General features: G+C 73.7%; 59 protein-coding genes and 1 pseudogene (3 of these 60 only partly in view). 26 read left to right on the top strand and 34 right to left on the bottom strand.

The genetic code is table 11. From position 1 onward, the window contains the following. Positions 1 to 622 carry the 5' portion of a DUF421 domain-containing protein gene (locus AVL62_RS08155; RefSeq protein ID WP_058891137.1) on the bottom strand. 98 nt of this gene lie to the left of the window's left edge, so 622 of the gene's 720 nt are visible here — the first part of the coding sequence; it begins with the start codon at positions 620 to 622; its stop codon lies off the left edge, out of view. A 71-nt stretch (positions 623 to 693) separates the two neighbouring features. Here AVL62_RS08155 and AVL62_RS08150 point away from each other — a divergent pair, with 71 nt between their 5' ends. The 3 genes from AVL62_RS08150 (at position 694) to AVL62_RS08140 (ending at position 3191) form a co-directional block, all read left to right on the top strand. Next, positions 694 to 1683: a GNAT family N-acetyltransferase gene (locus AVL62_RS08150; RefSeq protein WP_058891136.1), complete on the top strand. Its 990-nt coding sequence runs from the start codon at positions 694 to 696 to the stop codon at positions 1681 to 1683. Between the two features lie 9 nt (positions 1684 to 1692). Further along, positions 1693 to 2505, top strand: a complete 813-nt coding sequence (locus AVL62_RS08145) for an alpha/beta fold hydrolase (protein WP_058891135.1) — start codon at positions 1693 to 1695, stop codon at positions 2503 to 2505. A gap of 65 nt (positions 2506 to 2570) precedes the next feature. Continuing rightward, entirely contained in the window at positions 2571 to 3191 is a 621-nt protein-coding gene (locus AVL62_RS08140; protein WP_058891134.1) for an L-threonylcarbamoyladenylate synthase, read from the top strand. A gap of 6 nt (positions 3192 to 3197) precedes the next feature. Here the strand turns inward: AVL62_RS08140 and AVL62_RS08135 are convergent, their stop codons facing one another. After that, on the bottom strand, positions 3198 to 3455 hold the full coding sequence (locus tag AVL62_RS08135; RefSeq protein WP_058891133.1) for a metal-sensitive transcriptional regulator: 258 nt from the start codon (positions 3453 to 3455) through the stop codon (positions 3198 to 3200). 104 nt (positions 3456 to 3559) lie between these two features. Here AVL62_RS08135 and AVL62_RS08130 point away from each other — a divergent pair, with 104 nt between their 5' ends. Continuing rightward, positions 3560 to 4921, top strand: a complete 1362-nt coding sequence (locus tag AVL62_RS08130; RefSeq protein WP_058891132.1) for an MBL fold metallo-hydrolase — start codon at positions 3560 to 3562, stop codon at positions 4919 to 4921. Positions 4922 to 5037: 116 nt separating this feature from the next. Beyond that, positions 5038 to 5649: a rhodanese-like domain-containing protein gene (locus AVL62_RS08125; RefSeq protein WP_058891131.1), complete on the top strand. Its 612-nt coding sequence runs from the start codon at positions 5038 to 5040 to the stop codon at positions 5647 to 5649. Positions 5650 to 5980: 331 nt separating this feature from the next. Here the strand turns inward: AVL62_RS08125 and AVL62_RS08120 are convergent, their stop codons facing one another. From AVL62_RS08120 to AVL62_RS08105, 4 genes are all read right to left on the bottom strand, one after another. Further along, on the bottom strand, positions 5981 to 6307 hold the full coding sequence (locus AVL62_RS08120; RefSeq protein ID WP_058891130.1) for a hypothetical protein: 327 nt from the start codon (positions 6305 to 6307) through the stop codon (positions 5981 to 5983). 82 nt (positions 6308 to 6389) lie between these two features. Next, complete coding sequence (locus AVL62_RS08115; RefSeq protein ID WP_058891129.1) at positions 6390 to 7553, bottom strand: methyltransferase domain-containing protein; 1164 nt, start codon at positions 7551 to 7553, stop codon at positions 6390 to 6392. 42 nt (positions 7554 to 7595) lie between these two features. Next, positions 7596 to 8114 carry a DoxX family protein gene (locus AVL62_RS08110; protein WP_058891128.1) on the bottom strand — a complete coding sequence of 173 codons (519 nt, stop codon included), beginning with the start codon at positions 8112 to 8114 and terminating at the stop codon, positions 7596 to 7598. Continuing rightward, positions 8111 to 8509, bottom strand: coding sequence for an HIT family protein (locus AVL62_RS08105; protein WP_058891127.1), 399 nt, complete (start codon positions 8507 to 8509; stop codon positions 8111 to 8113). The genes AVL62_RS08110 and AVL62_RS08105 overlap by 4 nt, the downstream gene beginning before the upstream one ends. 58 nt (positions 8510 to 8567) lie before the next feature. Between AVL62_RS08105 and AVL62_RS08100 the strand changes: the two genes are divergently transcribed. Then, positions 8568 to 9278, top strand: coding sequence for an alpha/beta fold hydrolase (locus AVL62_RS08100; RefSeq protein WP_058891126.1), 711 nt, complete (start codon positions 8568 to 8570; stop codon positions 9276 to 9278). Then, on the top strand, positions 9275 to 10192 hold the full coding sequence (locus tag AVL62_RS08095) for a hypothetical protein (RefSeq protein WP_058891125.1): 918 nt from the start codon (positions 9275 to 9277) through the stop codon (positions 10190 to 10192). Before AVL62_RS08100 ends, AVL62_RS08095 begins: the two co-directional genes overlap by 4 nt. A gap of 96 nt (positions 10193 to 10288) precedes the next feature. Here AVL62_RS08095 and AVL62_RS08090 read toward each other — a convergent pair whose 3' ends face one another. Continuing rightward, positions 10289 to 10699 carry a cupin domain-containing protein gene (locus AVL62_RS08090; RefSeq protein ID WP_058891124.1) on the bottom strand — a complete coding sequence of 137 codons (411 nt, stop codon included), beginning with the start codon at positions 10697 to 10699 and terminating at the stop codon, positions 10289 to 10291. 145 nt (positions 10700 to 10844) lie between these two features. Between AVL62_RS08090 and AVL62_RS08085 the strand changes: the two genes are divergently transcribed. From AVL62_RS08085 to AVL62_RS08070, 5 genes and pseudogenes are all read left to right on the top strand, one after another. Further along, a complete protein-coding gene (locus AVL62_RS08085; protein WP_083518797.1) occupies positions 10845 to 11936 on the top strand; it encodes a YihY/virulence factor BrkB family protein in 1092 nt (363 codons plus the stop codon). 9 nt (positions 11937 to 11945) lie between these two features. Continuing rightward, positions 11946 to 12725 (top strand): annotated as a pseudogene (locus AVL62_RS17820) (phospholipase D-like domain-containing protein); the annotation flags it as partial. Between the two features lie 227 nt (positions 12726 to 12952). Continuing rightward, positions 12953 to 13423 carry a phospholipase D-like domain-containing protein gene (locus tag AVL62_RS17815; protein WP_235585596.1) on the top strand — a complete coding sequence of 157 codons (471 nt, stop codon included), beginning with the start codon at positions 12953 to 12955 and terminating at the stop codon, positions 13421 to 13423. A gap of 77 nt (positions 13424 to 13500) precedes the next feature. Then, complete coding sequence (locus AVL62_RS08075) at positions 13501 to 14325, top strand: aldo/keto reductase (RefSeq protein ID WP_058891123.1); 825 nt, start codon at positions 13501 to 13503, stop codon at positions 14323 to 14325. 108 nt (positions 14326 to 14433) lie between these two features. Continuing rightward, complete coding sequence (locus AVL62_RS08070; RefSeq protein WP_058891122.1) at positions 14434 to 14793, top strand: single-stranded DNA-binding protein; 360 nt, start codon at positions 14434 to 14436, stop codon at positions 14791 to 14793. A gap of 1 nt (position 14794) precedes the next feature. On the opposite strand, the gene AVL62_RS08065 is transcribed toward AVL62_RS08070, so the two are convergent. Next, positions 14795 to 15853 (bottom strand): acyltransferase, encoded by a 1059-nt coding sequence (locus tag AVL62_RS08065; RefSeq protein ID WP_058891121.1) that lies wholly within the window; start codon positions 15851 to 15853, stop codon positions 14795 to 14797. 80 nt (positions 15854 to 15933) lie between these two features. Here AVL62_RS08065 and AVL62_RS08060 point away from each other — a divergent pair, with 80 nt between their 5' ends. After that, complete coding sequence (locus AVL62_RS08060) at positions 15934 to 16809, top strand: D-hexose-6-phosphate mutarotase (RefSeq protein WP_058891120.1); 876 nt, start codon at positions 15934 to 15936, stop codon at positions 16807 to 16809. Further along, a complete protein-coding gene (locus tag AVL62_RS08055; protein ID WP_058891119.1) occupies positions 16806 to 18284 on the top strand; it encodes an AI-2E family transporter in 1479 nt (492 codons plus the stop codon). Before AVL62_RS08060 ends, AVL62_RS08055 begins: the two co-directional genes overlap by 4 nt. 65 nt (positions 18285 to 18349) lie before the next feature. Here the strand turns inward: AVL62_RS08055 and AVL62_RS08050 are convergent, their stop codons facing one another. Then, a complete protein-coding gene (locus tag AVL62_RS08050) occupies positions 18350 to 18532 on the bottom strand; it encodes a CsbD family protein (RefSeq protein WP_058891118.1) in 183 nt (60 codons plus the stop codon). Between the two features lie 117 nt (positions 18533 to 18649). Here AVL62_RS08050 and AVL62_RS08045 point away from each other — a divergent pair, with 117 nt between their 5' ends. After that, positions 18650 to 20038 (top strand): MFS transporter, encoded by a 1389-nt coding sequence (locus tag AVL62_RS08045; RefSeq protein ID WP_058891238.1) that lies wholly within the window; start codon positions 18650 to 18652, stop codon positions 20036 to 20038. 69 nt (positions 20039 to 20107) lie between these two features. Here AVL62_RS08045 and AVL62_RS08040 read toward each other — a convergent pair whose 3' ends face one another. The 4 genes from AVL62_RS08040 to lnt form a co-directional block, all read right to left on the bottom strand. After that, positions 20108 to 20467: an RNA polymerase-binding protein RbpA gene (locus tag AVL62_RS08040; RefSeq protein WP_058891117.1), complete on the bottom strand. Its 360-nt coding sequence runs from the start codon at positions 20465 to 20467 to the stop codon at positions 20108 to 20110. A 231-nt stretch (positions 20468 to 20698) separates the two neighbouring features. Continuing rightward, positions 20699 to 21247 carry an FxsA family protein gene (locus AVL62_RS08035; RefSeq protein WP_058891116.1) on the bottom strand — a complete coding sequence of 183 codons (549 nt, stop codon included), beginning with the start codon at positions 21245 to 21247 and terminating at the stop codon, positions 20699 to 20701. Beyond that, complete coding sequence (locus AVL62_RS08030) at positions 21244 to 22044, bottom strand: polyprenol monophosphomannose synthase (protein WP_058891115.1); 801 nt, start codon at positions 22042 to 22044, stop codon at positions 21244 to 21246. The genes AVL62_RS08035 and AVL62_RS08030 overlap by 4 nt, the downstream gene beginning before the upstream one ends. A gap of 9 nt (positions 22045 to 22053) precedes the next feature. After that, positions 22054 to 23574, bottom strand: coding sequence for an apolipoprotein N-acyltransferase (gene lnt, locus AVL62_RS08025; RefSeq protein ID WP_058891114.1), 1521 nt, complete (start codon positions 23572 to 23574; stop codon positions 22054 to 22056). Between the two features lie 442 nt (positions 23575 to 24016). On the opposite strand from lnt, the gene AVL62_RS08020 reads away from it, so the two are divergent. Together AVL62_RS08020 and ybaK are read left to right on the top strand one after the other, a co-directional pair. Next, a complete protein-coding gene (locus AVL62_RS08020) occupies positions 24017 to 25489 on the top strand; it encodes a KamA family radical SAM protein (protein WP_058891113.1) in 1473 nt (490 codons plus the stop codon). A 155-nt stretch (positions 25490 to 25644) separates the two neighbouring features. Continuing rightward, positions 25645 to 26142 (top strand): Cys-tRNA(Pro) deacylase, encoded by a 498-nt coding sequence (gene ybaK / locus AVL62_RS08015; protein WP_058891112.1) that lies wholly within the window; start codon positions 25645 to 25647, stop codon positions 26140 to 26142. Positions 26143 to 26187: 45 nt separating this feature from the next. On the opposite strand, the gene AVL62_RS08010 is transcribed toward ybaK, so the two are convergent. After that, positions 26188 to 26652, bottom strand: a complete 465-nt coding sequence (locus tag AVL62_RS08010) for an Lrp/AsnC family transcriptional regulator (protein ID WP_058891111.1) — start codon at positions 26650 to 26652, stop codon at positions 26188 to 26190. Between the two features lie 10 nt (positions 26653 to 26662). Beyond that, entirely contained in the window at positions 26663 to 26917 is a 255-nt protein-coding gene (locus AVL62_RS08005; protein ID WP_058891110.1) for a hypothetical protein, read from the bottom strand. A 35-nt stretch (positions 26918 to 26952) separates the two neighbouring features. Here AVL62_RS08005 and AVL62_RS08000 point away from each other — a divergent pair, with 35 nt between their 5' ends. Then, positions 26953 to 27921 (top strand): 5'-3' exonuclease, encoded by a 969-nt coding sequence (locus AVL62_RS08000; RefSeq protein ID WP_058891109.1) that lies wholly within the window; start codon positions 26953 to 26955, stop codon positions 27919 to 27921. A gap of 49 nt (positions 27922 to 27970) precedes the next feature. Then, the gene (locus AVL62_RS07995; protein WP_058891108.1) at positions 27971 to 28609 is read left to right on the top strand and encodes a phosphatase PAP2 family protein; all 639 of its coding nucleotides are present in this window, start codon (positions 27971 to 27973) and stop codon (positions 28607 to 28609) included. Between the two features lie 33 nt (positions 28610 to 28642). Here the strand turns inward: AVL62_RS07995 and AVL62_RS07990 are convergent, their stop codons facing one another. The 7 genes from AVL62_RS07990 to AVL62_RS07960 form a co-directional block, all read right to left on the bottom strand. After that, complete coding sequence (locus AVL62_RS07990; protein ID WP_058891107.1) at positions 28643 to 29848, bottom strand: acetyl-CoA C-acetyltransferase; 1206 nt, start codon at positions 29846 to 29848, stop codon at positions 28643 to 28645. 205 nt (positions 29849 to 30053) lie between these two features. Then, entirely contained in the window at positions 30054 to 32978 is a 2925-nt protein-coding gene (locus tag AVL62_RS07985; RefSeq protein WP_058891106.1) for a DEAD/DEAH box helicase, read from the bottom strand. 15 nt (positions 32979 to 32993) lie between these two features. Next, complete coding sequence (locus AVL62_RS07980) at positions 32994 to 33881, bottom strand: diacylglycerol/lipid kinase family protein (RefSeq protein WP_058891105.1); 888 nt, start codon at positions 33879 to 33881, stop codon at positions 32994 to 32996. Next, positions 33878 to 34654: a twin-arginine translocase subunit TatC gene (tatC, locus tag AVL62_RS07975; RefSeq protein ID WP_058891104.1), complete on the bottom strand. Its 777-nt coding sequence runs from the start codon at positions 34652 to 34654 to the stop codon at positions 33878 to 33880. The genes AVL62_RS07980 and tatC overlap by 4 nt, the downstream gene beginning before the upstream one ends. A 78-nt stretch (positions 34655 to 34732) precedes the next feature. Then, on the bottom strand, positions 34733 to 35023 hold the full coding sequence (gene tatA / locus AVL62_RS07970) for a Sec-independent protein translocase subunit TatA (RefSeq protein WP_058891103.1): 291 nt from the start codon (positions 35021 to 35023) through the stop codon (positions 34733 to 34735). Between the two features lie 61 nt (positions 35024 to 35084). After that, positions 35085 to 36068, bottom strand: coding sequence for a helix-turn-helix transcriptional regulator (locus AVL62_RS07965; RefSeq protein ID WP_058891102.1), 984 nt, complete (start codon positions 36066 to 36068; stop codon positions 35085 to 35087). Next, positions 36068 to 37084: a helix-turn-helix transcriptional regulator gene (locus tag AVL62_RS07960; protein WP_058891101.1), complete on the bottom strand. Its 1017-nt coding sequence runs from the start codon at positions 37082 to 37084 to the stop codon at positions 36068 to 36070. The genes AVL62_RS07965 and AVL62_RS07960 overlap by 1 nt, the downstream gene beginning before the upstream one ends. A 57-nt stretch (positions 37085 to 37141) precedes the next feature. Between AVL62_RS07960 and AVL62_RS07955 the strand changes: the two genes are divergently transcribed. The 5 genes from AVL62_RS07955 (at position 37142) to AVL62_RS17800 (ending at position 40186) form a co-directional block, all read left to right on the top strand. Further along, positions 37142 to 38479, top strand: a complete 1338-nt coding sequence (locus AVL62_RS07955) for a DUF3866 family protein (protein WP_062946260.1) — start codon at positions 37142 to 37144, stop codon at positions 38477 to 38479. Positions 38480 to 38666: 187 nt separating this feature from the next. After that, positions 38667 to 38825 carry a hypothetical protein gene (locus tag AVL62_RS17285; protein WP_161937859.1) on the top strand — a complete coding sequence of 53 codons (159 nt, stop codon included), beginning with the start codon at positions 38667 to 38669 and terminating at the stop codon, positions 38823 to 38825. Between the two features lie 9 nt (positions 38826 to 38834). After that, positions 38835 to 39434: a cation:proton antiporter gene (locus AVL62_RS17810; RefSeq protein WP_235585595.1), complete on the top strand. Its 600-nt coding sequence runs from the start codon at positions 38835 to 38837 to the stop codon at positions 39432 to 39434. Positions 39435 to 39449: 15 nt separating this feature from the next. Continuing rightward, on the top strand, positions 39450 to 39707 hold the full coding sequence (locus AVL62_RS17805) for a hypothetical protein (RefSeq protein ID WP_235585594.1): 258 nt from the start codon (positions 39450 to 39452) through the stop codon (positions 39705 to 39707). After that, the gene (locus AVL62_RS17800) at positions 39653 to 40186 is read left to right on the top strand and encodes a cation:proton antiporter (protein ID WP_235585593.1); all 534 of its coding nucleotides are present in this window, start codon (positions 39653 to 39655) and stop codon (positions 40184 to 40186) included. The genes AVL62_RS17805 and AVL62_RS17800 overlap by 55 nt, the downstream gene beginning before the upstream one ends. Positions 40187 to 40350: 164 nt before the next feature. On the opposite strand, the gene AVL62_RS07945 is transcribed toward AVL62_RS17800, so the two are convergent. The 10 genes from AVL62_RS07945 to AVL62_RS07900 all read right to left on the bottom strand — a co-directional run bounded on the left by AVL62_RS07945 (position 40351) and on the right by AVL62_RS07900 (position 51554). After that, positions 40351 to 40749 carry an FKBP-type peptidyl-prolyl cis-trans isomerase gene (locus AVL62_RS07945; protein ID WP_058891100.1) on the bottom strand — a complete coding sequence of 133 codons (399 nt, stop codon included), beginning with the start codon at positions 40747 to 40749 and terminating at the stop codon, positions 40351 to 40353. A gap of 236 nt (positions 40750 to 40985) precedes the next feature. Beyond that, a complete protein-coding gene (locus AVL62_RS07940) occupies positions 40986 to 42029 on the bottom strand; it encodes an FKBP-type peptidyl-prolyl cis-trans isomerase (protein ID WP_058891099.1) in 1044 nt (347 codons plus the stop codon). Between the two features lie 40 nt (positions 42030 to 42069). Continuing rightward, positions 42070 to 43461 carry a Pup--protein ligase gene (pafA, locus tag AVL62_RS07935; RefSeq protein ID WP_058891236.1) on the bottom strand — a complete coding sequence of 464 codons (1392 nt, stop codon included), beginning with the start codon at positions 43459 to 43461 and terminating at the stop codon, positions 42070 to 42072. A 25-nt stretch (positions 43462 to 43486) separates the two neighbouring features. Further along, positions 43487 to 43693 carry a ubiquitin-like protein Pup gene (locus AVL62_RS07930; RefSeq protein ID WP_058891098.1) on the bottom strand — a complete coding sequence of 69 codons (207 nt, stop codon included), beginning with the start codon at positions 43691 to 43693 and terminating at the stop codon, positions 43487 to 43489. Between the two features lie 145 nt (positions 43694 to 43838). After that, positions 43839 to 45374 carry a depupylase/deamidase Dop gene (gene dop, locus AVL62_RS07925; RefSeq protein WP_235585592.1) on the bottom strand — a complete coding sequence of 512 codons (1536 nt, stop codon included), beginning with the start codon at positions 45372 to 45374 and terminating at the stop codon, positions 43839 to 43841. A gap of 32 nt (positions 45375 to 45406) precedes the next feature. After that, positions 45407 to 47434 (bottom strand): MFS transporter, encoded by a 2028-nt coding sequence (locus tag AVL62_RS07920; RefSeq protein ID WP_058891096.1) that lies wholly within the window; start codon positions 47432 to 47434, stop codon positions 45407 to 45409. Positions 47435 to 47437: 3 nt separating this feature from the next. Beyond that, positions 47438 to 47779: a DUF3054 domain-containing protein gene (locus tag AVL62_RS07915; protein WP_058891095.1), complete on the bottom strand. Its 342-nt coding sequence runs from the start codon at positions 47777 to 47779 to the stop codon at positions 47438 to 47440. Between the two features lie 5 nt (positions 47780 to 47784). Further along, on the bottom strand, positions 47785 to 49425 hold the full coding sequence (gene arc / locus AVL62_RS07910) for a proteasome ATPase (RefSeq protein ID WP_058891094.1): 1641 nt from the start codon (positions 49423 to 49425) through the stop codon (positions 47785 to 47787). Beyond that, positions 49422 to 50444 carry a tRNA (adenine-N1)-methyltransferase gene (locus tag AVL62_RS07905; RefSeq protein ID WP_058891093.1) on the bottom strand — a complete coding sequence of 341 codons (1023 nt, stop codon included), beginning with the start codon at positions 50442 to 50444 and terminating at the stop codon, positions 49422 to 49424. Before AVL62_RS07905 ends, arc begins: the two co-directional genes overlap by 4 nt. 9 nt (positions 50445 to 50453) lie before the next feature. After that, positions 50454 to 51554, bottom strand: coding sequence for a site-2 protease family protein (locus AVL62_RS07900; RefSeq protein ID WP_058891092.1), 1101 nt, complete (start codon positions 51552 to 51554; stop codon positions 50454 to 50456). Between the two features lie 23 nt (positions 51555 to 51577). On the opposite strand from AVL62_RS07900, the gene AVL62_RS07895 reads away from it, so the two are divergent. Next, positions 51578 to 52402 carry a RecB family exonuclease gene (locus AVL62_RS07895; RefSeq protein ID WP_153011716.1) on the top strand — a complete coding sequence of 275 codons (825 nt, stop codon included), beginning with the start codon at positions 51578 to 51580 and terminating at the stop codon, positions 52400 to 52402. Here the strand turns inward: AVL62_RS07895 and AVL62_RS07890 are convergent. Then, positions 52388 to 53245 carry a PAC2 family protein gene (locus AVL62_RS07890; protein ID WP_058891090.1) on the bottom strand — a complete coding sequence of 286 codons (858 nt, stop codon included), beginning with the start codon at positions 53243 to 53245 and terminating at the stop codon, positions 52388 to 52390. The two genes, AVL62_RS07895 and AVL62_RS07890, sit on opposite strands and share 15 nt — an antisense overlap. Before the next feature lie 89 nt (positions 53246 to 53334). Here AVL62_RS07890 and AVL62_RS07885 point away from each other — a divergent pair, with 89 nt between their 5' ends. Next, positions 53335 to 54039 carry the 5' portion of an HAD family hydrolase gene (locus tag AVL62_RS07885; protein WP_058891235.1) on the top strand. 36 nt of this gene lie beyond the right edge of the window, so only the first 705 of its 741 coding nucleotides appear in the window; it begins with the start codon at positions 53335 to 53337; its stop codon lies off the right edge, out of view. Further along, positions 54025 to 54039, bottom strand: partial view of a cysteine--1-D-myo-inosityl 2-amino-2-deoxy-alpha-D-glucopyranoside ligase gene (mshC, locus tag AVL62_RS07880; protein WP_058891089.1) — the final stretch only. 1263 nt of this gene lie beyond the right edge of the window; the window shows 15 of its 1278 coding nt (coding positions 1264-1278); its start codon lies off the right edge, out of view; the stop codon is at positions 54025 to 54027. The two genes, AVL62_RS07885 and mshC, sit on opposite strands and share 51 nt — an antisense overlap.

The raw sequence follows: 54039 nt of genomic DNA, 5'->3' as shown, positions 1-54039 counted from the left end.
CGGTCGTCGGCTCCGAAGGGTGCGCGGCACGCGGCTGCTCGGCGTGGCCGGTGTGCAGGTGACCGGCGCCGCGCAGGTGCTCCTGCACCCGGTGCGCCCCCTTGACCCCCAGCAGGGCCCGCGGGTGGATCGGCTGACCCGCCCGGACCACGGAGATCTGGCCGTTCGGCTCCAGGACGACGAGGGCCACCTGGGCGAGGTGGCTGACGCCGGCCTGGCGCAGGGCGCTCCACAGCATGGGCGTCGTGAGCCCGTAGGTCCGCATCGTGTCGGTCTGCACCTTGCCCGCCACCACGAGCACGGCGGCACGGGCACGTGACTGCTCGTCCAGCTGCGGCAACGGCAGCCGGCGCAGGTTGCGGAAGAGCACCTCCAGGGTGGCCAGGGTGCCCAGCGCGATGAGCCCGCCGGTCAGGGTCGGCACGTGGCCCATCGTGGACCGGCCGACGATGGCGCCGAGCACGGTGACGATGGCGAGGTCGAGGCTGCGCGGGCTGGAGTAGAGGCGCTGGCCCCACAGCCGTAGGACCGCGCCGAAGACGAAGTAGATGGTGACCGTGCTGAGGACCACGGCGATCGCCCCGGCGGGGGTGATCCCGATGTAGTGCCACAGGTCACGCATGGCCCCATGGTGGCAGACGGCACCCGACAAACCGGTGGAGGTCCGTCGGTGCCGTCGGGCAGGCTAGGACCATGGACGAGGACACGGCGCCGGGCACGGCATACCGCTGGAGCAGGCTGGCAGACGAGCACGTGGCGGCGTGGGCCGAGCTGGTGAACCACCTGGCCGTCGTCGACGGCACGGAGGAGTTCCTCTCCGCCGAGGACCTGGCGGAGGAGCTGCACACCCCCGGGCACGACCCGGCCCAGGACTCCTGGGCCGTCTGGTCGGGCGACACCATGGTCGGCTACGGCCTCGCCCTCGCCCCGCCGTCGACGGACCACGAGGGCCTGGCCCGGGGCTACCTCGGCGGCGGCGTGCACGCCGACCACCGGGGGCGCGGCCTGGGATCGGAGCTGCTGGACCGGCTCGAGCCGCGGGCCACCGAGCTCGTGGCGCAGCGCCACCCCGGGGTCCCGGGCTACCTGTCCGCGGGCGGCGGCCGGCAGGGCTCGTCAGCGCAGCAGCTGCTGGCCGACCGCGGGTACGACGTGGTGCGCTGGTTCAACCTGCTGACGCGCGCGGTGACCGACGCCCCCGTGGTCGGGCCGGTCGAGGGTGTCGAGCTGCGCTCACCCCGGCCGGAGGACGAGGAGGCCGTGCGCCTGGCCCACAACGCGGCCTTCCGCGACCACTGGGGCTCCGGTCAGCAGTCGCCGGAGCACTGGCACGAGCACTGGGCCTCGCGCAGCTCCCGGCCCGCCGTGTCCACCCTGGCGTGGGCCCGGGACGGGGAGCTGGCCGGCCAGGTGCTGGCCTACGTCATGGTCGGCCAGTGGGTCGACCGGGAGGCCTACGTCACCATCCTCGGCACGGTCCCAGGAGCGCGGGGACGCGGGATCGCGGCCGCCGCCCTGGCCCGGACCATCGACGAGGCGCGGCGCAGCGGCGACTTCGACGTCATCGAGCTGGACGTGGACTCCGCCAGCCTCACCGGGGCGACCCGGCTCTACGAGCGCCTCGGCTTCACGCACAAGCACGCCACGTCCGCCATGCGCCGGCCGCTGCCCCGGTCGTCCTAGGCTGGTCGGGTGACCTCCGCACCCGACACCACGACCGGCCCGCTCGCCCAGACCGTCATCGGTGACGACGGTCCCACGGTGGTCTTCTGCCACGGCCTGCTGGGTCGGGGCCGCAACTTCACCGGCATCGCCAAGGCGCTGCAGCCGGACGCCCGGTGCGTCCTGCTCGACATGCCCGACCACGGCGGGTCGCCGTGGACCGAGCGCATCGACTACTCCACCGCGGCCGGGCTGCTCGTGGAGCAGCTGCAGGTGCTCGCCGCCGACGGGCCGGTGCACCTCGTCGGTCACTCGATGGGTGGCAAGACCGCCATGACCGCTGCCCTCGCGGCACCGGAGCTGGTCGACCGGCTCGTCGTGGTCGACGTCAGCCCCACGGGGGCGGGGCAGGTGGGGGAGTTCGAGCACCTCATCTCCTCGCTGCTCGCGATCGACCTCGACGCCATCACCTCCCACGGCCAGGCCGACGCCGAGCTGGCCGGTGCCGTCGACTCGCGCATGCTGCGTGGCTTCCTCCTGCAGAACCTGCGGCGCGACCCCGAGACGCACACCTTCGCCTGGCAGCCCCACCTCGAGGTGCTGCTGCGCGACCTCGGCACCATCACCGGTGACGTCCCCCACGAGGGGCGGACCTTCGAGGGGCCGGTCCTGTGGGTCGGCGGGAGCGAGTCCGACTACATCACCCCGGAGCAGGAGGGCCCGATGCGGGCGCTCTTCCCGCGCACCGTCCAGGTCACCATCAAGGGTGCCGGGCACTGGGTGCACTCCGAGCAGCCCGAGGCGTTCACGGCCACGCTGCGCCACTTCCTGCGGGTCGGCTGACCCGACCGGGCGACCCACCGTCCTGCCCCCTGTTCCGGTCGGGGCCGGGTGGCTAGAGTCGGACGATGGCACGCTTCCTCGACATCCACCCGGTCGACCCCCAGCCCCGGCTCGTCCGGCAGGTGGCGCAGGTCCTCGGCGAGGGCGGGCTGGTGGCCTTCCCCACCGACGCCTGCTACAGCCTGGGTGCGCGGCTGGACGACCCGGACGCCAAGGCGCGGATCCTCAGCATCCGCCAGCTCGACGAACGCCACCACTTCACCCTCATGTGCGCCGACTTCTCCCAGCTCGGGCAGTTCGTGCAGCTCGACACGGCGGTCTTCCGGACGGTGAAGGCGGCGACCCCCGGTTGCTACACCTTCATCCTCCCGGCGACCAAGGAGGTGCCGCGCCGCCTCCTGCACCCCAAGAAGAAGACGGTGGGGGTCCGCATACCCCAGGCGCCCATCTGCCGCCAGCTGCTCTCCGAGATGGGTGAGCCGCTGCTGACCAGCACCTTGCTCATGCCCGGCGAGGACGAGCCGCTCGGCTACGGCTGGGAGGTCAAGGAGCGGCTGGACCACCTGGTGGACGTCGTCGTCGACGGGGACCAGACGGGCTGCGAGCCCACGACGGTGGTGGACCTCTCCCAGGGCTACGCCGAGGTGCTGCGCGAGGGCTCGGGCGATCCCACGCCCTTCCGGTGAGGGAGCTCAGGCGAGGGAGAGGAAGAGCTTCTCCATCTTCTTGGTGTCGACCTCGCCGTCCTCCTCCACCAGGCACTGACGCAGACCGCTGGCGATGATGGTGTAGCCGGCGCGGTCCAGCGCCTTGCTCACCGCGGCGAGCTGGGTGACGACGTCCTCGCAGTCCCGACCCTCCTCGAGCATGCGGATGACGGCCGCCAGCTGCCCGTGGGCGCGGCGCAGTCGGGTGATCGAGGGCTTGACGGTCTCCGGCGCGAGTTCCACCCCACCAGGGTACCCCCGGGGGCATCCGGTCGTCACCTGGTATACCCTGGGGGGTATCCGGAGACGCCGGAGCAGCGAAAGTGACCCGTCAGCAAGGAGCACCGATGACCACCCCCACGGTTCTGCCGATCGAGACCGCCTCCCTCGGTGACCGCAGCTATCTCGTGCACGACGGCGAGGTGGCCTTCGTCGTCGACCCGCAGCGCGACATCGACCGGGTCCTGGACCTCGCCGAGCAGGAGGGGGTCCGGATCACCCACGTCTTCGAGACGCACATCCACAACGACTACGTCACCGGCGGCTACCAGCTCGCCCGGCGCACGGGTGCCGACTACCACGTGAACGCGCAGGACCCGGTGGGCTTCGAGCGTGCGGCCATCAGCGACGGCGACGTGGTCGAGGTCTCCCCGTCGCTGCGGGTCCGGGCCATCCACACGCCCGGTCATACCTTCACCCACCTGTCCTACGCCCTCGAGGGCGAGCACCCCTACGTGTTCACCGGAGGCTCCCTGCTGTTCGGCTCCACCGGGCGGCCGGACCTGCTGGGGGAGGACCACGCGGAGACCCTCGCACGGCACCAGCACGCGTCCGCGCACCGCCTGGCCCGGGAGCTGCCCGAGCAGGCCCAGGTCATGCCCACGCACGGCTTCGGGTCCTTCTGCTCGGCCACCCAGACCGAGGGCGACGCGTCCACGATCGGCCAGGAGCTCACCCAGAACCCCGTGCTGCGCCAGGACGTGGAGGACTACGTGCGCGAGGTCCTCGACGGCCTCGACCTCTTCCCCGCCTACTACGCCCACATGGGACCCGCCAACGCCAAGGGTCCGGAGGAGGTCAGCCTCGAGCTGCCGGAGCGGGCCGACAAGGAGGTCCTCCGGCAGCGTCTGGAGGCGGGGGAGTGGGTCGTGGACCTGCGCCACCGCCGGGCCTTCTCCGCCGGCCACGTCCCCGGGACGCTCAACATCGGCCTGGACGGGCAGTTCTCCACCTGGCTGGGATGGATGATCCCCTGGGGCACCCCGCTCACGCTGCTCGGGGAGGACCCGGAGCAGGTGAGCCAGGCGCAGCGCGAGCTGGTGCGGATCGGCATCGACGAGCTGGCCGGGCAGAGCACGGGCACACCCGGCGACTGGACCGACGCCCCGCTCGCCACCCTGCGCCAGGCCACCTTCGCCGACCTCGCCCAGGTGCGCCACCACCGTCCCGTGTCCGTGCTCGACGTCCGCAACCCCCGGGAGTATGCCGCCGGGCACGTCGAGGGAGCCCTCAACATCCCGCTCGGCCAGCTCGCCCGGAGGCTCGCGGAGGTGCCGGAGGGCGAGGTCTGGGTGCACTGCGCCGGTGGGTACCGTGCCTCCGTGGGCGCCTCCGTGGTCTCCGCCTCCGGGCGGACCGCGGTGGCGGTCGACGACAGCTTCGACCAGGCCCGGCCCTGCGGGCTGCCGGTCGTCGCGGACGACGCCTGAGCCCACCCCGGCACCACCGGCGCGGCCCGCCCACCGTGACCTCTTCTGGCCCCCCCCTGCCCGTCCGACCCTGTCCACCGCACCCGTCCCACCCCACCACGAGGAGTCCCCGCAGCATGAGCACGACCACGAGCACGAACCCCGCACGCACCACCCACCCCGTCGAGGTCAGCGCGACCGAGCTGCGTACCTGGCTGGCCGGTGACGCCGCCCCCCGCGTCCTCGACGTCCGCACCCCGGGGGAGTACGCCGCCGGGCACGTGCCCGGCTCCTACAACATCCCCCTCTCCACGCTGACCGAGCACGCCCGCTCGGTCGCCGACCACCTCGATCAGGACGTCGTGCTCGTCTGCCGGTCCGGCGCGCGCGCGAGCGCCGCCGCCCAGGCCCTGGCACAGACCGGCGGAACCGGGATGCACGTGCTCACCGGAGGGATCCAGGGCTGGTCCGGCACCGGCGGCGAGGTCCGCGAGACCGCCGGGCCGTGGGAGCTGGAACGACAGGTCCGCCTGGTCGCCGGGGGCATCGTGCTCGGCTCGGTCCTGGCGAGCACCGTCGTGCCGGGCGCCAAGTGGGTGGCCGCCGGGATCGGCGGCGGTCTGACCTTCGCGGCGCTGAGCAACACCTGCGCCATGGGGCAGGCACTCATGCGGATGCCGTGGAACCGGGGTGGCCAGCGTCAGCTGAGGGATGCGCTGAGCGGGCTGGCCGGGCGGTGTCAGGGCTGAGCGGGCTGGCCGGGCGGCCCCAGGGCTGAGCGGGCTGGCCGGGCGGCCCCAGGGCTGAGCGGGTCGCGGCCGGCGGACGGGGAAGACCCCCGTGGCCCGGCAGGGTGCCGTGCCCAGGTCGACCGCGGGGACCTCACCGCCGCGCTCTCCCTGCAGGGGTACGCCGAGGACGTGTTCGACGGCCCCTCATACTTCTGGACATAGGTTTCTGGGGCCCGTTCCCCAGAAAGCTATGTCCAGAAGCTCAGGGCCGGGGCTGGTAGTGCCCCTTGAGGTCGAGGTGGTGCGGGCCGGCGCTGGCGTGGGCCCCGTCGCTGGCGCCGGGGGCGCCTCAGCCGCGCTCCCAGCTGAGGCTGTCGGCCCCGTCGCCGAGCTCGTTCTCGACCTCGCCCTCGATGTAGGTCCGCCGCTCCTCGGTGGGGGCGTCGACCTCGAACAGCAGCCCCGCCGCCTCGGTCCCCTCCTCGCGCACCGTGATGCGGACCTGCCCGCCGTCGCGGAACGGGACGGTGTAGCCGTCCTGCTCCCGCAGCGACCCTCGGTGCATCTGCGAGCGTTCCATGTAGTCCTCGAGCCGCTGCTCGGGCTGCTCGACCGCCAGGAAGGCCGTGCTGCGCTCGTGGCCGGCGGAGGGGACGGCCTCAAAGGTGTTCGGCATCGGTCTGGCACTTCCTCGTCGTCGGGGATGTCGCGGGGCCACCATCATGGCAGAGCGCGGCGGGGCCGCGACCGCGGCACCCTCAGGCGCGCCGGTCCAGCAGCAGCGCGACCTCGTGGTGCCCCGTCTGCGGGAACATGTCGAACAGCCGGGTGTGCCGGACCGCGTAGGCCGGCATCCGGGCCAGGTCGCGCGCGAGGCTGGTCGCGGAGCAGCTGGAGTACACCACGTGCGGCACGCCGGAGCTCTGCATCCAGTCGGCCAGCTCCTGGCCGAGCCCCCGACGAGGCGGGTTGACGACGAGCACGTCGGGTCGGTCGGCCGGGCGGGCGTCGCGGGCGTGGGCGGTGGCGTCGCCGGCCACGAAGGTGGTGTCGGCGGCGCGACCCCGCAGGGCGGGGTCCTCCCGGCTGAGCCGCGCGCTGCGGACCGCCTCCGCGGACAGCTCGACCCCGACGACCTCGCGGCCGGGCGCCGAGGTGTGCAGCGCGAACCCGCCGACCCCGCAGTAGAGGTCCCACAGCCGCCCGGGACCGAGCTCGTCCACCCAGGCGGCCACCTGCCGGTAGAGCGCGGCGGCCACGCCGGTGTTGGTCTGGAAGAAGCTGCGGGTGCCCAGGTGCAGGGTGAGACCGGCGACCTGCACCGGGAGCGTCCGGTCGGGGGTCAGCACCTCCTCGGCCTCGCCCTCGAGCACGGCCTTGTGCTCGGGCTGCAGGTTGAGGCTCGCCACCCGGAGCCGGGGACCGCCCGGGCCGCCGATCCCGGCGCGCAGGTCGTCGACGAGCTCGACGACGCGTCGGCGCTGGCCGGGGGAGCGCAGCACGAAGCGGGCCATGAGCTCGCCGGAGGGGGAGTGGGTGAGCAGGACGTGCTTGATCTCGCCCTGGCGGGTGGGCACGTCGTAGGGGGTCAGGCCGCTGGCGGGCAGCCGCTCGGCCAGGTCGAGGACGGCGGTGTGCAGCCCCGGCTCGTAGAGGCCGCACCCGCGCAGGTCCACCCCTCGGCCCGCCCGGTCCAGGATGCCGACGGTGGGGGCGCCCCGGCGACCCGCGACGACGAGCTTGGCCTTGTTGCGGAACGCGGACTCGCTGCTCGGTGCGGGTGCCGACCACGCGCCGGGGGAGACCCACGACGCCAGGATGGTGGCCACCGAGGACTGCTTCCCGGCCAGCTGGGCGGGGTAGGGCTCGCCCATGAGCGTGCAGGAACGGCAGGCCCCCGCGTCGAAGTAGTCGCACTGCACGACCGCCAGCCTACGGGCGGCCGTGGTCGCGACGGGCTGCGTTCAGGGACGCCCGGCGGTGCGCAGGCTGTCCACCGACAGCCGGCCCGCCCCGGTGAAGGCCAGCGGCAGGGTGATCCCCAGCAGCAGCAGGGCGCTCTGGGCGGTGAGGCCGCCGGCGCCCACGAGCAGCGTGCCGTCCTCGGGGAGGAACACGGCCACCGACCAGACGGACGCCATGAGGGCGGCCAGGAGGAAGCCGGCGGGCCGGGTGAACAGGCCGACCGCGACGAGGACCGGGAGCGCGACGAGGCCGACCATGACCCCCCAGGCGACCACGTCGGGCGCCGCCGAGCCGAGCGTCGTCCCCGACACCTGGGCGGTGAAGGCCGCCATGTCGGTGGCCGCGCGGGCCCCCTGGGCGACGAGCGGCAGGACCGCCAGCCGCAGGAGCAGCAGCCCGAAGTCGAGGCCGCGCCCGTGCGCCTCCACCGGGCCGGTGAAGGCATACCCCTCGTCCCAGGGGTCGTCCACCTCGCGGTGGAAGTCCCCGTCGTCCTCGGGGTCGGCGCGACCGGTCATCCCTGCGCCAGGGCACCGCGCAGGGCAGCGGCATCGGCGGCCAGGTCGTCCTGGTCCCGCGGCCCCTTGCGGCCCAGGTCGAAGTCCGCGGGGTCGGAGGTCGGGAAGACGTGGACGTGGGCGTGCGGGACCTCGAAGCCCTGCACGATGACCCCCACCCGGTCGGAGCCGAAGACCCTCAGCTGGGCCCGGCCGACGCGGGCCGCGACCTGCATGAGGTGGGCGGTGGTCTCCTCCGGCAGGTCGACCCAGTGGTCCACCTCCGCCCGGGGCACGACGAGCGCGTGCCCGGGCGTGAGCGGCTCGATGTCGAGGAAGACGGCGCAGACCTCGTCGGTCCAGACGACGTGCCCGGGGATCTCGCCCTCCATGATCCTGGTGAAGATCGTGCTCATGACCCCACCCTAGGGTCGCGGACGGCGTCTGTCCGGAGGGCGCGGCATACTCGGTGCCATGAGGACGCAGATCGTGCTGGTGCCGGGGTTCTGGCTGGGGGAGTGGGCGTGGGAGGAGGTGGCCCGCGCGCTCGCGCAGCGGGGGTATGCCGTGGACGCGCTCACCCTCCCGGGTCAGGGCCACGACGACCCGAACCGCGCCGTGGTGACGCCGCAGGACCAGGCCGACGCCATCGTCGCGGCGCTCGACCCGTCGGCGGACCGGCGGGTGCTCGCCGTGCACAGCGGCGCGGCCATCCCGGGGACCCTGGTCCTGGACCAGCGGCCCGACCTCGTCGACCACATGGTCTGGGTGGACACCGCGCCCTCGGCGGACGGCACGGCGATGGACCCCGACTTCGCCGCCGACGTGCTCGTCCTGGACGACCGGTGGGAGGACGAGCTCGCCGGTGGGTCGATGCGCGACCTCACCGAGGAGCAGCTGGCGACCTTCCGCGAGCGTGCGGTGCCCGAGCCGGGCCTCGTGGTCAGCACGCCGGTGCGGCTGACCGACGACGCCCGCCACGACGTGCCGTCCACGGTCGTCTGCACCTCGTTCCCGGCCAGCGACTTCCGGTCCTACGCCGAGCAGGGCGTCGACTTCCTCAAGGCGCTGCCCGACTACCGGGCGCTGACCTACGTCGACCTGCCCACCGGCCACTGGCCCATGTGGTCCCGGCCGGCCGAGCTCGCGGACCTGCTGGACGAGGCCGCTCGCGCCGACCGGTGACCCGGCGCGGGGGACCGGGTCGGGTCAGCGGCGCGGGTCGCCTGCCGGCCGTTCTCCTCCGGGCCCTCGCCGCGTGGTTCGTGCTCGTCCTGCTCCTCGGGGCCGCCGGGCTGGCGGTCGGGGCGGCACTGCCGTGCGAGGGCGGCCTGGAGTGCCTGGGCCCCCCGCTGGGCGGGGCCCTGCTGGGGGCGCTCGCCGGGGCCGTGGCGGCGGCCGTGCTCTGTCGGCGCACCATGCGCTGGTGGTGGCTGCCGACCACGCTGACCCTCACCGGGGTCGCCGCGCTGCTCGGCTCCCTGGCGTCGTGGCTCGGCCTCGCGCTGCTCGTCCTGGCCCCGGTCCTGGCCGGCCTGACGGCCGTGCGTCCGGAGCCTGCGTCGTCCGTGGCCCCGACGACAGGGCACCGGCCCCGGGGGCGGGGGGTGCTGGTCCTGGGGATCGCCCTGGCTCTGCTGGCCGGCTCCTGGTGGGTGGTGGAGCGACAGGACCGCGCCCAGGAGATCGCCGAGCTGGAGGCGGTGGACGTGGCGCTGGTCGCCCCGCCCGCCGCCGACGGCCTGCGCCTGACCACGCTCACGGTGCTCGACGGCACGGTCCGCTACACGCTGGCCCGCGGTGAGGTGCCCGAGGCGGGCTACCTGGACGTCTCCCTGCGACCCCGGGGCGGCGCCTGCTCGGCCCTCGACCTGCGGCCGTGCGCCGAGCTGGGCGACGGTGTCGGCGTCTACCGGCAGGCCGGTGGTGACCACTGGGTCGTCGTCCGGGACCTCGGCGAGAGCCACGTGCGGGTCAGCGACCAGACCCGGCCGGACGACGAGCCCTGGACCGAGGACGACGCGCTCACCGTCGTGCGTGCCCTGGTGCCGGTCGACGCCGCCACGCTGGTCGACCGGCACCGGCAGGACGGGGACTGACCCACGGCGACAGACCGGCGACGGACCCACGGGGGAGCGTCCCGGCACCGCACCCGCACCGCGTACTTGACATAATGTGCCTTATCGGCGTTGTCATCAGGGCTCGGCAGGGGCCGGCCCGTCGACGTTGACGGTGGGCGCACCGCTGCCGCAGCGCACGATCACCGCCCGGGAGCTCTCGTCCCCGGGGTTGGACTCCCGGTGCACGGCGCCGGCCGGCACCCGCACGAAATCTCCGGGTCCGGCCTCCACGACGTCGCCTCCACCAGGACCCGACTCCAGCCGGAACCTGCCCGAGACGATGTAGAGCGTCGTCTCGTGCTCGCCGTGGTGGTGCCAGCCGGTGACCGCCCCCGGCTCGGTGTCGACAGTCCCGGTCCACATACCGTCGGTGTGCTCGGCCATCCGCCGGCTCATCCCGGGCGTGTGGTCGGCCGCCCGCAGCGCACCGTCCACGATCTGCCGGCACGGCTCGGCCGCGCGCGGGTCGGTCCCTGCTGCGTCCATGCCCCTATTCGACCCCCGGGGACCCGCGCTGTCCACCACGGCGCGCCCGCCGTGCCCGCCGCGGGCCGGACGAGCGCGTCTCAGGCCATGGCCGGTATACCGTGTGGTGCCGCAGGTGCGGACGGTCAGCGAGAGAGGAAGACGGGTGGCGAAGGTCCAGGAGGACGGGGTCGAGCGCAACCTCTTCTGGCGCGCCATCCACCGGGTGGACACCTCGCGACCAGTGCGGGCCTTCGTGCGCTACCTGCTGGTGCGCGGCAACCTCTCCGCCGGCGGCGTGACCATCTCGGCCCTGGTGTCCCTCATCGCGCTCATGACGATCGGGGTCAACGGGTTCCGCGCGGTCCTGGGTCGCCAGCCCGAGCTCTTCGACCGAGTGGTCCGGGCGATCAACACCGCCTTCCCGGGGCTGGTGGACGACGGCAGCAACGGCGGCATCGTCGACCCCGACCTGCTCGTCCTCGAGCGCTCGCTTACCCTGGCCACGCTCGTCTCGATCCCGGTCCTGCTGTGGACGGCCACGAACGTCATGACCGGTCTGCGCAACAGCATCCGGTCGATGTTCGGGCTCACCGGGGCGCCGATGCGTCCCTTCCGGGGCAAGGGCTGGGACGCCGTCGGCATCCTGCTGCTCAGCCTCGCGGTGCTGCTCTCCTCGGCGCTGCTCAGCGGGTCCAACGTGCTGGCCCGGGCGGTGCTCGGCGAGCTCGAGGTGAGCCGGGGCACCAGCGGCCTGCTCATCCGGCTGGCGGCCGTCGTCGCCGCCTTCATCGTGGACGCGGTCGTCTTCTACCTGCTCTTCCGGGTCACGGCCAAGGTGCGGATGCCCTCCCCCGACTGGTGGAAGGGCGCGCTGCTCGGGGCTGCCGGGTGGGGGCTGCTGCGGCTGGCCGGCACGCAGGTCATCGGTGCCTGGGACAACCCGGTCTTCGCCTCCTTCGCGGTCCTGGTCACGCTCATCGTGTGGATCAACCTGGGCCTGCGGTGGGTGATGTTCACCGCGGCCTGGACCGCCAACCCCCCGCACACCAACCTGCCGGTCGTCCCCACCGAGGTGCACGCGCGAGAGACGCCGAACTACGTGACCCAGACCGTGCCGTACACCCTGGACTGGCCGCACCACGAGGTCACCGGCACCCTCATCCCGCACAACGGGGTCTCCGGCGACGTGACCGGGGCAGACTCCCCCGCCGACCGGCCGGGCACGCAGCAGCGCGAGGACCCCGCGTCACCCTAGACTCCGGCCATGGACGGGGTCAGTGCCACCGCATACACGATCTCCGGGGTCGTGCTCGCCGTCGAGTACGGCCTGAAGATCTGGGCCATCGGGACGGTCCCGGAGAACCGGCGACCGGGGGCGTCCTCGGCCTGGCTGCTGCTCATCCTCTTCGTGCCGGTGCTGGGGTTCCCGCTCTACTTCCTCATCGGCAGCAAGTTCGTCGCCGGGCGCCGGCACGACATCCAGCGCCGGGCCAACCAGCTGCTCGCCGACCACGCCGACTCGCTGCCCGACCTGCCGCAGATCCAGCCCGACGACGACCTGGCCTCGGTCCTGCGCATGAACCGGCGGCTCACGGGGCTGTCCTGCGTGAGCGGTTCGTGCGAGGGGGTCTACCCGGAGACCACGGAGTTCTTCACGGCCATGGCGGCCGCGGTCGACGAGGCCCGTGACTTCGTCTTCGTGGAGTTCTACATCGTCGCGTGGGACGAGAGCACCGACGTCCTCTTCTCCGCCCTGCAGCGCGCAGCCGGGCGCGGGGTCGAGGTACGCCTGCTGCTCGACCAGCTCGGCTCCCGCTCGTACCCGGGCCGTCGCCAGCTGGGCGCGCGGATGGAGGCGGCCGGGATCCGGTGGCACTACATGATGCCGCTGAACCTCTGGCGCGGGCAGTGGCAGCGCCCCGACCTGCGCAACCACCGCAAGCTGCTCGTCGTCGACGGCCGGGTCGGCTTCGCCGGCTCGCACAACCTCATCGACCCGGCCTACGGCAGTGAGAAGAACGCCCGCATCGGCCGGGCGTGGAGCGACGTGTCGGTCCAGGTGAGCGGGGACGTCGTGGCGCAGCTCTCCGCCGTCTTCATCACGGACTGGTTCACCGAGACCGGGGAGAACCTCAGCCTGGACCAGGCGCGCTACCTGCCCGACCAGCCCGACCTGGTGCCCGGCGGCGCCGCGCACGCCATGCAGCTGGTGCCGTCCGGGCCAGGGTTCCCGACCGAGCCCAACTGCGGCAGTTCGTGGCCCTCGTGCACATGGCGCGGGAGCGGGTCGCCATCACCAGCCCCTACTTCGTCCCCGACGAGGCCCTGCTGGCGGCGATCACCAGCGCCGTCTACCGGGGCGTGCACGTCGAGCTGTTCGTCGGTGAGGAGGCCGACCAGTTCCTCGTCGGCCACGCGCAGCGCTCCTACTACCAGGTGCTGCTCGAGGCCGGTGTCGTCATCCACCTCTACCCGGCCCCGACGGTCCTGCACGGCAAGTACCTCACGATCGACGACCGGGTGGCGGTCATCGGGTCCAGCAACATGGACTTCCGCTCGTTCGCGCTGACCTACGAGATCATGCTGCTCGCCTTCGGTGGCGACCTCGTGGCGCGGCTGCAGGAGAACGACGAGGCCTACCGGCAGGCGTCCCGGGTGCTGACCCTGCAGGAGTGGACCGGGCGGCCGTGGCACCAGCGCTACGTCGACAACGTCTGCCGGCTCACGTCCGCGCTCATGTGACCCGGGCCGGTGGTGGGCCCACACCGCAGGACTCGCCACCGGCTGCGGTAGGGCCGCCGGCGGCCTAGCGTGAGGGCATGCACACCCTTCCTGACGGCACCACGCTCCCCCACGTCGGCTTCGGCACCTACCCGCTGCGCGGCGAGGAGGGCATCACGGCGATGGTCTCCGCCCTCGAGGCGGGCTACCGCTACCTCGACACGGCGGTCAACTACGAGAACGAGCGTGAGGTCGGCGAGGCATTGCGTCGCAGCGGGCTGTCCCGCGACGAGGTGCTGGTGGCCACCAAGATCCCCGGCCGGGCGCACGCGCGAGGCCCCGCCATCGAGACCCTGGAGCAGTCGCTGGAGCGGCTCGGGCTGGAGCGGGTCGACGTCGCGCTGGTGCACTGGCCCAACCCCTCGCAGGGCCGCTACGTCGAGGCGGTCCAGGCCCTGCTGGAGTGCCGGGATCGAGGGCTGGTCCGGTGGGTCGGCACGAGCAACTACACCCGGACCCACCTGCAGGAGGTCGTGGAGGCGACCGGTGAGACGCCGGTGCTCAACCAGGTGGAGTGCCACCCCCTCTTCCCGCAGGAGGACCTGCTGGAGGTGCACCGGGGGCTCGGGGTCCTCACCCAGGCCTGGAGCCCCCTGGGCAAGCGGCAGGCGCAGTACGACGCGGAGGCGGTGGCCGGCCCCGCCGAGCGCCTCGGCGTCACCCCCGCCCAGGTCATCCTGCGCTGGCACCTCCAGCGGGGGGTGATGCCGCTGCCCAAGTCCGAGACGCCGGAGCGCCAGCGCGCCAACCTGGACGTGCTCGACCTCGAGCTCACCGACCAGGAGGTGGCCGCCATCACCGCCCTGGGTCGACCGGACGGCCGGCTCTTCGGCGGGGACCCGGAGACGCACGAGGAGATGTGACTCCCGGGCTCCGCCCGGCCGTCCACACCCTCCCCGCCAGGTGGCCGTCCGTCCACAGATGCGGCTCGCCCCCTCCCCCACGTCCCGCCCACCGGTCAGGGTGGACCCATGACGAGCACACCGGCGGCACCGGCCAACGAGGTGCACCTGCGCGGGCGGGTCAGCGGCGCCCCGACGCAGCGGGAGCTGCCCAGCGGCGACGTCGTGGTCCAGCTGCGGGTCGTCGTGGCCCGGACGCAGCGCCGCGGCCGAGGGTCGGCGTCCGCGTCGGCACAGCGCGTGGACACCATCGACGTGTCCTGCTGGAGCGCCCGGGCGAGGGCCGCCGCGCTGCGGCTCGAGGACGGCAGCGGCGTGGAGGTGACCGGCGCCCTGCGTCGGCGCTTCTTCCGGACTAGTGCCGGGGCTGCCTCCCGCTACGACGTCGAGGCGACCTCGCTGCGCGCGGTGCCGCTGCCGGTGCCGTGACTCACAGCACGCGCCGCACCCCTGGGACCCGCCGTCCCAGGAGCGCCAGGACCGTCGTCACCGCCGCGACCACGACGAAGCGCGCCAGCAGGACCGGCCACGGCGCCACCGGGGCGCCCAGCACGCCGGTGTCCGTCCCGACCAGCAGGACGAGGAAGTGCAGGGCGAAGATGCCGAGGGTGGCCCGCCCCACCGGGTCCACCACCACCATCACCCGGTCCGACGTCAGCACCGACAGGGCGCCTCCCGGCGCGAGCAGCGCCTGGGCCAGCAGGTAGACCGCGACGGACAGCGCCGCGACCGTGGGCGAGTAGTAGTGGGCACCTGCCCAGTCCTGCAGCCAGGTGGGCGCGGCCGGGTTGGACCACTGCCAGGTCAGCAGGACCGACAGCGCGGCGACGACGAGCACCAGGACGAGGAGCAGGCGGTCGGGCACCCGCACCCCGCGCAGCGCCCAGCCGGTCAGGTACGCGCCGAGGTAGGGCAGCCACCACGTCCATGCGGCGTGCGTCACGCCGACCGGTTCCCCGCCCGGCCCCAGCGGCCAGAGGGACAGGACCGGGACGGAATACGCCCCCGCGGCGGCCACCAGCCAGGCGCGACGTCCGGTCCGGGCCAGCCATGGCACGAGCAGCGGGGTCAGCAGGGACAGCCCCAGGACGATCCAGAGGAAGTACAGGTGCGGGGCGACCTCACCGACCAGGACGCGCTGCCCGGCCTCGCCCGGTCCCGCCCACCACCCGGGACGGGTCAGCGAGAGGTAGACCACGTAGACGAGGTTCCAGACCACCACGGCGGGCACCAGCCGCCGGACGCGTCGACGCAGGAACTCCCCCGCCCCGGGGTAGCGCGCCGGGTCGAGGGCCAACGCGCCCGAGACCATGACGAAGACGGGCACGACCCACAGCAGCGGGAGGTCCAGCGCCCGGGCCACCCACCCGTCCACCAGGTCGGTCTCGCCCTGCGCCCCCGCGGTCGCGGTTGCCCCGACCGTGTGGATGAGGACCACGCCGTAGACCGCGAGGCAGCGCAGCCAGCTGATCCACGCGGTGCCTCGCATGGGGGTCAGCCTCTCACCGGTCCGGTGACCCCGACGGATCCTGGGGCAGGGCCCGGCCGACGCGCCGTAGCCTGTGCCGTATGCCTTCCGCCACGCCGCCGACCCCGCGCACCGCCGTGCGCGGCACCTCACGTCTCGTCGCCTACGACTTCGGGGCCCACCTGAGCACCTGGGAGCTGGACGGCCGGCCCGTGGTCTGGTGCAGCGAGGCGGCCGTCCTCGACGGCAGCAAGGCCATCCGGGGCGGGGTGCCCGTCTGCTTCCCCTGGTTCGCGGCCGGCCCCGACGGCGACCTCTCGCCCAGCCACGGCGTGGCCCGTACGGCGACCTGGCGCCGTGCCGGGACCCGCGACCCGGAGCTGTGGGCCTGGACGCTCACCGACGAGGACGTCGCCGGCTCGGCCGGCGTGGAGCACCTGCCCGGCCCGTTCCGGCTGCGGTACGCCGTCTCGGTGCCGACCCCGGTCGAGCACCCGTCCCTGCGACTGGACCTGGAGGTCACGAACCCGGGTGCCGCGGTGCTGCCGGTCGAGGCCGCGCTGCACACCTACCTGGCGGTGCACGACGTGCGGCGGACCGAGGTCCTCGGCCTGGAGGGGGCGGGCTACCTCGACAAGACCACCGGCCGACGCGGCCACCTGCCGGGGCCGATGCGCATCGAGGGCCCGACCGACGCCGTGGTCGACTCCCCCGGCCTCCCCCACGTCGAGGTGGTCGACCGGGACCGTCGGCTCGTCCTGGAGGCCCACGGCAGCACGCAGACGGTCGTGTGGAACCCGGGAGCCGAGCAGGCCGCGGAGATGAGCGACCTGGAGGACGACGACTGGCGCGGGTTCCTCTGCGTGGAGACCGCGGCCACCGGTGACCACGGCCTGCGGGTCCCGCCCGGCGCGACGCATACCGTGGGGTGCACGATCACCGTGCACGACCGCAGCGCGGACCGGAGGAGACGATGAGCGCCCAGGACCAGCCCGGGCCGGACCAGGACGAGGACGCGCCCTCCCTCGACACGGACCCCGACCCCGGCCTGCAGCCGCCGCACGCCCAGCCCGCGGACCCCTCCCCGGAGCAGCCTGAAACGGAGCCGGGCGGGGACGCGCCCGCTCCGCCGACCGTGGACCGCGGCGACCTCATCCTGCAGGGGCTGCGCAGCGCGGCCGCCTGGTCGTGGCGCTTCCTGCTCGTCGTCGCCGCGGTCGCGGTCGTGCTCTACCTGCTCGGGCGGGTCTGGGTCGGGGTGCTGCCGATCATCCTCGCGCTCATCGTCAGCTCCGTGCTGTGGCCCTTCGTGCGCTGGCTCCGTCGGCACCGCTGGCCGGCCGGGCTTGCCGCGGCCACGGTGCTGGTGACGGCGCTCGGCATCTTCAGCGGCATCGTCGCCGCCATCGCCCCGGGGGTGGGTACCCAGCTGCGTCAGGTCGCCGACAACGTCACCGAGGGGGCCGACATCGTGCTGGAGTGGCTCTCCGGTCCCCCGGTGAACCTGCAGAGCGAGCAGCTCGACGACTACGTCGACCGGGCCACCGAGTGGCTGGAGTCCCGGGCCAGCGTCCTGGCCGAGGGTGCCCTGTCGACGCTGACCACCGTCGGCTCCATCCTGGTGACCACCGTCCTGGTGCTCGTGCTCACCTTCTTCTTCCTCAAGGACGGGCACCGGTTCCTGCCGTGGCTGCGCAAGTCCGTGGGGCGCACCGCCGGTCTGTACCTCACCGAGGCGCTGGCGCGGGTGTGGGTGACGCTCGGTGGCTTCCTCCGGGCCCAGGCCGTCGTCGCCGCCGTCGACTCGGTCTTCATCGGCCTCGGACTGGTCCTCCTCCAGGTGCCCCTGGCCTTCGCCCTCGCCGTCATCACCTTCTTCCTGGCCTTCATCCCCATCGTCGGTGCCTTCGTCGCCGGTGGCCTCGCGGTGCTCGTCGCCCTGGTGTCGCAGGGCTGGGTCACAGCCCTGTGGGTGCTGGTCATCGTCGTGGTGGTCCAGCAGGCGGAGAGCACCTTCGTCGCGCCCCTCATGCACAGCCGCGTCATGTCGATGCACCCGGTCGTGGTGATCCTGGGCGTCGCGGCCGGCGGCACCCTGTGGGGGGTCCTGGGCGCGTTCCTCGCCGTGCCCGTGCTCGCCTCGGCGCTGACCCTCATCAGGTTCGGCAGCGAGCACCTGGACCTGCGCACCGGAGAGCTGCACACCGACGACCTGCGCAACATCACCGACGAGGGACGCCGGGCCGCGCAGCGGGCCGAGAGCGCCGCCCCCATCTTCCAGCTGCGGGCGCGCCGGGCCTACCTGCAGGCCAAGGGGGAGCAGGGGGCCGCGCGGGTCGCGCTGCTCGACCGGACCAGCGAGATCGCCGCCTCGCTGCGCGACCGGCTGCTCCCGCCGATCCTGCGCCGGGACCGGGAGGACGGGGACCAGGACGGTCGACCTCAGGCATGACGGACGCCCCCGGCCGTCGGGCCGGGGGCGTCGTCTGGTCGGCGCGGCGCGCCGGACGCGGAGGACTAGCGGGTGGCGTCCTTCCAGGCGTCCTTGGCGTTCTCGCCGGCCTGCTTGACGTTGGCGCCGGTCTGGTCGGCCCGCCCCTCCGCCTGCATCTGCTCGTTGTCGGTGGCGTCTCCGACGCCCTCCTTGGCCTTGCCCTTGAGCTCTTCGGCCTTGTTCGAGACCTTGTCTCCGAGACCCATGGTCTGCTCCTTTCCTCGGCAACCCCTTCACCCTCACCCCCGCACGAGGTCGGCGCAACCCGAACCGCCCCCTCGAGCCTCCTCGCTGCGCGACGCGATGTCCCTACGATGGGCGCCATGACTGCTCCCCCGGTGCCCCGGGCCGACCCCGCGTCCGAGCGCACCCGCGCCCACCAGCGCGCCTTCGGGTGGTACGACTGGGCCAACTCCGCCTACGTCACGACCACCGGGACGGTGCTCATCGCGCCCTACCTCACTGCGCTGGCCCGGGCCGACGCCTGCCCGGACCTGGCCGAGGGCCAGAGCTGCGAGCGGATGCTGTCCGTGCTCGGGGTCCCGGTGGCCGTCGGGTCGGTCGCGCCCTACACCATCACCGTGGCCACGCTGGTGTCGGCGGTGGTGCTGCTCTTCGTCGGGGCCGTCGCGGACCGTCATCCCCGTCCGACGTGGCTCCTCGGCGGCCTGGCCTGGGTCGGCGCCGCCGCGGCCGCCTCGATGTTCTTCCTCGACGGCAGCAACTGGGAGCTCGGGGTGCTGCTCATCGTGGTGGCGAACCTGTGCCTGGGGGCCTCGACCGTGGTCTACGACGCCCTGCTCGTGCGGGTGGCCTCCCCCGACGACCGCGACCGGGTGTCGTCGAGAGCCTGGGCACTGGGCTACCTGGGCGGCGGCATCCTGCTGGCGCTCAACCTCGGCCTCATGACCGTCCACGAGTCCCTCGGCATCTCCTACACGATGGCCGTGCGCCTCAACCTGCTGTCGGCCGGACTGTGGTGGGCGGTGTTCACGCTCATCCCCGTCATCGGGCTGCGTCGCATCCGGGGCACCACGGCCACCCCGGTCGAGCGCTCGGCCGGGGTGCTCGGCGGCACGGTCACCCAGCTGCGGGACACCTTCGGCGACCTGCGCGGCTACCCGCACACCCTGCTCTTCCTGCTCGCCTACCTGTTCTTCAACGACGGCATCCAGACCGTCATCTCCTCGGCGAGCCTCTACGGCAGCGAGGCCCTCGGCTTCGACACCAGCCAGCTCATCATCACGATCCTGCTCGTGCAGTTCGTCGCCTTCGGCGGGGCCCTGGTCTTCGGGGTGATCGCCGGCCGGGTCGGGGCCAAGCGCACGGTGCTGGGCGGCCTGGTCATGTGGACGCTGGTGGTGGCCTTCGCCTACTTCGTGCCCACCGGCGCGTTCACGATCTGGCTGGTCTGCGCGGTCTTCATCGGCACCGTCATGGGTGGGACCCAGGCGCTGTCCCGCTCCCTCTACTCCCAGCTCGTCCCCACCGGCAAGGAGTCGGAGTACTTCAGCTTCTACCAGGCGATGGAGCGCGGCACGAGCTGGTTCGGGACCCTCGCCTTCGGCCTCACCTACCAGCTCACCGGGTCCTACCGCCCGGCGATCCTGGTCACCATCGCCTTCTTCGTCGTCGGGGGTCTGATCCTCACCCGGGTCGACATGCGCAAGGGCATCGCGATGGCCGGCAACGAGCAGCCGCGCAAGGTGTGAGCCCCAGGACGCGGTGAGGGCGTGACCCGCGTCCGCGGACCACGCCCTCACCGGCGGGTATGTCGTGCCTCAGGCGCTGCGCTTGCGCCGGGGCTTCTCGCCGCGCATCTCGCGCAGCAGGGCCAGGCGCTCCTCCAGGAGCTCCTCGAGCTCGGGCACGGAGCGCCGCTCGAGCAGCATGTCCCAGTGGGTGCGCTGGGGCTTGGTGGCCTTCAGCTCGGGCTCGGGGCCGTTCTCCAGCTTGGCGTCGAGACCGCAACGGCACTCCCAGATCGGCGGGATCTCCGCCTCGACCGAGAACGGCAGCTCGCTGACGTGCCCGTCCGGGCACACGTAGCGGCTGATCTCCCGGTCGCTGAAGGTGACGCCCTCGTCGCTCTCGAAGGAGAGCCAGCTGAGGTTGGTGCCGCGCAGGGACCTCTCTGCCATGTGTTCCACTCCCATCGTGTCATCGGACACGCGTGATCGTTCGCTGTCGCGTTCGGTGGACGGCCGCCAGACCTGGACCTGTGACCGTCCTGCTGACTGGTGTCAACGTCGACCGACCGCCCCGTGTTCCCCGTCCGTCCGCCGTCCCGGACGCAGCGTGGTGCAGTGGTCGGTGTGCGGGGGGAACATCTCATGATAGCGCTCCCGTCGAGCTGCTGACCAGTCAGCGGCTCAGGGGCCGAGCGGCGGACGTGACTCGCCGTCCCGCGGGGGCGGGTGCTCGTCCACGATCTCGCCGTCGATGACCGTGCCGGCCCCGGGTGGCCGGCCGGCACGGCGACCTCCGGGTCCGACCGGTCCCCCGACCACCGTCAGCGCCCGGCTGGCCACGAGGGCCTGCAGCAGGCGTCGTGCCGCGGGCCGGGTGAAGGGCAGCACGAGGAGGAGCGCCAGGACGTCGCTGACGAACCCGGGCAGGAGCAGCAGCAGCCCGCCGACCGTGAGGAGGATCGCGTCGGTGACCTCGTCGGCCGGCATCCGGCCCGAGCTCAGGGCCTGCTGCAGCGCACGGTAGGTGCGACTGCTCTCGCGCCGGGCCAGCCAGGTACCGAGGACCGCCACCGCGACGACGAGGAAGAGGGTCCACCACAGGCCGATGCTGCGCCCGACCGCGACCAGGACGGCGATCTCGATGAGCGGGAGCAGGACGAGGGCGAGCAGGACCCATCTCAGCACCGGACGGCGCCGGGCGGTGCTGCCGGATGGTGCGGTCGTGCTCACGTGGCCTCCTCGAGGTGGTGCCAACGAGAACGGTCCCGCCCGGCGAGGTGTTCCCTGAGCTGACGCGTCCTGCGCTGCCACGCCCACACGCCCACGAGCACCACGGCCTCCTGGACGATGTCGCCGGTCATCTTGGACGACCCCTCGACCCGTTCGACGAAGGCGATCGGCACCTCCACGACCCGGAGACCGGCCTCCACGGCGCGGCGGGTGAGGTCGACCTGGAAGCAGTAGCCCTGGGAGGCCACGGGACCGGCGACGAGTGCGGTCAGCTGCGGCAGCCGGTAGACCCGGAAGCCCGCCGTCGCGTCGTGGACGTGCAGTCCCAGCGCGAGCCGGGTGTAGGTGTTGGCGCCGACGGACAGCAGCCGGCGGTGCCAGGGCCACCGGTGCACCGAGCCCCCCTGGACCCACCGCGAGCCGATGACCACGTCGGCACCCGGGCCGTGGTCTGCCGCGGCGAGCAGGGCGGGCAGCTCCTCCGGCTGGTGGGAGCCGTCGGCGTCCATCTCCACCACCGCGTCGAAGCCCCGCTGCGCGGCCCAGTCGAAGGCGGCCAGGTAGGCCGGCCCCAGGCCCTCCTTGCCGGGTCGGTGCAGGACGTGGACCCGTGGGTCGACGGCGGCGACCCGGTCGGCCAGCTCCCCGGTGCCGTCCGGGCTCGCGTCGTCGACGACCAGCACGTCCGCCTCGGGGACGGCCTGCCGGACCCGGCGCAGCACGTCGGGGAGGGAGTCGCGCTCCTGGTAGGTCGGGATGCAGACGCAGACGCGGTGCACCGGGCCTCGGGAGGTCATCCGGTCAGCCTAATCGGCGCGGGGACGGCGCCTGACCAGCAGCCCGACCACCACGAGGGCGGCGGCGGCGGGTACCACCCAGGGGCCGGTGGCGAAGGCCGGGGTGAGATCGGTGCGCAGCGGCAGCTCGTCACGGAGCACCGCCTGGGTGAAGAGCTCGGTGGGCTCGTGGACCACCCCGTCCGGGCTGATGAGCCCGGAGATCCCGACGTTGCTGATGTGGACCACGGACCGGCCGTACTCGACCGCGCGGACACGGGAGGTGGCGATGTGCTGCGCGGACTGGTCGCCCTCGCCGAACCACGCGTTGCTGGTGGGGACCACGAGCAGCTCGGCCCCACCGGCGACCACGTCGCGCACGGCCGGGTCGACGACCACCTCGAAGCAGATGCCCAGGCCCAACCGGACCTCGCGGCCGTCGGCGAGCCGCACGTCCATGAGTCCGGGCTCGGTGCCCGCCTCCCAGTCCGGGATGCGGTCGACCCACTCGGACAGGTGGCGCACCAGCGGTCGCAGCGGCATCCGCTCCCCGAACGGGGCGAGGTAGACCTTCTGGTAGGTGTCGTCCACCCCCTCGCCCGGCTGCAGTTCGAGGACCATGTTGCGCGGCGCCTCCCCCGTGCCGTAGGACACCGCCCCGAGCACGACGGGCGCACCGAGCGCGTCGACGCCGGTCATCATCTGCTCCACCGTGGAGGGACCCTCGGACGGGGAGAACGGGTCGAGGTCGCTCGCGCCCTCGGGCCAGATGACGAGGTCCGGTGGTGCGGCCTGCCCGGACGAGACCTCGTCCGCCAGGTCCTCGGTCATCGACGTGTAGCGCTCGAGCATCGTGCCGCGCTCGGCGCTCAGCGTCCGGGTGAAGTCCGGCGGCAGGTCGCCCTGCACGGCCGCCACGTCCAGCGGGTCACCCCCGGTCGGCCGCGGCAGCGCGGCCGGCGCCAGGGTCACCACGGTGGCCACGGCGACGAGCATGGCGGCCCTCGGCAGGCTCCTGGCCGCTCCGCGACCCACCGCCAGCTGGACCGCGCGGGCGAGGAGGCCCCCGACGAGGGCCACGAGGAAGCCCAGGCCGGCGACCGCGACGAGACTCACTGCTCCCAGCAGGGGGCTGTCCGCCTGGCTGAACCCGAGCCGCGCCCAGGGGAACCCGCCGAACGGCGTGACGGAACGGGCATACTCCATGAGCACCCAGGCGGCCGCCCCCACGACCGGCCGGACGGCGCCGGCGCGCTGCAGCAGCGCGAGCAGGCCCCCCAGCGCAGCCGGGTAGAGCGCGGAGGCCATGCTCATCGCCACCCAGGGCATGACGCCCGCGTAGGTGCTGGCCCAGACGAACATCGGGGTGTACCACGTCAGGCCGAGCAGGAACCCCGCGGCCAGCCCGGTCCGGATCCGCGCCCCGGCCGTGGCGGACGCCAGCGCCCCGACGCCCACCACGGCCAGCGGCCAGAGGTCGTGGGCGGGGAAGGCGAGCCACAGGGCGACGCCGCCCAGGAGCGCGAGGAGGAGTCGGAGCGGCCAGGGCACGCCTCCAGCGTACGGACCCCTCCGGACATAGCCGGACCCCGGCACCTTTGGGGCCGGTCCGTACGCGGCTGGCGGCCGGCACGGTCCCGTTGTCTACTCGGTGCTCGGGGCCCTGGCTCCCCCGACGGGCGCGTCGACGCCCGAGGGACAGCACAAGAACGTAGGTGGCCGTGCGACGACTGTCAACATCGCTGTGACCTGCGACGATGCGCGAATTCGCAGGTCAGTCGGGCCGCGGTCCGCGACCTCCTTGGTGAGATCTTTACCGCTTTCCGGCGTGTCGCTCCCGACACGCCGCCGTCGTGTCTGGAAGGTCGGCGTGGCAGGAGCACGTCCCCTGCGCGGGTCGACCTGACTCACTTCATCCGGCCTATGCCGTGTTTGACGAGAAATCCTCCTGCGGGTACTCGCATACGCCGTAAATCATCCGTAGCATGGCGCCATGAGCGCACAGATCGAGCAGCCCTACATCTACCGTCGCCGCGAGCTGGTGGAGCCGGACTGGACCCGCTTCCCCGGCTGGGCCGACGTCACGCCGCAGCAGTGGGCCGACGTGCAGTGGCAGCGGGTCAACTGCGTCAAGAACATCGGTCAGCTGCGGACGGTCATGGGGCCGCTGCTCGCCGAGGAGTTCTACGCCGACCTGCAGCGCGACCAGGAGCAGCGCGCGACCATGTCGATGCTGCTCCCGCCGCAGATGCTCAACACCATGGTCAGCGAGCCGACGTGGGCCGACGGGCGGATGCCGGCCGCGGGAGCCGACTTCACCGCCGCGTTCCTGGCCGACCCCGTGCGCCGCTACATGCTGCCGGTCTTCTCCGACCGGCGCACCGACTGGTCCAGCCACCCCTACGCCACCCGGGACAGCCTGCACGAGCACGACATGTGGGTCGCGGAGGGGCTGACCCACCGCTACCCCACCAAGGTGCTCGCGGAGATGCTCCCCACCTGCCCGCAGTACTGCGGTCACTGCACCCGGATGGACCTCGTGGGCAACTCGACCCCGACCGTCACCAAGCTCAAGCTGGCCGGCAAACCGGTGGACCGGCACACCGCCATCCTGGACTACCTGCGCGCCACCCCGGGGGTGCGCGACGTCGTCGTCTCCGGTGGGGACGTCGCCAACATGCCGTGGAAGAACCTCGAGTCCTGGCTCGACCGGCTGCTCGACATCGACTCCATCCGCGACGTCCGGCTGGCGACCAAGGCGCTCATGGGGATGCCGCAGCACTGGCTGGCCCCGGACACCGTCGAGGGCGTCGGTCGGGTGGCCCGCAAGGCCCGCGAGCGTGGGGTGGGTCTGGCGATCCACACCCACGTCAACGCGGCCCAGTCGGTGACCCCGCTGGTGGCCGAGGCGAGCAAGGCCATGCTCGAGGCGGGGATCCGCGACGTCCGCAACCAGGGCGTGCTCATGCGCGGGGTCAACGACACCTCCGCGCAGCTGCTCGACCTGTGCTTCGCCATGTCCGACGAGGCCATGATCACGCCCTACTACTTCTACATGTGCGACATGATCCCCTTCAGCGAGCACTGGCGGGTCTCCCTGGCGCACGCGCAGCACCTGCAGCACTCCATGCTGGGCTACCTCCCGGGCTTCGCCACGCCGCGCATCGTCTGCGACGTGCCGTTCGTCGGCAAGCGCTGGGTCCACCAGGTCGACACCTACGACACCGAGCGCGGCATCTCCTACTGGCGCAAGAACTACCGCACCTCCATCGAGGGCGAGGACGTCGACGTCACCAGCGCCGAGTACGTCTACTACGACCCCATCGACACCCTGCCGGCCAGCGGCCAGGAGTGGTGGCGCCGGGAGGCTGCCGAGGTGCACGGCACCGACGAGGCCGGCCAGCAGGAGAAGGCGCAGGAGGCCGCCGCGGCCTCCCGCCGGGCCTCGGTGGACCAGCTCGCCTGACCCGACCGGGCGCCGCCCGTGGTTGTCTCCCGGGTAGCCGCGCGCCGTGAATGGTTGTCTCCCGTGTCACCGGGCGCCGTGAAGGGTTGTCTCGCGGGTGACCGGGCGTCGCGAGTGGTTGTCCTCCCGGCGGCGCGACCGCATACCCTCGGTGCGTGGCCAGGAAGAGACCGGGTGGCGGCACCCCGGCGACCCTCGCGCTCGACCGGTCCGGGGTGGCCTACGCGGTGCGGGCGTACGAGCACGACCCCGCGGCGGGGTCGTACGGGCTGGAGGCGGCCCAGGCGCTGGGCGTGGAGCCGGAGCGCGTCCTCAAGACGCTGCTGGTCGAGGGCGAGGCCGGGCTCGGCGTCGGCATCGTCCCGGTGGTGGCCCAGCTCGACCTCAAGGCGATGGCCACCGAGCTCGGGATGAAGAGGGTGTCGATGGCCGACCCCCGGGTCGCCGAGCGCACGACCGGCTACGTCGTCGGTGGGATCAGCCCGCTGGGTCAGAGGAAGCGGCTCCCGACGGTCCTCGACGCGTCGGCGCTGCGGTATGCCGCGGTGCTGGTGAGCGGCGGCAAGCGCGGCCTCGACCTGGAGCTCTCGCCGGCGGACCTCGTCGCGGCGACCGACGCGCGGGTCGCGGACATCGCGCGGGCGCACCGCTGAGGCGGGAGTGCCGCTGAAGGGGAGCCGGGCCCGGCCCGACCCGTGTCAGGGGGTCGTGGGCAGCTCGTGCGGCAGGGCGCCGAGGCGGTCCTCCCACGGCGTGGACAGCACGATCGTCGTGTTCGTGGAGCAGGAGCCCTCCTGCCGGATCCGGCCGAGCAGCTCCTCGAGGTCCTGGGGGCGGGGCACCCGGATGAGCAGGACGTAGTTCTCGTCGCCGGCGACCGACCAGCACGCCACGATCTCCTCGATGTGGGCCAGCCGCTCGGGGATGTCGTCGTCGTCGGAGGGGTCGAAAGGGGTGACCGACATGAGAGCCGTGAGGGGCAGCCCGACCGAGGCGTAGTCGACGACGGCGCGGTAGCCGGTGATGATGCCGCGCTCCTCGAGCCGCTTGACCCGCTGGTGCACCGCCGACGTGGACAGACCCACCTGGCGACCGAGGTCGGCGAAGCTGATGCGACCGTCCTGGGCCAGGACGGTGACGATGTGACGATCCAGCGGCTCCATGGGGGCAACCCTAGTGCTGCCCGCCCCGCCCCTGTCGGTCGCCGACCTCGCCACGCTCGCCGCGCGAGGTCACGAGCAGCGCCACGACCGTCGCGGCGAGCACCAGGGTGGGCAGGCTGAGCCGCAGCACCACCGCGTAGTCGGGTCCCGGCGGCCGGGTCAACGGGTTGTCGCCGGCCGCCGTCTCCCACCACGGCCCGAGGAGGAGGACCGCCGAGACGAGCAGCACCCCGGAGAGGAGCAGCAGAGGGCGTCGCCGAGGCATACCTCACGCTAACCCACCCGACTAGGGTGAGGCCCATGACGACCTCCTCCGAGGCGACCGCGGACGTCGACGTCGCCGCCCCGCAGCTGCTGCTGCTCGACACCGCCTCGCTGTACTTCCGGGCGTTCTACGGGATGAAGGACCTGCGCGAGGCGCCCGACGGGACACCGACCAACGCGGTGCGTGGACTGCTCGACATGATCGCCACGCTGGTGGGCCGCTTCTCCCCCACCCACCTCGCCTGCTGCTGGGACGACGACTGGCGCCCGGACTTCCGCGTGCAGGCCATCCCGTCCTACAAGTCTCATCGTCTGGTCGAGGGTTCCGGTGACAAGGAGGAGGCTCCACCTGAGCTCGAGGTCCAGGTGCCCATCCTGCGGCAGGTGCTGGAGGCGGTCGGCATCCCGGTGCTGGGCGCGCCGGGCTACGAGGCGGACGACGTCATCGGCACCCTCACCGCGCGGCACCACGGACGCCTGCCGGTGGGCGTCGTGACCGGGGACCGCGACCTCTTCCAGCTCGTGGACGACGGTGCGGGCGTCACGGTGGTCTACACCGCCAAGCAGGGCGTGCGCGACGCCGAGGAGATCCACCAGGCCGATCTGCAGCGGCGGTATGCCGTGCCCACCGGTCGCGCGTACGCCGAGATGTCGATGCTGCGCGGGGACACCTCCGACGGGCTCCCCGGGGTCAAGGGGATCGGAGAGAAGACCGCTGCCGCGCTCATCGAGCAGTACGGCAGCCTCGCCGCGCTGCGCGAGGCGGTCGACTCCGGCGACCCGGGCCTGAAGGGAGCGCGACGGACCAACCTCGAGGCGGGAGCGACCTATCTCGATGCGGCGCCGCGAGTGGTCCTCGTCGCCGACGACGCCCCCGTGGCCGACGTACCGCTCACCCTTCCCCGGGAGCTGGCCGACCCCGGGACCCTGCATCAGCTCGTCGAGACCTACGACCTGGGCAACCCGGTCGCACGCCTGCTGGCCGCCCTGGGCATCGCCCCCTGACACCGCCGCGACCCAGGGGCCGCCCAGGTGCCCGTCCTACCGTGGTCGGGTGACGACCCGCACGAGGCCCGACCCGGCGCCCCTGCCGCTCCTCGCCGACGACCCGCGCCCGGTCGGGTGGCCGGTGGGGCTCATGCTGCTCGGCGCCCTCGGCTTCGTGTCCGTCTACGTCGTCGCCGTGCTCAGCACCCGGGGTCAGAGCATCGACACCAGGGCCATGGAGGCCGTGACGGCGACCGGATCCCGGCACGACCTGCTCAGCAGTCTGCTGCCCAACCCCTACCTGCTGCTGGGGGCCGCCCTGGCGCTCGGCGGGCTGGCGCTGCTGCGCCACGTGCGGACCGGGCTCGCGGTGCTCGTCGCGGTGCCGCTGCTGGTGGCCTCCACCCAGGTGCTCAAGGACGTGCTGCCGCGGCCACAGCTCGCCGACCCGTGGGCCATGGCCAACTCCCTGCCCAGCGGCCACACCGGCGCGGCCCTCGCGCTGGCGCTGGCGCTGCTGCTCGTCAGCCCGCGACGCCTGCTGCCTGCGGCGGCGCTGGTCGGTGCCGCCGTCAGCCTCTGGATGGGCGCGCTGGTGGTGCTGCTGGGCTACCACCGGCCCAGCGACGTGCTGGCCTCGGCGCTGCTCGCCGTGGGGGCCGGTGGCCTCGGCCTGCTGGTCCGGGGCGGGCGCCCGGCGCGCTGACCCGCAGCGACCCAGGCTCGACGACGCTCCTGCTCAGCCGACCCGCTCGAAGACCGCAGCCAAGCCCTGGCCGCCGCCGATGCACATCGTCTCCAGGGCGTACCGACCCTCACGCCGCCCCAGCTCGTGCGCCAGGGTCGCGAGGATGCGGGCCCCGGTCGCGCCGACCGGGTGGCCGAGCGAGATGCCGGACCCGTTGACGTTGAGCCGGTCCCAGGTGGACGGGTCGCTCATGCCCCATGCCTCGAGCACGGCGAGGGCCTGCGCGGCGAACGCCTCGTTCAGCTCGACGAGGTCGAGGTCGTCGAGGGTGAGGCCGGCCCGCTCCAGCGCCGCGGCGCTGGCCGGTACCGGGCCGATGCCCATCGTCTCCGGGGCGACGCCGGCGACGGCCCAGGAGCGCAGCGCGAGCATCGGGGTGAGGCCGAGCTCGTCGGCCCGGTCGCGGGTGGTGACGACGCACAGGGCGGCGGCGTCGTTCTGGCCGCTGGCGTTGCCGGCGGTCACCGTGGCGTCCGGGTCCTGACGGCCCATGATCGGACGCAGCCCGGCGAGGGTGTCGAGGGTCGTGTCGGGGCGGATGTGCTCGTCGGTGTCGACCGTCGTGCTGCCCCTGCGGCCGGGGACCTTCACCGGCACGATCTCGTCGGCGAAGCGCCCCTCCCGCTGCGCCGCCGCTGCCACCTGGTGGGAGCGCTGCGCCAGCTCGTCCTGCGCCTCCCGGGAGATGCGGTGCTCGCGCCGGAGGTTCTCAGCCGTCTCGATCATCCCGCCCGGGATCGGGTGGTGCTCGCCGCCGGCCGTGGCCCGGGCGCGGGCGAGCCGGTCGGCGAGCTGGACGTCCGCGCGCACGCCCTGCCGCAGCAGCGCGTAGTGCTCCGCCTGGCTCATCGACTCCGCTCCCCCGGCCACGACGAGTCGGCTGCCGCCGGTGGCCACCTGCGCCGCCGCCGTCAGGACCGCCTGCAGGCCGGAGCCGCACCGCCGGTCGAGCTGCATACCCGGGGCGGAGTCGAGGCCGGTGTTGAGTGCGAGGATGCGCCCCAGCGCCGGGATCTCCCCGGAGGGGTTGGCGTTGCCGACGATCACGTCGTCGACCTGGCCGTCCTGCAGGCCGGTGCGCTCGAGCAGCGCCGTGAGGAGCTGGGTGCCGAGGTCGGCGGCGGACAGCGGTGACAGGCTCCCGAGGAACCCCCCGACCGGGGTGCGCAGGGGCGAGCAGATGACGATCTCGGGCATGGCCGCACTCTAGCCGCGCGTCCGGTGTGCTCGGAGCGCGCGTCCGGTGCGCTCCGACGGCGCGTCCGGTGTGCTCGGAGGGCGCGTCCGGTGTGGTCGGAGGGCGCGTCCGGTGTGGTCGGAGGGCGCGTCCGGTGTGGTCGGAGGGCGCGTCCGGTGCGTCCGGGTGTCGGGGGGCCCGGGGGTGGTGGTGTCGGCTCGCGGGTCAGTCGAGGCGGTCGGCGGCCACGACGCCGCGCAGCATCGCCGCCGAGGCGCGGCGGGCGGTGGCCGCGACGTCCTCGTCCGCGGCGTGGGTGATCTGACCGAGCAGGTCGACGACCTGCTTGGCGCGACGCACGAAGTCCCCGGCCGAGAGGTCGCCCGAGCGCAGCACCTCCTCGAGGCCGCGACCGGAGGCCCAGCGATGGACCATCCAGGTGATGCCGGGGTCCAGCTCGCGGTCGCCGGTGAGGTTGTGGGCGAGCTTGCCGGCCTGCACCTCGGTCCAGATCGAGCCCATCTCCCCCAGCGCCTCGGCCACCTCCACGCTCGGCGTCGGCGGGTCGCCCGGCTCGTCGCCGCGCGACTCGTGGACGAGCGCGGAGACCACCGACGCGAGGTCGGCCGGGCTGAGCCGGCGCCACGTCCCGCGACGCAACGCCTCGGCGGCGACGAGGTCGAGCTCGGTGTAGATCCGGCGCAGCCGCTGGCCCTCCGCGGTCACCTCCTGCCCGTCCTCGCTGAGGTAGCCCATGGCGGACAGCAGGTCGCAGATCCGCTCGAAGGTCGCCGCCAGGGTGTTGGTGCGGTGCGTCACCCGCCGCTGCAGGTCGTCGGTCTCCTTGCGCAGGGTCCACCACCGCGCCGCCCACCGGGCGTGGTCCTCGCGCTCGGGGCAGCTGTGGCAGGGGTGTGCCGCCAGCGCGGCCCGCAGCTCGTCGACCTGGGCCGCCGTCCCCTCGGGTATGCCGTCCCGCCCGCGCCCTGACGACGCCCGCCCGGGCACCGGCTCGTGGACGGTGGAGCGCAGGGCCGCGGCGAGGTCCTTGCGCGCCTTCGGGCTGCGCTCGTTGAACTGCTTGGGGACCGTGAGGGTGCCGATGACCTCGGGCACGTCCCGGAAGCCGGGGATGCTGAGCCGCTGGACCCGGCCGCTGGAGGTGATGACCGTCGGCTCCGGCCCGGTCGGACGCCCCCGCGCCCCCCGGATGACGACCGCCATGGTGCCGTGCCGTCCGCCGTCGAGCTGGATGACCTGGCCGCGCTCGAGGGTCTCCAGCGCCTGCCCGATGTCGCTGCGCCGCTGGGCCTGACGGGTCCGGGCGGCCTTCTTCTCCACCTCGGAGAGCTGGTGGCGCAGCCGGCCGTACTCCCGGAAGTCCCCGCGGTCGCAGACCATGGACTCGGCATACCCCTGCAGGGCCTCGGTGTTGTGCCGGATCTGGGTGGTGAGCCCGACGACGGAGCGGTCGGCCTGGAACTGCGCGAAGCTGGCCTGCAGCAGCTCGTGCGCCCGGTCGCGGCCGTACTGCGCCACGAGGTTGACCGCCATGTTGGAGCTGGGCCGGAAGGAGCTGCGCAGCGGGTAGGTGCGGGTCGAGGCCAGCCCGGCGACGTCCATCGGGTCGGTGCCGCGTCGCCACAGCACCACGGCGTGGCCCTCGACGTCGATGCCGCGTCGCCCGGCCCGGCCGGTGAGCTGGGTGTACTCCGCCGGGGTCACCGGCGCGTGCTCCTCGCCGTTGAACTTGACCAGCTTCTCCAGCACCACCGTGCGGGCCGGCATGTTGATGCCCAGCGCGAGGGTCTCGGTGGCGAAGACCGAGCGCACCTGCCCGGCGGTGAAGAGCTCCTCGACGATCTCCCGGAAGAGCGGCAGCATCCCGGCGTGGTGCGCGGCGTAGCCGCGCGAGAGCCCCTCCACGAAGTCGTGGTAGCCCAGCACGCCCAGGTCGGCGGGGTCGACCTCGGCGACCCGCTCGGCGACCAGCGCCCGGATCGTCTGTCCCTGCTCCTCGGGGATGAGCCGGGTGCCGCGGCCCAGCAGCTGCTGGACGGCGCCGTCGCACCCGGCCCGGCTGAAGATGAAGGTGATGGCGGGCAGCAGCCCGTCGCGGTCGAGCCGGTCGATGACCTGCGCCCGGCTCGCCACACCTCCGGGCAGCGACCCGCGGGAGAACCCGGCCTCTCCCCCGCCGCCGGTGCCGCGGGCGTCGTCGTAGCGACGGGACCGGCCGGTATGCCGCCCGCCCCGCTGGTCCCGCCGGTCGCCCCGGGGGCCCCCCGAGCGTCCCCGCCCGCGCGGCTCCCCCCGCCGGCCGCGGGGACCTCCGGCGTCGTCGCGCCGCCAGCCGCCGTCGGCCCGGGCGGATCGCTCGGCCGCGGAGATGCCCTGCAGCAGCTCGGGGTTGACCCGGGTGGTCCCGTCCACCCCGGGCGCGGCCCGCAGTCCGTCGGTGACGAAGAGGTCGTAGAGCCGCTGCCCGACCATCATGTGCTGCCACAGCGGCACCGGTCGGTGCTCGGACACGATGACCCGCAGCGAGTCGGCGTCACCCCTCCCCCGCACCTGGCGCAGCCAGTCGCCGAACTCCTCGGCGTTGCTCACCGTCGCCGACAGCGAGATGACCTGCACCGACTCGGGCAGGTGGATGATGACCTCCTCCCAGACCGCGCCGCGCCACCGGTCGGCGAGGTAGTGCACCTCGTCCATGATGACGAAGCCGAGCCCGGTCAGGGTGGGGGACGCGGCATACATCATGTTGCGCAGGACCTCGGTGGTCATGACGACCACCGGTGCCTCGCCGTTGATCGAGGCGTCCCCGGTGAGCAGCCCGACGTTGGCGGACCCGTGCCGGGCGACGAGGTCGTGGTACTTCTGGTTCGACAGGGCCTTGATCGGCGTGGTGTAGAACGCCTTGCGGCCGGTCTCCAGGGCGAGCGCGACCGCGAACTCGCCGACCACGGTCTTGCCGGCGCCGGTCGGCGCCGCGACGAGCACCCCGGCGCCGTCCTGGACGGCGTCGATGGCCTCACGCTGGAAGTCGTCGAGCTCCAGCCCGAGGGTCTCGGTGAACCGCCCCGCAGGGGTGGCGGCACGCGCGGCCCGGGCGCGCGAGGCGGCGTAGCGTTCGGCGGGGCTGGGCATGCCACCCAGGCTACGTCAGCCGGGGACGAGGACCCGCAGGCTGGCGGCGTCGACCCGGACGGTCAGGGGCAGCGGCCCCAGCGGTTCGCCGTCGCCGTGGGCGACCACGTCGGCCGGCCCCTCGATCCTCACCTCGTGGGCGCGGGTCACCTCCACCGCCGGGTGCCCGGTATGCCGTCCCGCCCGGAGCGCGCGCAGCACGCCCAGGGCCTGGGCCGGGGTGACGGGGCGGACGAGCACGAGGTCGAGCTCGCCGTCGGCCGGGTCCGCCGCGGGCGCGACGGGCAGGCCGCCGCCGAAGAACGGCATCGACGCGGCGACCACGACGAGGGCGTCCAGCTCGCGGGTGCGGCCGTCGACCGTGAGCCGGTAGTGCAGCGGCGGCTGGCGGCGCAGCAGCGCGATCTCGACCAGCGCCGAGAGCGTGTAGGACGCGGCGCCCAGCCGCCGGGGCATCCCGTTGGCGCGGGCGTTGATCCGGGCCTCCAGCGCCCCGCAGACCGACCCCAGCACCCGCCGCCCCCTCTCGGGCAGGAGCAGCGTGTCGACGGTGCGGGTCCGCCCGGTGAGGAGCACCTCGACGCACCGGCTCGGGTCCCGCGGCAGCCCCAGGCTGCGGGCGTTGTCGTTGCCGGTGCCCGCCGGCAGGATCCCGAGCGCCGTCGCCGTCCCCGCGCACACGTCCGCCCCCAGGCCGACGAGCCCGTCGCCGCCCGCGACGACCAGCACGTCGACCCCGTCGGCCACGAGGGCGGCGCACGCGGCCCGGGCCTGCTCGAGGGTGCCGGCGGTCACCTGGACGACGTCGTGACCGGCCGCGCGCAGGGCACCGGTCGCGGCCTCCCCCACCGTGGCCGCCCCGCCACGGCCGGACCGGCGGCCGTGCACGAGGGCGTACCTCATGTCAGCGGGGTCGCCTCGTCGGGCGAGAGACCGGCATACCGGCCGGGGTTCTTCTTCTCCCGCCGCCGCTCCATGAGGAAGGCGACGCCGACCGCGCACCAGTAGAGCGCGAAGACCGGGCTGGCCATGGCGAGCATCGTCCAGGCACTGGGGTCCGGCGTCATGAAGGCGGAGAAGACGAGGATGCCGAAGAGGACGACCCGCCAGCTGCGCAGCATGAGCCGCGCCGAAAGGATGCCGATCTGGTTGAGCGCGACGAGCACCACCGGCAGCAGGAAAGCCAGGCCGAAGGCGAGCATGAAGTAGAGCCAGAGGGTGAGGAACTCACTCGCCCCGGGGAGGTTGGCGATGCCGTCCGGGGTGAAGCCGAGCAGGATCGCGACGAGGCGCGGGAAGGTGAACGCCGCCAGCGCGGCCCCGGCGAAGAACAGCGGGATCGAGATGAAGAAGTAGGACAGCGCGATCTTCTTCTCGGACCGGGTGAGCCCGGGGAGCAGGAAGCCCCAGATGTTCCAGAGCCAGATCGGGCTGGCGAGCAGGATGCCGCTGAAGATCGCCACCCGCAGCTGCATGGCGAACGGCTCGGTGATGTTCTGGAAGCGCAGCGAGACGGCCTCGTCCCCCCGCTCGGCGGCGACCGCGTCGATGGGGGCGGTGACGACCGAGATGATCTCGTCGTACCAGTACCACCCGACGACCGAGAGCACGCCGATCGCCAGCACGCTGACGGTCAGCCGGTTGCGCAGCTCACGGAAGTGGTCCCCGAGGGACATCCTCCCCTCGGGGTCCTTCGCGCGCCGGGCGCGGGCCGCTCGGGTCACCGTCGGGTATGCCGTGTCGCGGGCGGTCGCTCAGGCGCCGGTGCTGCCGGTGGTGCCGGCGCCGCCCTCGCGGCGCTTCATCGCGTCGTACTCCTCGCGGGCGGTGTCGGCGTCGTGGTCCTTGCGGTCGTCCAGGGCGGGGCGCTCGGCGTCCTTCTCGGTCTTGCGCGCCTCGCCCTCATCCTTCATCTGGTCGACCTCGGACTTGAAGACGCGCATGGACTCGCCCATGGAGCGGGCCATGTTGGGCAGGTTCTTCCACCCGAAGAGCAGGAGGAAGGCGACGACGAGCACGACGATGTGCCAGGCCTGGAGACGCATGGTGGGCTCACTCGCTCTCGGTTGAGGTGGCGCCGCCGTCGCGGCGCACCGGGGTGCGTGGTCAGTCTAACGCCGGGCCCGGCGACAGGTTCCCGGACAGGGCCGTGCGCGCGGCCTCCTGGACGGCGTCCACGAGCGCGGCCGGCTCGACGACCCGCACTCCCCCGCCCTCGCGCAGCACGAGCCGCAGGAGCCAGCGGGGGTCGGCGACCCGCAGCACCATCCGCACCGAGCCGTCGTCGCGCGTCTCGACCTCCTCGGCTGGGACCTGCTCGGCGACCCACGCCGAGCCGGGGTCGAGGTCGAGGGTGACGGCGCGGTCCTCGGGGTCAGGCCGGTAGACCCCGGTGCCGACGGCGCGCTCGGGCAGGTCCTCCGGCGGGGTGGCCGGCACGTCCAGCACCCCGGCGGCCTCGATCCGGTCGAGCCGGAAGAGGCGCACGCCGCGGGCGCGGTGGCACCAGCCCTCGAGGTACCACCGGCCGTCCACGGACAGCCCCCGCAGCGGGTCGACGTCGCGCTCGGTGGTCTCGTCCCGGCTGCCGGAGGTGTAGCGCAGGTGGAGGCGGCGCCGCTGCGTCAGCCCGGAGCGGACGGCCGCCGCGATCCCGTCGTCGGCGGGCTGCTCGAGGTCGACGCGCACCGCGGCCGCCGCCCGCGCGGTCTCCCCGGCCGCGGCCTCCAGCTTGGCCAGGGCCCGGTCGATGGCGTCCCGCTCGGCCAGCCCTGGGGTGTCGGCGAGCGCCCGCAGGGCCACGATGAGCGCCAGCGCCTCGTCCCGGCCGAGGCGCAGCGGCCGGGCGATGGTGTCGGCGTTGCCGACGAAGACGCGGCCGCCCTCCCAGGAGGCCTCGATGAGGTCGTCGGGGTAGTGGCCGGGCAGCCCGCACAGGAAGAGGATCTGCAGGTCCTCGACGACCTGGCTCTCGCTGACCCCGAGCTCGGCCGCCGCCGTCGCGAGGTCGATGCCCTGCCGGTGCAGCAGCCACGGCACCATCGTCAGCATCCGGGCCACCCGCGAGGTGGCGCTCTCGTAGGTCGCCATCAGGCCGCTCCTCCCCCGTGCGCCGCCAGCACCGCGCGCAGCCGCCCGGTGACCTGCTCGGCAAGATCGGCCGGTGCCTCCACGCGCACGTCCGGACCGGCGGCGGTGACCTCCCGGGCCAGCGGTGTCAGCGACCCCACGTCCAGCTCCAGCCGTGACCAGCCCTCGGGGACGTCAGCGGCGTCGGTGCCCTCCCGCGCCCTCCTGCGCAGCGACGCGGCCGCCCCGTCGCGCACCAGCAGGCGGACGGTCGTCGACCGCTCGCCGTCCTCGCCCGCGCTGCGCCGGATCATGGCGAGCGCGTCGAGGTCCTCAGGCACGGCATACCCCCCGGGCCGGCCGGAGCGCTCGGGGACCCCGACGACGCGGTCCAGCCGGAACACCCGGGGCGCGTCGCGGTCGAGGTCGTGGGCGGTGAGGTACCACCGGCCGTGCCAGCTCGTCAGCCCCCACGGCTGCACCCGGCGGCGCACGAGGTCGCCCGAGCCGCCGCGGTAGTCGAAGCTGATCGCGCACCGCTCCAGGACCGCGTCGCGGACCGGCTCGAAGGCGGGGTCGGGGGTGTGCAGCAGCGGCTCGAGCCCGGCGACCGAGGACTCGTCGCGCACCACCCCGGCGGCGTCCAGCTTGCGCAGCGCCTGCGCGGCCGGGCCGGCGAGGCTGGCCTGTCCCCAGGCCCGCGCCGCGAGACCGAGCACCGCGAGCTCGTCAGGGGCGAAGTCGATCTCGGGCAGGGCGTACTCGCGCTGGTCGATGCGGTAGCCCGGCTCGTCGTCGAAGAAGGCGTCGATGGGCTCGGTGCGCAGCGGGATGCCCAGGGCGCGCAGCTCGTCCTTGTCCCGCTCGAACATCCGCTCGAACGCCTCGGGGCTGCTCCGCGCGTAGTCCGGGACCGCCTGGCGCAGCTTGGCCCGGGACAGCGGCTGCCGGGTGTGCAGCAGCGCGATGACGAGGTTGAGCAGCCGCTCGGTCTTCGCCGCGGCCGGGCTGGGGCCGGTGCTCGTGCTCTTCGCCATGTCTCGCAGGCTACCGTCCGACCTCCCGCGACCCGGTCATCGCTAGGCTCGGCTGTCGTGATCACGTGGCGCGAGGGTGAGGTGCGCGAGCTGCTGCCGGGGTGGGCCGGCGTGCAGGTGCTCGGCGTCGAGGTCCAGGGCGAGCGGGTGCGGGCCCTGGGCTACCCCGACCTCGTCGGCAGCGCCGTGGTGGGCGACCGGGTCCTGCTCAACGTCACCGCGCTGGAACGCGGGCTGGGCACGGGAGGGTATGCCCTCGTCGTCGCCCTCCCCGACCGCCCGGACGCCTGGCCCCGGCGCGCCGAGGGCGAGCCGGGCCACCTGGTGAAGGGCCGCTACGCCCCGCTGCAGCCCATGGTGCTGGGGGTCGACGACCCCGAGGGAGAGCACCACGCCACCCTCGCGCAGGCGGACGACCTGGGGGGTATGCCGGTGCTCGCCACCGACCTGCACTCGGCCCTCCCCGCCGTGCTCGCCGGGGTCCGGGCGGAGCGTCCCCGGGCCCGGGTCGCCTACGTCATGACCGACGGAGCCGCGCTGCCCCTGGCGTGGTCGCGGACGGTGGCCGGCCTGCGGGAGGCGGGCTGGCTGGCGAGCACGGTCACCGCCGGGCAGGCCTTCGGCGGCGACCTCGAGGCGGTGACGGTCCACACCGCGCTGCTCGCGGCCCGGCACGTGGTCGGGGCCGACCTGGCCGTCGTGATCCAGGGGCCCGGCAACCTCGGCACCGAGACGCGGTGGGGCTTCTCCGGGGTGGCCGCGGGCGAGGCGCTCAACGCGGCCGCGGTGCTCGGCGGGCGCCCGGTGGCCGGGCTGCGGGTGTCGCAGGCCGACGCGCGCGAGCGGCACCGCGGCCTGTCGCACCACAGCACGACCGCCTTCGGCCGGGTCCTCGCGCACCCCGCCGACCTGCCCGTGCCGGTCCTCCCCCCGGCACAGCGCACCGCGAGCGCAGCGGACGCGCCCTCCGGGCACACCGGACGCGCACCGGACGCGCGCTCCGGACACACCGAACCCGCACCGGACGCGCCCTCCGGACACACCGGACGCGCACCGGACGCGCGCTCCGGACACACCGAACCCGCACCGGACGCGCCCTCCGGACAGACCGGACACGCACCGGACGCGCCCTCCGGGCACACCGGACGCGTGGGAGACAGCGTCGCGCTGCGCGAGTGCCTGGCCCTCGTCCACCGGCAGGCGCGCGACCTCGTCCGGGCCGCGCCGCACCTCGAGCTGGTCGAGGTGGCCACCGAGGACCTCCCGGAGGCGTTGGCACAGGTACCGGTCCCCCTGTCGACGATGGGCCGTGGACTCGGGGACGACCCGGCCGCCTTCCTGACCGCTGCGGCCGCCGGCCGCTACGCCGCCCGGCTCGTCGTCGACCCGTCGTAGGCCCGTCATGGGCCCGTCGTGGGCCCGCCCGCCACATCTGCACCACGGCTCCCACACTGCGGAGAAGGACCCGGCACGCACAGGTATATCCCCGGCACGGGTGCACGTCCCCGCAGCCGGTGACTCGTGTGACCAGAGAGAGCGCCGCCCGACCGCCGCCTGCCCGCCGGTCACCTAGGCTGACCGCATGACCCTGCCCGCGCCCACGGCATACCTCGACGTCGTGGCGCATCCCACCCGCTGCCGCGACCGCGGCCGGCGCGAGACACCCCGGCGACCGAGCGCCACCCACCCCGCGCCTCACCTCCTGGGCCACACCCCCGGCACCGCGCCCCGGACCGGCTGAGACCCCGGCATGACCTCCGACCTGGTCTTCCTCCTGGGCGGCGGGGTGCTGCTGCTCGCGGTCGCGCTGCCGAGCCTGCTCACCCGTGCCTGGCTGTCCGCGCCGGTCATCCTCATCCTCGTAGGCATGCTGGTGGGGCTGCTCCCCTTCGGCTCCAGCTTCGCCTTCGACCCCACCGACCAGCGCGACACCATCGAGCACGTCACCGAGATCACCGTCCTGGTGGCCCTCATGGGTGTCGGGCTGGCGCTGGACCGCCCGCTGTCCTTCCGCAACCGCGGGTCCTGGCGCACCTGGTCGCCGACCTGGAGGCTGCTCGGCATCGCCATGCCGCTGACCATCGCCGGCGTCTTTCTGCTCGGCTGGTGGGGGCTCGGGCTCGGCGCTGCGCCCGCTCTGCTGCTCGGCGCCGTGCTGGCACCGACCGACCCGGTGCTCGCCGGGGACGTCCAGGTCGGCGGCCCGGTCATCACGAAGCGGGAGGCGGACGGCGAGGCGTCGATGGCCGACCAGCTGCACGACGACGAGATCAGCGACGACGACGAGGTCCGCTTCGCCCTGACCTCCGAGGCCGGGCTCAACGACGCCCTGGCCTTCCCCTTCGCCTAGGCGGCGATCTTCCTCATGACCATGGGGTCGGCAGCGGGGTGGGGGCTGCGCTGGCTGGCGTGGGAGCTCGTCGGCAAGATCACCATCGGCCTGCTCGTCGGGGTGGCCGTGGGCTGGGTGATGGCCTACCTCGCGTTCCGCACCCGGCAGCAGGCGCTGCGGCTGGCCGAGCAGGGCGAGTCGCTCCTGGCGCTCGCCGCGATGCTGCTGGCCTACGGGTGGCCGAGGTCGCCCAGGGCTACGGCTTCCTCGCGGTCTTCGTCTGCGCGATGACCATGCGGGCGCAGGCGCGGCGACACGAGTTCCACGAGCACATGCACGGCGTCGTCGAGCGCCTGGAACGGCTGCTGACGCTGCTCGTGCTGCTCTTCGTGGGCATCGCGCTCACCGACGGCGCGCTGGAGTCCCTCGACTGGCGCGGCGTCCTCGTGGGGGTGTCCCTGGTGCTCGTCATCCGGCCGGTGGCCGGGTGGGTCGCGCTGCGCCCCGGCCGCTGGCGCATGGCCGACGAGAAGCTGCGCCCCCTGGCACGACGAGAGCGGCTCATCACCGCCTTCTTCGGCATCCGCGGCGTGGGCACGCTCTTCTACATCGCCTACGCCCTCTCCGAGACCACCTGGACCGGGGAGCGCTGGCTGTGGGCCACCTGCGTCTTCACGATCGTCTTCTCCGTCGTCCTGCACGGGGTGCTCGTGACGCCGATCATGACGAGGCTGGAACGGGACCGGGAGCGCCTCCTGCGCTCCACCTGAGGGGTGCGGCGCCGGTTCCTGAGCCGACGAGACGCCCGTCATGATCGGCTCAGCCGCGCACGTGAACGCCTGGGCCGACGACACGCCGACAGACCTCGGCCCAGGCGTTCACCAGAACGCCTGGGCCGAGGTCGATGCGCCGGGGCGGCGCGTGCGGGCTCGTGTCAGCGCACGTCCATGAGGTCGACGACGAAGATCAGCGTCTCGCCACCCTTGATGGCTGCGCCGGCGCCACGGTCGCCATACCCCAGGTGCGGCGGGATGACGATCTTGCGGCGACCGCCGACCTTCATCCCGAGCAGGCCCTGGTCCCAGCCCTGGATGACCTGACCGACGCCGGCGGTGAAGGTGAGCGGCTCGCCGCGGTTCCACGAGGCGTCGAACTCCTCGCCGGTCGACCAGGACACGCCCACGTAGTGCGCGGAGATGGTCGAGCCGGCCGTGGCCTCGGCGCCCTTGCCGACCTCGAGGTCCTCGACCTGCAGGTCGGCGGGCGGCTCGTCGCCGGGGAAGTCGATCTCGGGCTTGGCCTTCTGGACGCGGCCGAAAGCGGACTCGGTCATGATGTGCTCCTATTCGTTCGAGGTCAGGTATGCCGTGGGCCGGCAACCATGTGCGGCGCCGGGTCGGTCCTCAGCCAACCACTCGCGGCGCTCGGTCGGTCCTCCGGCAACCACTGGCGGCGCTCGGTCGGTCGTCAGCCAACCACTCGCGGCGCCCGGTCGGTCGTCAGCCAACCATTCGCGACGCTCGGTGGGTGAGGGGCTGGGCGGTGCGGGGTGCGCGGGTAGCGGTGCGGTCAGGAGGCGCCGAGGATGTCGACGACGAAGACGAGGTCCTCACCGGCCAGCTCGTTGCCGGGGGCCGCGGTCTCGCCCTCGGTCTCCTCCGGAGCCTCGCCGTAGGCCTCCTCGGCCGGGATGACGAGCAGCACGCGGGAGCCGACGGTCTGGCCGACCAGCCCCTCGTCCCAGCCGACGATGACCTGACCCACGCCGATGGGGAACTCGGTGGGCTCGCCGCGCTCCCAGGAGCTGTCGAAGACCTCGCCGTCGGAGAGCTTCACCCCGGTGTAGTGGACCCGGATGGACTGCCCGGCCACGACCTCGGGGCCCTCGCCGCGGATGAGCGGCTGGGTGATGAGCTGGTCGGGTGCCTCGACGCCCTCGACGTCGATCTCCGGCCCGGTGTCACCCATCGTGACGGTGGGCAGGCCCTCCTCGGGCTCGACCTCCTCGCCCTGCGCCTCGGTGAGCGGCTCGCCGGTGTCCTCGACGACCATGTAGAAGAGCATGGTGTCCGTCGGGCCCACGCCGAGCTGCTCGTTGCCGGCCTCGCCGAAGGCGTCGGCCGCCGGGATCGCCAGGAGCAGCTCGTCGCCGACCATGGTGCCGGGCAGCTGGTCGCGGAAGGCCGGGAAGAGCGTCTCGTCGGTGAGGTCGAGGGTCACCGCCTCGTCGTTCTCGAAGGTCGACACCAGCTGCTCGCCGGTGGTGCCGTTGACGGTGAGGTAGCGCACCCGCACCTCGTGGGTGTCGGCGACCTCCTCGCCGTCGCCCTCGGTGAGGGTGCGGGCCTCGGTGGACCCGGCCACGAACGGCAGGTCACCCTCGGCGAAGGGCTCGCCGTCCCAGGTCAGCGCGGGGGCCTCGCCCTCGGTGTCGACGCCGACGTCGGCCAGGTCGCCGTTCGGCGCGGCCGAGGTCGCGGCCGCGTCGTCACCCGGTGAGCTGGTCGCCGCGGCGTCGTCCGACCCCTCGTCGGCCGACTCGGGGCTGCAGCCGGCCAGGAAGATCAGGGGCGCGGCGGCGGCCGCGAGGTAGCGCAGGCGGGAAGAGCGCACAGGTGCGTCCTTTGCAGATCGGGGAAGCGTCCGGACCAGCCTAACCCGGTGACCCTGAACCTTTCGTGGGAGCACCGCTGGTGGCGCGGATGTGCTCGAGCAGCGCGTCCACCCGCTCGTCCTGCGCGGCGAACGGGTCCTTGCAGATGACCGTGCGCTGCGCGGCGTCGTTGAGCTTGAGGTGCACCCAGTCCACGGTGAAGTCGCGCCGGTGCTCGGCAGCGGTCCGGACGAAGTCGCCGCGCAACCGCGCCCGGGTGTCCGGGGGCACGGTCGTGGCGGCCCGGATACGTTCCTCGTCGACCACCGTCCGCGCGGCGCCCGAGCGCTCGAGGATGCGCGCGAGCCCACGCCGTGGGTGGATGTCGTGCCAGGCCAGGTCGAGCTGCTGCAGCCGTGGGTCCCACGGCTCGAGGTCGTGGCGCCGCGCGTAGGAGTCCAGCAGCTTCTTCTTCATGACCCACTCGATCTCGGTGTCGACGAGGTCCAGCCGGTCGGTCTCGATCGCCTCCAGCCCGCGCTCCCACAGCTCCAGGACGTCCCGGTATGCCGGGTGCTCGGTCAGCCCGGCGCCCCGGGCATACCCGGTGGTGAGGTCGAGCAGCTCGCGCTGCAGCTCCAGGGCGGTGATGGTGCCGCCACGGCGCAGCGCCAGCGGGGTGCGCCCGGTGCGGTCGCGGCTCACCTCGCGGATCGCCTGCATGGGGTTGGCGAGGACGAGGTCGGGCACGACGGTGCCGGCCTCCAGCATCTTGAGCACGAGGTCGGTGGTGCCCAGGCGCAGCATCGTCGTGGTCTGGCTCATCGTGGAGTCGCCGACGATGACGTGCAGGCGCCGGTGCTTCTCGGGGTCGGCGTGCGGCTCGTCGCGGGTGTTGATGATGGGCCGCGAGCGGGTCGTCGCCGACGACAGGTCCTCCCACATGTGGTCGGCGCGCTGCGAGACGAGGTAGGTCGCCCGCTGCTCCACCACGTGCAGCCGCCCGGCGCCGGTGACCAGCTGGCGGGTCACGAGGAACGGGACGAGCGTGTCGGTGAGGCGCTCCATCCGGGTGCGCCGCTCGATGAGGTAGTTCTCGTGCGAGCCGTAAGAGTTGCCGCGGGAGTCCACGTTGTTCTTGAGCACGTAGACGGTGGCGTCGAGGCCCTCGGCGGCGAGCCGCTGCTCCGCGTCCTCCGCGAGGTCCTGGACCACCAGCTCGCCCGCCCGGTCGTGGGCGACGAGGTCGAGCAGATCGGTGCACTCGGCGGTGGCGTACTCCGGGTGCGACCCGACGTCGAGGTAGAGCCGCGAGCCGTTGCCGAGGAAGACGTTCGACGAGCGCCCCCAGGCCACCACCTTGCGGAAGAGGTAGCGGGAGACCTCCTCGGGGGAGAGCCGGGAGGGGCCGGCGAAGGTCGCGTTGACGCCGAACTCGGTCTCGACGCCCATGATCCGGCTCAGCACGGCGGCACCGTCACTGGCCGCCCTTCTGCACGAAGCCGTGCACGAACTCGGTCGCGTTGGTCTCCAGCACCCCGTCGATCTCGTCGAGCAGGGAGTCCAGGGCCGCGTCCCGCTCGGCGCTCTGCGCCGACGGTGCCGCAGGGGGCGGGGTGGCGTCCGGCTCCGGGCCGTCCCCGGCGCCGCTGTCCCGTCGGCGGTCGAACTGCTGCTGCGACATACCCCGATCCTAGGGCAGAGCACCACCCCCCTCTCCTGCCCGCGCCGCGTCCCGGCGATACGCCCGCAGCCGTCGGCTCAGCCGCGCACGTGCGTGGCTGAGCCGGTCCGGACCGACGTGTCGGCGGCCCGGGGGCGGTCGCGGCTCAGACGTCCTCGCTGACGAGCTCGGAGAGCAGCCCGGCGGCGTCGGTATGCCGGTCCAGCAGGTCGGCGACCCGGTCCCGGCGCCCGCCGGTGGGCTCCTCGATGCGCACCCGGCGCAGCCGGCCGCGCTCGTCGGCGAGCACGACCGAGTCCCAGGAGGCGGCCCGCACTCCCCCGCCCGCGCCGTAGCGCCGCACCACCTCGCCGCGGAACCAGGCCCGGGTGTCCTCGGGCGGGTGGGTGACGGCGTGGGCGATGTCCTCGTCAGAGACGAGACGCTCCAGGCGCCCCGCGGCCCGCAGCTTGCGGGCCAGGCCGCGGTCGGGGTCCAGGTCGTGCCACTGGATGTCCATGGCCGCCAGCCGGGGGTCCTCCCAGCCCACCCCCGCGCGCTCGGCGAAGCGCTCGAGCAGCTGCCGCTTGGCGACCCACTCGACCTGCCCCGCGGCTCCGGACGGGTCGCGCCGCAGGGTGTCCAGGACCTCCCGCCACCGGCGCAGCAGCGGCGCGGTCTGCCCTTCCCCCGTCTCCGACCAGGCCTCGTGCCCGGACCCCGAAGCCTCCTCGGCGGCGTCGAGGTGCGCCTCGAGCAGGTCCAGCCCGGTGAGGCTGCGGCCGTCGGCCAGCTGCACCGTCGCCCGCAGCGTGGGGTCGTGGCTGACCTGCTGGGCCGCGGCGACGGGACGCGCCAGGGCCAGCCCGTCGAGCAGGTGCGGGTGGGTCTCGACCACGCGCAGCACCGCCGACAGCGACCCCAGGGCGAGGTAGGTCGTGACGTCGGCCATCGTCGCGTCCCCGACGATGACGTGCAGACGACGGTGCAGGTGCGGCGTGGCGTGCGGCTCGTCGCGGGTGTTGACGATGGGCCGGCGCAGCGTGGTCTCCAGGCCGATCTCGGCCTCGAGGTAGTCGGCGCGCTGGGAGAGCTGGAAGCCAGGGCGCTCGCTGGCCTGCCCGAGCCCCACCCGCCCGGCCCCGGCGATCACCGGCCGGGCGACGAGGAAGGGGATGAGGTGCGCGGCCAGCCGGTCGAAGGGGACCGACCGGGGCACGAGGTAGTTCTCGTGGGTGCCGTAGGAGGCGCCCTTGCCGTCCACGTTGTTCTTGTAGAGGCGCACGTCCAGGCCCTCCTGCGCGAGGGTGCGGACCGCCGCGAGGGCGACCTCCTCCCCCGCCCGGTCCCAGCACACCGCCGCGAGCGGGCCGGTCACCTCGGGGCTGGAGTACTCCGGGTGGGCGTGGTCGACGTAGAACCGGGCCCCGTTGGACAGCACCGAGGTGGCGATCGTCGGGTCCTCGACATCGGTGAGCTGCGAGCGGTGCGCCAGCGCGCGGGCCATCTCGAAGCCGCGCGCGTCCCGCAGCGGTGTCTCGTCGGCGTAGTCCCACCCCGCGGCAGCGGGCAGCGCCGCCCCGGCGGCCGCGCCCGCGGCATACGCCCGGACCACCTGCCCGGAGAGGACCATCGGGGTCACCGGCTGCCCGGCGGCGTCCCGCTGCGTGCTGGTGATGCCGAGCTCGGTCTCGACGCCCATGACCCTGCCCACGCCCATGCGGCCGCCCCCGCTCAGGCGTCGACCCGCGGCCGCGGGACGCCGGTGACCATGTCGAGGTCGAGGGTGGTGGAGGTGGCCAGGACCGTGAGCGCGCGGGAGCGGGTGCGGCCGGCGTCGTGGTCAACGGCGGTGAGGACGTAGCGGCCTGGGGGCGGCAGCCCGACCTCGTAGTAGCCGTCGGGGTCGGTGTGCGCCGTCGCGACGTACTCCCCGGAGTGCTTGATGAGCGAGACGAGCACGCCGCCCAGCGGCCGGCCGTCGTCGAGGACGTGCCCGGAGAGCAGCAGCCGTCGCGTCATCGTCACGTCCTCCTCGTGCCCGACGGCCAGGTCGACGAGGCACGACTGCGGCGCCCACCCGTCCGCGGACACGACGAGCAGGTAGGCCCCCGGCTCGGGCAGCGCGAGGGTGTAGCGCCCGTCGTTGTCCGTCCGGCCCCAGTCGATGTGGGTGCCGTCGGGGCGCAGCACCGTGGTGACCGCCTGCCGCAGCGGACCGCCGCGGGGCCCCACGACCCGCCCGCGCACGAGCAGCTCGGGCAGGTCGCCCATCCCCGCGTGCTTGACCTCGGTCCGCTCCCCCGTCGGGGCGGCCGCGGCGCCGGGCTCCTCGACGCTCACCCGTTGCGGGCGCCGGATGAACGCCGCGATGAGCCCGCCGCCGAGGGAGGCTGCGGCGCCGGCCCAGAAGATGAGCTGGTATGCCGCGAACGAGGGCGCCGGGAAGCCGCTGGCGGTGGCGGTCATGGTGGCGGCGAAGACGGCGGCGACGAGCGCCGAGGCCGAGGACGTGCCGATCGAGCGCAGGAGGGTGTTGAGCCCGTTGGCCGAGGCGGTCTCGGTGATGGGGACGGCGCGCATGATGAGCGTGGGCATGGCCGCGAAGGCCAGGGCGGTGCCGAGCGAGGCGATGCTCGAGGTGACGACCACCTCCAGGACGCTGCCGTGCAGCAGCGAGCGGCCGATGAAGCCCAGCGCGATCGTCACCGCGCCGGCGATGAGGACCGCCCGGGCGCCGTAGCGGCGGATGAGCCCGGCGGAGACCGGCGACATCGCGACCATGAGCAGGCCGCTGGGCAGCAGGACCAGGCCGGTGGACACCGCGGAGAGCCCGAAGCCGTAGCCGGTGTCCGCCGGCATCTGCACCTGCTGGGCCGAGGTGAGGAAGTTGGCGAACATCGCGAAGCCGATGAGGACCGAGGCGGCGTTGGTGAGCAGCACCGTGCGGCGCATCGAGGTGCGGATGTCGACCAGCGGCTGGCCGGTGCGCAGCTCCCAGGGGACCCACGCGGCCAGCACCAGACCAGCCGCCGCGAGGAGGCTGAGGGTGAGCGGGGAGGCCCACCCCCAGGTGCCGGCCTTGCTGACGGCCAGCAGGAAGCAGGTCAGCGCCACCGAGAGCAGCACCGCCCCCACGTAGTCGAAGCGGCCCCGGGTCTTGACCGTCGACTCCGGCACGACGAGGTAGACCGCGACGAGCATGACGACGGCGAACCCGCCGGAGACGTAGAACAGCGCGTGCCAGTCGAGGTTGTCGTAGATGACGCCGGCCAGCGGCATCCCGATCGCGCCACCGATGCCCAGCGTCGCCGACATGAGCGCCACGCCGGAGCCGACCCGGTCGGCCGGCAGGTGGTCGCGCATGATGCTGATCCCCACCGGCACCAGGCAGGCCCCGAGACCGCTGAGCCCGCGCCCCAGCACGACGAGCGCGAGCTCGGAGCTGAGGGCCGAGACGACCGACCCGGCGATGACCGCCCACATGCAGACGATGAGCAGCAGCCGCTTGCCGAACATGTCGGCGAGGCGGGACACGATCGGGGTACCGACCGCCGCGGTGAGCAGCGTCACCGTGACCAGCCAGGACGCGTTGTCGCTGGTGGTGCCGAGGATCTCCGGGAAGACCGGCAGCAGCGGCAGGACCAGCGTCTGCTGCAGCGAGACGAGGGTGCCGCAGAGGGACAGGACGACGATGATCGCCGTGGTGGGGGTGGTGGGTGCGGGGGCCGTCGTGGTCTTCTCGTCCGCACCCGCCGTCATGCCTCAGACCCTACGCCTGCGCACCGACAGCGCTTGCACGACCGCCCGCCAGCCCAGCGCGCCCCCCACGAGGACGACCGCGGCCACGACCACGAAGGCCGGGGCGGCGCCGGCGCCGGTGACGACGCGCAGCAGCATCCCGACGGCCAGGGCCATCCCGCCGACGGCGAGACCCTCCACCCACCAGCGTCGCGCCCGCCAGGTGAGCATCCACCCGACGGCCGTGCCGACCGCGAAGGGCCACGCGGTCTGCAGGACCCCGAGCGGCGTGAGGCCCAGCTCGTGGCTGGACCGCCCGGCGACGGCGAAGACGAGAAGCAGCAGCACGTCCCCGAGGCGGTGCACGGTGCTCAGCGCTCGCCGAGGTCGACCGAGCGGCCGGGCTGGGTGCCGGAGGCGTCACCGACGAGGGTGCGGATGTAGGTGATCCGCTCACCCTTCTTGCCCGACACGCGCGCCCAGTCGTCCGGGTTGGTGGTGTTGGGCAGGTCCTCGTTCTCCTTGAACTCGTCCAGGTAGGCCTGCTCCAGGTGCCGCTCGCGCAGCCCCCGCTCCCCGAGCGTGAGGGAGTCCTTGATCGCGAGCTTCTTGGCCCGGTCGACGATGTTGTGCACCATCGCGCCGGAGGCGAAGTCGCGGAAGTAGAGCACCTCCCGGTCACCCCCGGCGTAAGTCACCTCGAGGAAGGCGTTGGCCGGGGACACGGCATACATCCGCTCGACGACGCCGTCGATGAGCGCGGCGACCGTCGCCTCCCGGTCCCCGCCGTGCGCCTGCAGCGCGGTGTCGTGCAGCGGTATGCCGGGGGTGAGGTACTTGGAGAAGATGTCGCGGGCCCCCTGCGCGTCCGGGCGCTCGATCTTGATCTTCACGTCCAGGCGGCCGGGGCGCAGGATCGCCGGGTCGATCATGTCCTCGCGGTTGGAGGCGCCGATGACGATGACGTTGTCCAGCCGCTCCACCCCGTCGATCTCGGCGAGCAGCTGGGGCACGATCGTCGTCTCCACGTCGGAGGACACCCCGGAGCCGCGGGTGCGGAAGAGCGACTCCATCTCGTCGAAGAACACCACGACCGGGTCGCCCTCGGCCGACTTCTCGCGGGCCCGCTGGAAGATGAGCCGGATGTGCCGCTCGGTCTCCCCGACGTACTTGTTGAGCAGCTCGGGGCCCTTGATGTTGAGGAAGTAGCTGCGCGCGCTGCCCGGGGCCAGACCCCGCTGCTCGGCCGCCTGCCGGGCGAGCGAGGCCGCCACCGCCTTGGCGATGAGCGTCTTGCCGCACCCCGGCGGGCCGTAGAGCAGGACCCCCTTCGGTGGCCGCAGGTCGTGGGCGGCGTAGAGGTCGGCGTGCAGGAACGGCAGTTCGACGGCGTCCCGGATCTGCTCGATCTGCCCCGTGAGACCGCCGATGTCGGCGTAGGAGATGTCCGGCACCTCCTCGAGCATGAGCTCGGTGACCTCGGGCCGCTCGATCCGCTCGGTGACGAAGCCGCTGCGCGGGTCCAGCAGCAGCGCGTCACCCACCCGGACCGTCGCCTCGCCGAGCGAGCCCGCGCGCCGGGCGATCCGCTCGTCCTCGCCGCGGACGAGCACGCTGAGCCGCCCGTCCTCGAGCACCTCCTTGCAGGTGACGACGTCACCCGCCCGCTCGTAGTCGGCCACCCCCACGATGGCCTGCGCCTCGTTGAGCAGCACCTCCCGGCCGGGCCGCAGCTCGCCGGTGTCGACCTCGGAGGAGATCTGGGTGCGGATGCGCCGCCCGGACAGCGAGACGTCCGCGGTGCCGTCGCCGACGAGCCGCAGCACCTGGCCCATGGCGAGCGGCGGGGAGGCGAGGGCGTCCAGGTCCTCGCGCAGCCCGACGATCTGCTGCTTGGCGCTCTTGAGCGTGGTCGTGAGCGCGTCGTTCTGCCCCTTGAGCTCGCTGACCCGGGTGCTGAGCGACTGCACCTGCTGCTCGAGGTGCCGCTCGCGTGATGACGCCTCGGTCATCCCTCCTCCTCACCCTCGGTGGCCATGCCGGTCACCCGGTCGGCGGTGCCCTGCGCGTCGCGGCGGGTGCGCCGCAGCTTCTTGTCCGAGACCGGGCGCTCGCCGAGGTCGGCGGCGCTCCAGTCGCCGCTGGCGGGCACGTAGTCCTCCCCGTAGGCGCCGGGGGCGGGACGGCTGCGGCGCAGGTGGGCGTCGGTGTCCGGTGCGAGCCGGCGCAGCGTGACGAGGAAACCGGTATGCCCGTGCATCCGGTGCTCGGGGCGCACCGCCAGGCCCTCCAGGTGCCACCCGCGGTTCATCGACTCCCAGGCCTGCGGCGGGGTCCAGCCGCCGGCGGCCTTGGCCGCCTCGGCGACCCGCGACAGCTGGGTGGTGGTGGCCACGTAGCAGATGAGGACGCCCCCGGGGGCGAGCGCGTCGGCCACCACCCCGAGGCAGTCCCACGGCGCCAGCATGTCGAGGACGACCCGGTCGACGGTGCCCGGCTCGACCGCCTCCGGCAGCGCGTCGACGAGGTCGCCGACGGTGACCGTCCAGGCCGGGTGGTCCAGCCCGAAGAACGCCCGGGCGTTGGCACGGGCGATGTCGGCGAAGTCCTCGCGCCGCTCGAAGCTCAGCAGCCGGCCCTGCTCCCCCACCGCGCGGAGCAGCGACAGGGAGAGCGCCCCCGAGCCGACCCCGGCCTCGACGACGGTCGCGCCCGGGAAGATGTCGGCGTAGGTGACGATCTGGCCGGCGTCCTTGGGGTAGACGACCTGCGCGCCCCGGGGCATCGACAGGACGAAGTCGGACAGCAGCGGCCGCAGCGCGAGGTAGTCGGCGCCCGAGGTGTGCCGGACCACCGTGCCGTCGGGCGCACCGATGACGTCGTCGTGACGCAGGTGGCCCCGGTGGGTGTGGAACTCCTTGCCGGCCTCCAGGGTGATGGTGTGCAGGCGACCCTTGGGGTCGGTCAGCTGCACGCGGTCGCCCGCCCGGAAGGGTCCGCGCCGCATGTCGGCGCCCGTCGGCCTGGTCATCGGGTCAGTCTACGAGCGGCTGCCGGTGACGTCGTGGGTGCTCACCACGCCCCAGGGCCGCCCCTGGTCGTCGAGCAGCGCGACCACCCCCGAGCCGGAGCGGCGCATCACCGCGATGACGGCGTCCAGGCGGGTCTGCGGCGGCAGGGGCACCGCCCAGCCGGCCGGGAGCCGGACGGCCACCGCGGCGGTCGTGGTGCTCGGCCACGCCTCGCGGGGCACCTGCTGCAGCGCCGGCGGGTCGACCAGGCCGTCCGGGCGGCCCTGGTCGTCGACCACCACCCAGACCGGGTGCTCGCCCCACGGCACGGTGTGCAGCGGCGCGTCGGCCGCGACCACCCCCGGCCGGTGCGCGGCGTCGGCGAGGGTGAGCCGGGAGGCGCGCATCCCCTGACGGCCGAGCCGGATGGCCTGGCTCGCGCCCTGCCAGAGGAACACCCCGATGAGGGCCACCCAGGCGACCCGGGTCCAGGGCACCCGGTCGCCGGCCAGCAGCGGGGGCACCAGCAGCACGACCGCGACGAGCACCACGACGAGCCGGCCGGACCACCCGGCCACCAGGGTGCCCCGGTGCCGGTTGCCGGTCACGCCCCAGACGAGCGCCTCCAGCAGGAACCCGCCGTCCAGGGGCAGGCCGGGGACGAGGTTGAAGACCGCGACGAAGGAGTTGGCCCAGGTGAAGGCATACGCGAGCAGCAGCGGGACGCCGGTGCCGTCGAGGAGCCCCATGGCCCACCACCCGAGCAGGGCGAGCAGCCCGTTGGCCAGCGGCCCGACGACCGCGACCGCGGCGCTGCGGGCGGGGGTGCCGCCGGCGCCGTCGTGGGCGGTGTGCCCGCCCCAGAAGTCCGCCACGATGCGGGAGACCCCGAAGCCGACGCCCTGCGCGACCAGCGCGTGCGCGGCCTCGTGCACGAGCACCGACACCAGCAGCAGGACGACGAAGGCGAACGCCACCGCGTAGCTCCACACCCCCAGACCGGGCAGCGTGCGCTGCACCGTGGGGCCGAAGAGCGCGATCATGAGCACCGCCACGAGGACCCAGCTGCGGCCCAGGAAGATCGGGATGCCGCACAGGGTGCCGACGCGCCAGCCGGGTGCTCGCTCCATGCCCCGAGCGTAGAGTGCGGACCATGGAGGCGGTCACCGAGCACCACGCCCGGGCCCTGTCCCCCTCGCGGGCCGCCGACTTCATGCAGTGCCCTCTGCTCTACCGCTTCCGGATCGTCGACCGGCTCCCGGAACCGCCGAGCGCCGCCGCCGCCCGCGGCAGCTTGGTGCACGCCGTGCTGGACCGCCTCTTCGACCTGCCGCCCGGGAACCGCACCCTGGAGGCGGCCACCGACCTCGTGCCCGGCGAGTGGGAGCGGCTGCTGCTCGCCGACCCGGTGCTGGCCGAGCTGGCCGAGGACGCCAGCGGCGGGACGGAGGAGCTGCTGCGCAGCTGGTTCGCGCTCGAGGACCCCACCCGGTTGCAGCCGGCCGAGCGGGAGCTCTACGTCGAGGCTGACCTCGACGGCCTCGTCATCCGTGGCTACGTCGACCGGCTCGACGAGGCCCCGGACGGGCGGCTGCGGGTCGTGGACTACAAGACCGGGCGCTCCCCCTCCGAGACCTTCGAGGGCCGGGCGCTGTTCCAGCTGAAGTTCTACGCGCTGGCGCTGTGGCGCAGCCGCGGTGTCCTGCCGAGCCGGCTCCAGCTCGTCTACCTGCGCGACCGTACGGTCCTGTGGATCGACCCCAGCGAGGCCGACCTGCTCGCCACCGAGCGCAAGGTCCGGGCGCTCTGGGCCGCGATCGAGCAGGTGGCGAGGACCGGTGACTGGCGGGCCCGACCGGGACGGGCGTGCTCGTGGTGCGCCCACCGCGCGGTCTGCCCCGCCTGGGGCGGCACTCCCCCGCCGCTGCCCGAGGGCGCCACGGCGCTGGCGCTGGACCCGCGGTCAGCCGCGGGGTGAGCCGTCGTCGCGTCGCCGCAGGTAGCGCTCGAACTCCTTGGCGATCGCGTCGCCGGACGCCTCCGGCAGCTCGGCGGTGTCCTGGGCCTCCTCCAGCTGGCGCACGTAGTCGGCCACCTCCTCGTCGGTCGAGGCGAGGTCGTCCACCCCGCGCTCCCAGGCCCGGGCGGCCTCGGTGAGCGCGGTGTCGTCGATGACGCAGTCCAGCAGCTCCTCGAGCTGGCCCAGCAGCGCCAGGGAGGCCTTGGGCGAGGGCGGACCACCGGCGTAGTGGGGCACCGCCGCCCAGCAGGACAGCGCCGGCAGGTCCTGCTGCCGTCCCTCGTCGACCAGGACCCCCACGATGCCGGTGGGGCCCTCGTAGGTGCTGCGCTCGATCTCCTCGCTGCCCTCGAGCAGCTCGTCGTCCTCGGAGCTGATGCTCACCGGGATGGGCCGGGTGTGGGGCACGTCCGCGAGCAGCCCGCCCAGGACGACGAGCAGCTGCACGTCCCGGGCCAGGAGGTAGTCCAGCAGGTCCCCGGCGAAGGTGCGCCAGCGCACGGACGGCTCGATGCCCAGGACCAGCAGCACGTCGCGTCCCAACGGGGTGTTGCGGGCGAGCAGGACGCGGGTCGTGGGCCAGCGGATCATCCGCCGCCCGTCGACGCTGAGGACCTGGGGCCGGTTGACCTGGAAGTCGTAGTAGTCCTCCGGGTCGACGGCGGCCACCACCTCGGCCTCCCAGACCTGCGCGAGGTGCTCCACGACGCTCGAGGCGCTCTCGCCGGCGTCGTTCCAGCCCTCGAAGGCGGCGATGACGATCGGGTTGCGCAACTCTCCGGTGTCCTGCAGCTCGATCACGGGCCTCACCCTCTCGCTCGGAAGCATCGCGCCCTCGCTCGGCAGCGCCGTCTGGCCCACCCTAGTCCGCCTCGACTAGCGTGGTGCGGGTGACGCGCCACCCCTTCCTGCCGAGCCCACCCGAGGACCTGCCCGCCGCCGTGCTGTGGGACATGGACGGCACCATCGTCGACACCGAGCCCTCGTGGATCGCCGAGGAGTACGTCCTGGTCGAGGAGGCCGGCGGCACGTGGACCGACGCCGACGCCCACGACCTCGTCGGCCAGGACCTGCTCACCTCGGCCGGCATCATCCTCGACCGCACGCCGGTCAGCGGCGAGCCCGAGCAGGTGGTGCGCCGACTGCTCGACGGTGTCGTGCAGCGGACCCGCGCCCACGTGCCCTGGCGGCCCGGGGCGCGGGAGCTGCTGGCGTCCCTGCGGGAGCGGGGCGTGCCGTGCGCGCTGGTCACCATGTCCTGGACCGAGCTGGCGGACGTGCTGGTGGAGCAGCTGCCGGGCGGGACCTTCGACACCGTGGTCACCGGGGACCAGGTGAGCCGGGGCAAGCCGCACCCGGAGGCCTACCTCGAGGCGCTGGCCCGCCTGGGCGTGGCTCCGGAGCGCTCGCTCGCGGTCGAGGACTCCCCCACCGGTGCGACCGCGTCGACGGCCGCGGGCGTGCCCACCCTCGTGGTGCCGCACACCGTCGCGGTGCCGCCCCTGCCGGGGGCCGTGCAGATGGGCACCCTGGAGGGCCTCAGCCCGGCCGACCTCGGCGCGGTGGTGCGCTCGCTGCGCTCAGAGCTGCACCCC

Source organism: Serinicoccus chungangensis (genome assembly GCF_001483745.1).
GTDB classification, from domain to species: Bacteria; Actinomycetota; Actinomycetes; order Actinomycetales; family Dermatophilaceae; genus Ornithinicoccus; species Ornithinicoccus chungangensis_A.
Note: the sequence above shows the minus strand (reverse complement) of the source record. Positions and strands in the feature narration are given on the sequence as shown.

Coding starts and splice junctions, on each gene's coding strand:
- AVL62_RS08150 (WP_058891136.1), top strand. CDS start 694: ATGGACGAGGACACGGCGCCGGGCACGGCATACCGCTGGAGCAGGCTG.
- AVL62_RS08140 (WP_058891134.1), top strand. CDS start 2,571: ATGGCACGCTTCCTCGACATCCACCCGGTCGACCCCCAGCCCCGGCTC.
- AVL62_RS08130 (WP_058891132.1), top strand. CDS start 3,560: ATGACCACCCCCACGGTTCTGCCGATCGAGACCGCCTCCCTCGGTGAC.
- AVL62_RS08125 (WP_058891131.1), top strand. CDS start 5,038: ATGAGCACGACCACGAGCACGAACCCCGCACGCACCACCCACCCCGTC.
- AVL62_RS08120 (WP_058891130.1), bottom strand. CDS start 6,307: ATGCCGAACACCTTTGAGGCCGTCCCCTCCGCCGGCCACGAGCGCAGC.
- AVL62_RS08110 (WP_058891128.1), bottom strand. CDS start 8,114: ATGACCGGTCGCGCCGACCCCGAGGACGACGGGGACTTCCACCGCGAG.
- AVL62_RS08105 (WP_058891127.1), bottom strand. CDS start 8,509: ATGAGCACGATCTTCACCAGGATCATGGAGGGCGAGATCCCCGGGCAC.
- AVL62_RS08100 (WP_058891126.1), top strand. CDS start 8,568: ATGAGGACGCAGATCGTGCTGGTGCCGGGGTTCTGGCTGGGGGAGTGG.
- AVL62_RS08090 (WP_058891124.1), bottom strand. CDS start 10,699: ATGGACGCAGCAGGGACCGACCCGCGCGCGGCCGAGCCGTGCCGGCAG.
- AVL62_RS17815 (WP_235585596.1), top strand. CDS start 12,953: ATGGCGCGGGAGCGGGTCGCCATCACCAGCCCCTACTTCGTCCCCGAC.
- AVL62_RS08075 (WP_058891123.1), top strand. CDS start 13,501: ATGCACACCCTTCCTGACGGCACCACGCTCCCCCACGTCGGCTTCGGC.
- AVL62_RS08070 (WP_058891122.1), top strand. CDS start 14,434: ATGACGAGCACACCGGCGGCACCGGCCAACGAGGTGCACCTGCGCGGG.
- AVL62_RS08065 (WP_058891121.1), bottom strand. CDS start 15,853: ATGCGAGGCACCGCGTGGATCAGCTGGCTGCGCTGCCTCGCGGTCTAC.
- AVL62_RS08060 (WP_058891120.1), top strand. CDS start 15,934: ATGCCTTCCGCCACGCCGCCGACCCCGCGCACCGCCGTGCGCGGCACC.
- AVL62_RS08055 (WP_058891119.1), top strand. CDS start 16,806: ATGAGCGCCCAGGACCAGCCCGGGCCGGACCAGGACGAGGACGCGCCC.
- AVL62_RS08050 (WP_058891118.1), bottom strand. CDS start 18,532: ATGGGTCTCGGAGACAAGGTCTCGAACAAGGCCGAAGAGCTCAAGGGC.
- AVL62_RS08045 (WP_058891238.1), top strand. CDS start 18,650: ATGACTGCTCCCCCGGTGCCCCGGGCCGACCCCGCGTCCGAGCGCACC.
- AVL62_RS08040 (WP_058891117.1), bottom strand. CDS start 20,467: ATGGCAGAGAGGTCCCTGCGCGGCACCAACCTCAGCTGGCTCTCCTTC.
- AVL62_RS08030 (WP_058891115.1), bottom strand. CDS start 22,044: ATGACCTCCCGAGGCCCGGTGCACCGCGTCTGCGTCTGCATCCCGACC.
- AVL62_RS08020 (WP_058891113.1), top strand. CDS start 24,017: ATGAGCGCACAGATCGAGCAGCCCTACATCTACCGTCGCCGCGAGCTG.
- AVL62_RS08010 (WP_058891111.1), bottom strand. CDS start 26,652: ATGGAGCCGCTGGATCGTCACATCGTCACCGTCCTGGCCCAGGACGGT.
- AVL62_RS08005 (WP_058891110.1), bottom strand. CDS start 26,917: ATGCCTCGGCGACGCCCTCTGCTGCTCCTCTCCGGGGTGCTGCTCGTC.
- AVL62_RS08000 (WP_058891109.1), top strand. CDS start 26,953: ATGACGACCTCCTCCGAGGCGACCGCGGACGTCGACGTCGCCGCCCCG.
- AVL62_RS07990 (WP_058891107.1), bottom strand. CDS start 29,848: ATGCCCGAGATCGTCATCTGCTCGCCCCTGCGCACCCCGGTCGGGGGG.
- AVL62_RS07985 (WP_058891106.1), bottom strand. CDS start 32,978: ATGCCCAGCCCCGCCGAACGCTACGCCGCCTCGCGCGCCCGGGCCGCG.
- AVL62_RS07980 (WP_058891105.1), bottom strand. CDS start 33,881: ATGAGGTACGCCCTCGTGCACGGCCGCCGGTCCGGCCGTGGCGGGGCG.
- tatC (WP_058891104.1), bottom strand. CDS start 34,654: ATGTCCCTCGGGGACCACTTCCGTGAGCTGCGCAACCGGCTGACCGTC.
- tatA (WP_058891103.1), bottom strand. CDS start 35,023: ATGCGTCTCCAGGCCTGGCACATCGTCGTGCTCGTCGTCGCCTTCCTC.
- AVL62_RS07965 (WP_058891102.1), bottom strand. CDS start 36,068: ATGGCGACCTACGAGAGCGCCACCTCGCGGGTGGCCCGGATGCTGACG.
- AVL62_RS07960 (WP_058891101.1), bottom strand. CDS start 37,084: ATGGCGAAGAGCACGAGCACCGGCCCCAGCCCGGCCGCGGCGAAGACC.
- AVL62_RS17285 (WP_161937859.1), top strand. CDS start 38,667: ATGACCCTGCCCGCGCCCACGGCATACCTCGACGTCGTGGCGCATCCC.
- AVL62_RS17810 (WP_235585595.1), top strand. CDS start 38,835: ATGACCTCCGACCTGGTCTTCCTCCTGGGCGGCGGGGTGCTGCTGCTC.
- AVL62_RS17805 (WP_235585594.1), top strand. CDS start 39,450: ATGACCATGGGGTCGGCAGCGGGGTGGGGGCTGCGCTGGCTGGCGTGG.
- AVL62_RS07945 (WP_058891100.1), bottom strand. CDS start 40,749: ATGACCGAGTCCGCTTTCGGCCGCGTCCAGAAGGCCAAGCCCGAGATC.
- pafA (WP_058891236.1), bottom strand. CDS start 43,461: ATGGGCGTCGAGACCGAGTTCGGCGTCAACGCGACCTTCGCCGGCCCC.
- AVL62_RS07930 (WP_058891098.1), bottom strand. CDS start 43,693: ATGTCGCAGCAGCAGTTCGACCGCCGACGGGACAGCGGCGCCGGGGAC.
- dop (WP_235585592.1), bottom strand. CDS start 45,374: ATGGGCGTCGAGACCGAGCTCGGCATCACCAGCACGCAGCGGGACGCC.
- AVL62_RS07920 (WP_058891096.1), bottom strand. CDS start 47,434: ATGACGGCGGGTGCGGACGAGAAGACCACGACGGCCCCCGCACCCACC.
- arc (WP_058891094.1), bottom strand. CDS start 49,425: ATGACCGAGGCGTCATCACGCGAGCGGCACCTCGAGCAGCAGGTGCAG.
- AVL62_RS07905 (WP_058891093.1), bottom strand. CDS start 50,444: ATGACCAGGCCGACGGGCGCCGACATGCGGCGCGGACCCTTCCGGGCG.
- AVL62_RS07900 (WP_058891092.1), bottom strand. CDS start 51,554: ATGGAGCGAGCACCCGGCTGGCGCGTCGGCACCCTGTGCGGCATCCCG.
- AVL62_RS07895 (WP_153011716.1), top strand. CDS start 51,578: ATGGAGGCGGTCACCGAGCACCACGCCCGGGCCCTGTCCCCCTCGCGG.